Here is a 57,671-nt window from a genome sequence, read left to right as displayed (position 1 = left end):
CTGACCCCATCCCAGGCGCACGCTTGACCGCATGGCGGCAAAGACACCCACCTTTTCTGTGGTCATGATCATCGGCGACAGTGCCAGCGTCACCGCCAGCAGTACGCCCGGCACAACCAGCACCATAAAGCCCAGTTGGATCACCAGCGTCATCAGGAACGTCAGCAGTAGCAGGCGCGGCAGGTAGGGTGCAGAAGCACCGATGGCGCGCAGGGCGCTGACACGCTGGCCGGAAGAGACCATCGGGATCAGGCATAGCATACCCCCCAGCAACAGGACATTACCGACCAGTGAAGCGAATGTGCCTGCCGCAGAGGCCCGCAGCAGCACGGCCTGTTGCTCCGGTGACATGTTCTGCACCATCTCCATCAGGCTGCTGGCGGAACCCGCCGCACCATCGCCGAGGATCTGCATCTGGTCGGCATCGGGCGAGAAGGCCTTACCGATCAGCATAGTGATAAATGAGGTCAGTAAAGCCATCAGCACAATCGTAACCAGCTGATGGCGGAAGAAATTCCCCGTGTCACGGTATAGCGAACCCGCCGTGATAGACATGTACTCTCCTTGAAAGATCGGTGTTGGCGATCCGGCGATTGTACATGCTCAGATGGGGTGCTGGCACCCAGATTGACATAACTTTCGATTTAAGAAGGGATTAGGCTCTTTTTTGGCCTTCAGTGTTTCACCTCACTTTTTGCCACGCCACGCCGGGGGCCGTCAAATCGATTTACCTCTGCCGATCAATAAGAATCCAGCTACGCCTGGCTGGATAAAATTGATCTAAATCAACCCACTGTTTTATATCAACTTTATTGGGATTGATTTGAATGATTTTTAGCGTAAATCAGCGTAAATATGTCTCGTGATTATGCACCAAGGCCTCGAAGCAGGTCACATGCTGACGATAATTTGAAGAAAAGGAGTGGTCTATGAAACTGAAAGCACTGGCACTGGCCGTTGTCACCCTACTACCGGTTGTCGCCTCCGCGCATGAAGCGGGCGATTTCTTTATGCGTGCCGGGTCGGCTACCGTCCGCCCGACCGGAGGATCGGATAACGTCATGGGGCTGGGGGAGTTTAATGTTGATAACAATACCCAGCTTGGCCTCACGTTTACCTATATGGCAACCGACAATATTGGTGTGGAACTGCTGGGCGCAACGCCGTTCAGGCACCATGTTGGTCTGCGGGCTACCGGCACGCTGGCTACCGTGCACCAGCTGCCGCCAACCCTGATGGCGCAGTGGTACTTTATGGGGAACACCAGTAAATGGCAGCCCTACGCCGGGATTGGTGTTAACTACACCATGTTCTATAACACCGACTTCAATCAGACCGGGCGTGATGCCGGCCTGAGCAACCTGAGTGTAAAAAATAGCTGGGGCGTGGCGGGGCAGTTGGGTCTGGATTATCAGTTAACGCCGGACTGGATGCTGAACGCCTCTCTGTGGTACATGGATATCAACACAAAAGTGCGCTTCGATTCTGCGGCGGCGGGTCGTCAGAGTATTGAAACCCACATCAACCCGTTCGTCTTCTTCTTTGGTGCAGGGTACCGTTTCTAGGCCCCTCCCACAGAAACAAGAAAGGCGCGATATTCGCGCCTTTCTTATTTGGTACGTGATATTACTTAATTTGCATATTGTTCACGACGGATTTCACGCCAGGCACCCCGCGCGTCACCTGTACGGCACGGTTAGCCGCCTGCGGTGAACTGACAAACCCACTCAGCTGTACGCGGCCTTTAAAGGTCTCAACGTTAATTTCCGTCGACTTCAGCGATTTATCACCCAGCAGCTCCGCTTTGACCTTGGTCGTCACCACGGTGTCATCAATATATCCACCGGTGCCTTCTTTGGTTGGCGTTGGCGCACAGGCGCTGACGGACAGTGCAACCACCGCAGCAATAACAACACCTGATAAGACTTTAAACAATTTCATTGCATCTCTCCCTGTCATCATCAAAAGGCCGTAACCAGCATAATTGCGGTTCACAGTAATAGTTGTTCAGAGAAGGAAAGAAAGCAAATGAGAAGTGTGAGAAACGGAAAGAAAATAATGCCTTATCGCGCGATAAGGCATTCATCTGGATTAACGGCGCGTGGCGGCTTTCAGGCGGGCGGCAAAGTCGGTCAGTTCTTTCAGCATCACATCGGGATGTGACACATTGCGCTCAATGATTTTGACAATCGCCGACCCTGAGATCGCACCTGCAGCGCCGGAATCAATCGCTTCCCTGACCTGTGAGGCTTCAGAGATACCAAAGCCCTGCAGCGCAGGCGCAGCGTGATACTCGCGCAGTTTATCCACCAGATGCTTCAGCGGCAGATTCGCGCGGGTTTCTGAACCCGTGACCCCGGCGCGTGACAGCAGGTAGGTGTACCCCCGGCCGTGCGAGGCGATTTCGCGCAGCAGATCGTCACTGGCATTTGGCGGGCAGATAAAGATCGGCGCGACGTTATGACGCATGGCCGACTGGCGGAAGGGGGCGGACTCCTCAACGGGAACATCGGCAATCAGTACCGAATCTACGCCCGCCTGCTGACAGCGGGCATAAAATTCATCGATGCCATTAGAAAACACCAGGTTGGCGTACATCAGCAGACCAATCGGCAGATCAGGGTACTTCTGACGAACCGTGGCCAGCATCTCAAAGCACTGTGACGGCGTCACGCCTGCCGCAAAGGCACGCAGGTTAGCATTCTGAATCGTCGGGCCATCCGCCAGCGGATCGGAAAACGGTATGCCTACTTCCAGCGCATCCGCGCCGCCGGCGACCAGCGCATCGATAATCTTTAATGAAAGCTCCGGCCCCGGATCGCCCAGGGTGACGAAAGGCACAAACGCGCCTTCCTGACGTTCTGCAAGACGTTTAAAACAGCGGTCATAACGTTCCATCAGATCTCTCCCTTCGCAGTCAAAATGTCATGCACAGTGAAAATGTCTTTATCGCCACGGCCGGAGAGGTTAACGACCAGAAGTTGCTCTTTCTCCGGGTTTTCGCGCATCATTTTCAGCGCATGGGCCAGCGCGTGGGACGACTCCAGGGCGGGAATAATCCCTTCGCTGCGGCACAGGATCTTAAACGCGTCCATCGCTTCATCGTCGGTAATGGAGACGTAATCGGCGCGTCCGATGCTGTTAAGATGGGCGTGCTGCGGCCCCACGGACGGGAAGTCCAGCCCGGCAGAAATCGAATAGGACTCTTCAATCTGGCCGTCGGCGGTTTGCATCATCGGGGACTTCATACCGAAATAGATGCCCACGCGTCCGTGTTTTAGCGGTGCACCGTGCTCCCCGCTGTCAATTCCGTGCCCGGCCGGTTCAACGCCGATCAGACCAACGCTGCTTTCATCAATAAAGTCGGCAAACATACCAATGGCGTTGGAGCCCCCGCCTACGCAGGCAATCAGCGCATCTGGCAGGCGACCTTCTTTTTCCAGAATCTGTGCTTTTGTCTCTTCGCCGATCATTCGCTGGAACTCACGCACAATAGTCGGGAACGGGTGCGGGCCGGCAGCGGTGCCCAGCATATAGTGGGCAGTGTCATAGCTGCCAGACCAGTCGCGCAGGGCCTCATTGCAGGCATCTTTGAGCGTGGCAGATCCGCTGTGTACCGGGATGACCTCTGCGCCCATCAGTTTCATACGGAATACGTTGGGCGACTGGCGCTCAATATCCTTGGCCCCCATATAAATGCGACACTTCAGGCCCAGCAGGGCGCTGGCGAGGGCGGAAGCCACGCCGTGCTGACCGGCACCCGTCTCGGCAATAATTTCATTTTTACCCATGCGTTTTGCCAGCAAAGCCTGGCCCAGCACCTGGTTGGTTTTGTGTGCACCGCCGTGAAGCAGATCTTCACGCTTAAGATACAGACGGGTTTTTGTGCCTGCCGTCAGATTTTTACACAGCGTCAGGGCCGTCGGACGACCCGCATAGTTTTTCAGCAGGTCGGTAAATTCCGCCTGGAATGCCGGGTCACTCTGTGCGCTGATAAAAGCCTCTTCGAGTTGAAGAAGCGCGGGCATCAGGATTTGCGGCACATACATGCCGCCAAACTCACCAAAATACGGATTTAATCGGGTCATGTTATTTCTCTTTATCAGTAGGCTTTCAGCGTCTGAAACACTGAAGCAATTTTACCGGCATCCTTCACTCCGGGGGCGCTTTCCACGCCGGAGTTGAAGTCAAGACCTGCGCAGCCGAGCTGTGCGGCCTGTACGCAGTTATCCGCGCTGAGTCCCCCTGCCAGCAGCACGTTATCCAGCGTTTCACCCTGCAGGAGAGACCAGTCAAAGGCCTGACCGCTGCCGCCCTGACCGTGATCGAACACGTAGCGATCAACGCCTTCCCAGTCGCGGGCGGGCAGGCTGCCGTCGATGCTGAACGCTTTCCAGATCTGCACGGTTTCCGGCAGCTGGCGTCGCAACGCGGCGACGAAATCGCGGTCTTCATCACCGTGCAGCTGTACGGCGGAGAGAGAGAGCTGTCGGGTTAAAGTGACAATGTCACTCATTTTATTATTGCGGAAGACACCGACATATTTCAGGGCGGCCGCCGGGATAATCTGCTGCGCCTGCTCGATACTGATCTGGCGCGGAGAGCCTTCTGCGAAGATCAGACCGCCATACAGCGCCCCGGCCTCGTGCGCGCTTCGCGCGTCTTCGGCACGGGTCAGACCGCAGACCTTATTATCACCCGTAATGACCCGACGCACTGCGGCAGCGAGGTCATCTTCGGACATCAGGGCTGAACCAATCAGGAAGCCATTGGCGAAGTGGCTCAGTTCCCGAACCTGGGCGTAGCTGTTAATCCCGGATTCACTGATCACTGTCACACCGTGGGCGACTTTCGGGGCCAGGCGACGGGTGCGGTCGAGGTCGATAGAGAGATCGCGCAGATCGCGGTTGTTAATCCCAACTACTTTGGCCCCCAGCGCGGTGGCGCGCTCCAGCTCTTCATCGCTGATCACCTCAGTCAGCACGCCCATATTCAGGCTGTGGGCAACGGCGGCCAGCTGGCGGTACTGTTCATCGTTCAGCACCGACAGCATCAGCAGAATAGCGTCGGCCTGATAGTAGCGTGCCAGATAGATCTGATAGGGATCGATAATAAAATCTTTGCACAGTACCGGCTGAGTGACGATATCGCTGACAACAGGCAGAAAATCGAAGCTTCCCTGGAAATATTTCTCATCCGTCAGTACGGAAATGGCGGAAGCATAATGTTTATATACCCCGGCTATCACCGCCGGGTCGAAGTCCTCGCGGATCAGGCCCTTAGACGGGGAGGCTTTCTTACACTCCAGAATAAAGACGGTACGTGCGCCGCGCAGCGCATCATAGAAGCTACGCGTTGAGGGGGTAACGTCATTCTGGAAGGTGGCCAGCGGCTGCTGCTGCTGGCGGTCTGTCAGCCACAGCGCTTTATCCTGGACGATTTTAGTGAGTACGGTTTCCTGCATGATTATCCTCTTGCTGCCAGTGCGGCCACATGCTCATAGGCTTTGCCGCTGCGAATGGTTTTCAGCGCCTGCCGGGCATTGTGCCGTAAGTCTTCGTGACCAAAAATTTTCAGCAACAGGGCGACGTTTGCCGCCACGGCTTCTTCGTGTGCCAGCTCGCCATTACCCTGGAGTAAACGGGTCAGAATGTCACGATTTTCTTCCGGCGAACCCCCGGCCAGCGCTTCCTGGGGATGGTAGCTCAGGCCAAAATCTTCGGCGGTGAGCTGGTAGCTGGTGATCTCACCGTCACGCAGTTCTGCCACGTGTGTGGCACTGTGCAACGCCACTTCATCCATGCCGCCGCCGTGAACCACGGCCGCGCGCTGATAGCCCAGTACTTTCAGCGTCTGGGCGATCGGTAGCACCAGCTCCGGACTGTATACGCCAATCACCGCCAGCGGCGGGCGCGCGGGATTAATTAGTGGCCCGAGCACGTTAAATAGGGTTCGGGTCTTCAGCGCCTTGCGTACCGGCATCGCATGGCGAAAGCCGCTGTGGTACTGCGGGGCGAACAGGAAGCAGACGTTAAGCTCATCCAGCGCCTGGCGGGCCTGTTCCGCCGGTAAATCCAGGCTGATGCCGAAGGCAGCCAGCAGATCGGACGACCCCGACTTGCTGGATACGCTGCGGTTGCCATGCTTTGCCACCTTCAGGCCACAGGCCGCGGCCACAAAGGCACTGGCAGTGGAGATATTAATGCTGTTACTGCCATCCCCGCCGGTACCAACGATGTCAGCGAACGGATAATCAGGACGCGGGAAGGGTTTGGCATCTTCCAGCAGGGCGGTCGCCGCCCCGGCAATCTCCTGGGGCTGCTCACCGCGCACTTTCATGGCAATCAGGGCCGCCGCCAGCTGGGTTGGCTCCAGCTGACCGGTAATAATGGCGGAAAATAGCTGGTGGCTCTCTGCCTGCGTCAGGATCTCGGCCTGGTATAATTTTTCCAGAATAGTGTTCATCGCTATCTCCATGATTACGCCAGCGCCCAGGCAAGGGTTTGTTCCAGCAGGCGTGCGCCCTGACTGGTCAGAATGGATTCCGGGTGGAACTGGAAGCCGCAGACGCGGCGTGCGTCGTCACGGACCGCCATGACCATTCCGTTATACGTCGCGTTCACCGTCAGACCGGCAGGGATGTTGCTGCCGACCAGGGAGTGGTAACGCGCCACCGGCAGTGGGTTACTTAACCCGGCAAACATGCCCTGGTCATCATGCACGATAGCCGACGCTTTACCGTGGAGGATCTCGCCCGCCTGGCCGACATGCCCGCCATAGGCTTCGACAATCGCCTGATGACCCAGGCAGATACCGATAATTGGTAGCTGGCCGCGTAACGTTTGCAGCAGCTCAGGCATACACCCTGCTTCGGAGGGCGCACCCGGGCCAGGGGAGAGCATCAACACCGGGTTCTCCATCTGCTGCAGGCGCGCCGTCAGCTGCTCCACCGGAACGTTATTACGGTAAATCACCACGTTGTGGCCAAAGGTACGTAACTGGTCGACGAGGTTATAGGTAAATGAGTCGAAGTTATCGAGCAGCAGAATATCGGCCATCAGAACATCTCCTTGCTGTGGTGCGCAGTGGCAATCGCGCGCAGAACCGCACGGGCCTTATTGCGGCTTTCATCCGCCTCCGCCTGCGGATTAGAATCCAGAACCACACCGGCTCCGGCCTGAACCGTCGCCACGCCATCTTCAACGTATGCGGAACGGATAACAATGCAGGTATCAAGGTCGCCGCTGGCGGTGAAGTAACCGACGGCACCGCCGTAGCTGCCGCGACGGGTCCCTTCAGCTTTTGCAATCAGCTGCATGGCGCGCACCTTCGGGGCGCCGCTCAGGGTGCCCATATTCATACAGGCACGGTAGGCGTGCAGGACGTCAATATCGGCACGCAGCTGACCGACTACGCGGGAAACCAGATGCATAACAAAGGTGTAACGATCGACTTTGGTCAGGTCGGCGACATAGCGCGTGCCGGGCTGGCAGATGCGCGCCAGGTCGTTGCGGGCGAGGTCGACCAGCATCAGGTGCTCGGCCATCTCTTTATGGTCGGTACGCATCTCCAGCTCAATACGGCTGTCCAGGTCGCGATCCAGCGTGCCGTCCGCATGACGACCGCGCGGACGTGTCCCGGCAATAGGATAGATTTCAATCTGATTGCTGATGGCGTCATATTTCAAGGAACTTTCAGGCGAGGCACCAAACAGGCTGAAATCGCGATCCTGCATAAAGAACATATAAGGGCTGGGATTGCTGTTTTTCAGCGTGTCATAAGCCGCCAGCGGCGACGGGCAGGGCAGGGAAAAACGACGCGACGGTACTACCTGGAAGATCTCACCAATGCGAATCGCCTCCTGCATCTGGCGCACCACCTGGCAGTAATCCTCATCACTCTGGCTGACGCTCAGACTCATTTTCTCAACGGTCTGCACCGGCAGCGCGGTGGCTGGCTGCAACATCTGACCGCGCAGCTGTTCGATACGACTTTGCAGGCGTAAAAATTCAGAGGAGGCAGACGTGAACAGGCTGGCCTGCAGTCGGGCGCTCTGCGTCTGGTGGTCGATGACCAGCAGCGTCTCGGCCAGATAGAAACAGTAATCCGGGCAGCGCTGCTCGTTTTTCAGTGCGGGCAGGACCTCAAACCCGGCCACCAGATCATAGGCAAACAGGCCGCCGAGCAGAACGGCTTCACGCTCTTCGCCGGGGGCACTGACCAGTTGGGGAATAAGGCGCAGTGCATCAAATACCGACAGCGCGCGCAGGTTAGCATCTTCATCAAGGAATTCATGATTAACCGGGAATACCAGCTCACGGCCATCTGGTCGCACGATATTGTTCACCACAGAGGGCAGCGCGGCATCCAGCAGCGGCAGCAGGGCGCGACCATTTTCTGACAGTGCCTGCACCTGAACGCGGTTATCCAGTGCGCTGATGCGCAGAGCGCTGTCGACAATCAGCAGGCTCTTCAGGTTACGCTTACTGTCAACGTCAGCGGACTCCAGTAGCAGCGTTTCAGAACGTGCGGCGCAGAGCTGATGAAAAACCGCCGCCGGATCTTCACGATAAGGTGCGTTGCCGGTAATCAACTTCACTCCAGGTCTGGCATTTTGCATGTGATGTTCTCTGTTTTTTGCTCAAAAAAAAGCCCGCGTCATGCGGGCCTGAGTATCTGCACTCTGTCTTAAGTGTGCATGACCATCTCGCCCGTTCAGGGGAAAGGACGCCACCAACCAGTCATCAGAGAGAATGAATATGTCATGATACAGATACCTTGCTTGTGAACTTGCGTACTAGTTAACTGGTTCATGGAGAAAAAGTCAATACTCTTTTTCCCTCAGGATCAAATGACGGTATCATGCAGCGATGTTTTTTTGTTTGCCGGAGTCGTTTTGACCGCAGTTGCCCCCCCAATGAGTGCTTTCCCGATATATGACCTGCACAGCCACACCCGTGCCTCCGACGGCCTGCTGAGCCCGGAGCAACTGGTACTGCGGGCGGTAGAACACCGCGTAGGTGTGCTGGCCATCACCGACCACGACACCACGGAGGGCATCAAGCCTGCCCGGGAGGCGATAGCGCGTCATGCGCTACCGCTGCAGCTGATCAACGGCGTGGAGATCTCCACGCTGTGGGAAAACCATGAGATCCATATCGTCGGGCTGGGGATAGACATCGACCATCCGGCGATGATCGCCTTCCTCGCTGAACAGAGCGCGCGGCGCATGGCGCGGGCAGAACTGATGGCTGCGCGGCTGGAAAAAGCGCATATTCCCGGTGCGCTGGCGGGGGCCCTGGCCCTGGCCGAAGGCGGTGCCGTCACGCGCGGGCATTTTGCCCGTTTTCTGATCAATGCCGGTAAGGCGGATACCATGCAGCAGGTATTCAAAAATTACCTGGCGCGGGGCAAAACCGGTTATGTCCCGCCACAGTGGTGTACAATTAAACAAGCCATTGATGCCATTCATCATTCTGGTGGCCGGGCCGTGGTCGCCCACCCGGGCCGCTACGGCCTGTCGGCCAAATGGCTGAAGCGCCTGCTGGCTCACTTCAGTGAGCAGGGCGGCGAGGCAATGGAAGTGGCGCAGTGCCAGCAGGCACCCAATGAGCGTCAGCAGCTGGCACGCTACGCGCAGGACTATCAGCTGGCGGCCTCGCAGGGGTCTGACTTCCATCAGGCCTGTCCCTGGATTGAACTGGGGAAAAAATTATGGCTGCCGGGCGGCGTAGAAGCGGTGTGGCACCGGTTTCCTGAAATTGCTAAATAAGTCTGTAGCGATGACGCGCAGAGTAAGAGGTGTGTAATGAGTCAATTTTTCTATATTCACCCGGACAATCCTCAGCCACGTCTGATCAAACAGGCGGTGGAAATGCTCAATAAGGGCAGTGTGATTGTTTATCCGACCGATTCGGGCTATGCCCTGGGCTGTAAGCTGGAAGATAAAAATGCGATGGAGCGTATCTGCCGCATCCGCCAGCTGGACGGCAACCATAACTTTACGCTGATGTGCCGGGATCTGTCCGAGCTGTCAACCTATGCCCATGTCGACAACACAGCGTTTCGTCTGATTAAGAACAACACGCCAGGCAACTACACGTTTATCCTGAAGGCGACCAAAGAAGTGCCGCGCCGTCTGATGAGTGAGAAGCGTAAAACCATTGGGCTGCGCGTGCCGTCAAACCCGATAGCACTGGCCTTGTTGGAGGCGCTCAATGAGCCGATGATGTCGACCTCGCTGATGCTGCCGGGCAATGACTTTACCGAGTCCGATCCTGAAGCCATTCAGGATGAAATTGGCAAACTGGTCGATTTGATTATTCACGGCGGTTATCTCGGACAGCAGCCAACCACCGTCATTGATTTAACGGAAAATACCCCGGAAGTGATCCGCGAAGGGGTAGGCGATATTCAACCCTTCCTGTAAGTCATAATTAACAGGCCGCTGAGAATGGGCCTGTTAATTATTCTCATTCATTGTTATTACGATGTAGATTTTTCCAGCCACTCTTTAAAATCCTTATACGGGATATACAGAGAAACATCCTTAAGAGGAACTGGCGATTTGCGCGGTCTTTTTATTTCATCGGTAAAGCCAACGATGACGCCGCCAATCGTGTCGTCGCTGTTATATACCGCACCGCCCGACATTCCTTTCACCACGCCTGCATTGGATGCCATCGCGACGCACGGGCGCTTATTCCACTCATTGCGGATCCCCGTCAGGGCGAGATTAACGCCTGCTGATTCCACCGGCATGGCGGAAATAAAACTGTAGCCGTACATTTTTATCGGATCGCCGACCGCGCCGCTGCGGAATTTCGGCAGCGTTTTCAGGTCATTTTTGTGGTAGATGATGGCGAGGTCGCAATAGGGGTGATAAGCCTTTACTTTCTGAACAGAAAGTCTGGCGACATGCGCTGCGGTGAGGCTGTATTCAGGGGTAACAGGAATGCTTGAGCCCAGTGCGCCGATACCAAGAATGGTCGGAATACCGGTAAAATTCATGTCTACGCGTTTCATAGCTTCGCTGCTGTAGTCATATTTGCCTACAGAACAGCCGGTCAGCATTAGCAAAGCCAATGCTGGCAGGGTATTTTTGATTTTCATTATGATCACACTTTGTCGGACACGTCGGTAAAATCCCTGGTGAGGAGTTATGACGTGTAATGCCGATGCTGAGGATATCTCAGCGTTTTTTTAGACGCTTTCGCGGCTGTTTTTACTGCTTACAACGAAAAGAAAAACAAAAAGTCATGTGTCACGTTTAACGTGTACTTGTAATATATACTTATGTATCTATTTATTCGGCGCTGTTTTGCCTGAATGAATTCTACACAAACTAATAAGCAGAGCAAATTAATATGACGGTGATCACTATAAAAGCTGGGATAATCCAGAATTAACTCAACCTGCAATATTAAAGAACTGATTATTTGATGTTTACACTCCGTTATTCACGCCTGATAGTCTTTAAGTCAGCATAAAATATCGAAAAAATTAAATCATCCGGTGCATGAGACCAGAAAATCGATAAAAACTGGGGTGACGGACTAAAGGTGAGGCGCACAACAGGCATAACAGGCCGGGAGACCATACGGGCTGCCGCTGAGGGTAAAGAGAGGGATACGGAATAATGGCATAGCAAGTGGCTGTTATTGCAGTTAATTCGAAACAGCGTGAATGGAGAATATAAGGCTGAATGATAAGTGATTATCATTTCATCACTTTTCTTTACTGTTAAGCGATTCCAATCTTTACCGCAGGCCACCAGGGCAGCAGATCCCTGCGCTATTTTTTTTACCGGCCATGGCCGCCCGCACTAAGCAGCGGCAACAAACAGGGTTACAGTAAGGTAAAAAGGCTGTATAATGGCACGTGATACACAACTTAAGTTATTGAAAACAAAAGAAATTATGTTTTCACCATGACGCCTGGGAAGGCGACACAGAGGGTGCTCCATGAGCGAGAAGTTACAAAAAGTTTTAGCACGCGCCGGGCACGGTTCCCGTCGTGAAATTGAAACCCTGATCTCTGCCGGACGCGTCAGCGTCGATGGCAAGCTGGCAACACTGGGTGACCGGGTTGAACCCAGCGCATCAATGAAAATTCGTGTAGACGGCCATATCGTCCCCGTCAGTGAGTCCATTACCGAAGTTTGCCGCGTTCTGGCGTACTACAAGCCGGAAGGTGAGCTCTGTACCCGTAACGACCCGGAAGGACGGCCAACGGTGTTTGACCGTCTGCCGAAGCTACGCGGTGCCCGCTGGGTAGCCGTCGGGCGTCTGGACGTCAATACCTGCGGTCTGCTGCTGTTCACTACCGATGGTGAACTGGCTAACCGTCTGATGCACCCAAGCCGCGAAGTCGAGCGTGAATACGCGGTACGCGTCTTTGGTGCCGTGGATGATGAGAAGATCAAACTGTTAAGCCGTGGCGTGCAGTTAGAAGATGGCCCGGCGGCCTTTAAGACCCTGAAGTTTACCGGGGGCGAAGGGATCAACCAGTGGTATAACGTCACGCTGACCGAAGGTCGTAATCGTGAAGTGCGTCGCCTGTGGGAAGCCGTAGGGGTTCAGGTCAGTCGTCTGATTCGCGTCCGCTATGGCGATATCGATCTGCCCAAAGGGCTGCCGCGCGGCGGCTGGACGGAGCTGGATCTGGAGCCGACTAACTACCTGCGTGAGCTGGTCGGTCTGGCACCGGAAACGGTCAGCAAAGTGCCGGTAGAAAAGGATCGTCGTCGTACCAAGGCGAATCAGATCCGCCGTGCGGTGAAGCGCCATACCACCACCACGACCAAAACCAGTAAGCCGGGCAGCAACCGCCGCTCGTCGAAACGCCAGCAGGGCTGACGCCCGCTCGGTGATAAAAAGGGACCCCCGGGTCCCTTTTTTTATGGGGGCAGATTACCAGTCAATCCCCTGTTGCGCCTGGATCCCGGCGTCAAAGGCGTGTTTTACCGGACGCATTTCGCTGACGGTATCTGCCAGCGCCAGAATATCCCGGTGACAGCCGCGTCCGGTAATAATCACACTCTGCCGGGCAGGGCGCTGCCGCAGTGCCTCAAGGACCTCTTCCAGCGGTAAATAGTCAAAACTCACCATATATGTCAGCTCATCCAGCACCACCAGGTCCAGCGTCGGGTCCTGCAGCATCCGCCTGCCGTGCTCCCACACCGCCAGGCAGGCGGCGGTATCGGTTTCGCGATTCTGCGTATCCCAGGTAAAGCCGGTGGACATCACCTGAAACTCCACACCGTGCGGCTCCAGCAAATTACGCTCGCCGTTCGGCCACTCCCCCTTGATAAACTGGATCACGCCCACGCGCTTCTGATGGCCTACGGCGCGGCTGGCGGTGCCAAACGCGGCGGTGGTTTTCCCTTTGCCGTTGCCGGTAAAGACCATCAGGATGCCGCGCACGTCGGTGGCGGCCGCAATGCGCGCATCGACCTGTTCTTTCAGACGTTGCTGGCGCTGTTGATGGCGGTCGGTAGCCATTATTCTGCTGCCCCCGCTTTGCGTCCGGGTTGCGCATCAAAGGTCTGCCCGGTTTTGCGCCTGCTGTCATCGCCCATCAGCCAGAGATAAAGCGGCATAATTTCGGCTGGCGTCTTGAGCTTGCGCGCATCCTCATGCGGAAAAGCGCTGGCGCGCATTTTGGTCCGGGTGCCGCCGGGATTAATGCAGTTCACCCGCAGCTGACGCGCATCATACTCTTCGGCCAGCACCTGCATCATGCCCTCGGTGGCAAACTTCGACACAGAGTAAGCTCCCCAGCCCGCGCGTCCCTGACGACCGACGCTTGACGAGGTGAAGACCAGTGATGCTGCATCGGATTTGAGCAGCAGGGGGAGCAGTGCCTGGGTGAGAAAAAACGTGCCGTCAATATTGACGCGCATCACCTGTTGCCAGGTGGCCGGGTCCTGCTGATCCATGGGGATCACATCACCCAGAAGCCCGGCGTTATGCAGCACACCGTCAAGGCGCGGCACCTGAGTGGCAAGTGTCTCTGCCAGTACACGGCAGCTTTCGGCTGTGGCGGTTTCCAGATCGAGAGTAAACCACAGGGCGGTGGCCTGGCCGTGCGCGTTTATTTCGTTACAGACGCGTTGCAGTTTCTCTGCATTCCGGCCCAGCAGCAGCACCTGCGCGCCGTAGCGGGCGTAAGAGAGGGCGGCTTCACGACCTATACCATCGCTGGCACCGGTCACAAGAATAATTCGGTTATTGAGCAGATCGCTTTTCGGTTGATAGTACACGGGGAGATCCTCTGGCGATGGGGAATATCAGGGGCAGACTGCGATTTTCGCCTGACGTAAGCCCTTGCACGGATTGAATAAAGTGTTTTATGCCTGAAAACGGCGCTGAGTTCAATCGCCCGCCAGGGTTATTGGGAGACTGAAACGGGTTGCAGGCGACTCCTGAGCGTGACTCAGCTACACTAAGCCTGTCTCTAACATAATGTAAATCAAGGCGGATTGAGTGGACCTACTCTCTTATTATGGACTTTTCCTGGCGAAGACCGTCACTGAGCGTGACTCAGCTACACTAAGCCTGTCTCTAACATAATGTAAATCAAGGCGGATTGAGTGGACCTACTCTCTTATTATGGACTTTTCCTGGCGAAGACCGTCACCGTAGTGGTGGCGATTGTGGCGATTGCCATCACTATCGCCACCCTGGCCATGCGTAAACGTGCTCAGGGCGGGCAGCTAAAGCTGACGCACCTCGACGAGCGCTACCGCGACATGCAGGACACGATGCGGCTGGCGAAGATGAAGCCGCTGCAGCAAAAACTGTGGCACAAAGCGCAGAAGAAAAAAGACAAGCAGGAAACAAAGGCGGCAAAGCAGCAGGCGAAGCTGGGGCATACTCCACCGCAGGAAAAACCGACCCTCTACGTGCTGGATTTTAAGGGCAGCATGGATGCCGGGGAAGTCTCTTCGCTGCGTGAAGAGGTGTCTGCGGTGATGGCGGTGGCGGCCGCCGGCGATGAAGTTCTGCTGCGTCTGGAAAGCCCGGGCGGCGTGGTACACGGCTACGGACTGGCCGCATCCCAGCTGCAGCGGCTGCGTGACAAAAAAATCCCCCTCACCGTGGCCGTAGACAAAGTCGCGGCCAGCGGGGGCTATATGATGGCCTGTGTGGCTGACCGGATTGTCGCGGCGCCGTTCTCGATCATCGGCTCTATCGGTGTCGTGGCACAGATCCCCAACTTTAACCGCCTGCTGAAGCGTAATGAAATCGACGTTGAGCTGCACACGGCGGGTGAATATAAGCGGACGCTGACGCTGTTTGGTGAAAATACCGAGGAGGGGCGTGAGAAGTTTCGCGAAGATCTGAACGAGACGCACGTGCTGTTTAAACAGTTTGTGCATCAGATGCGGCCTTCACTGGATATTGACAGCGTGGCAACCGGTGAGCACTGGTACGGCACGCAGGCGCTGGAAAAGGGTCTGGTAGACGCCATCAGCACCAGCGACGACCTGATCATCGAACGCATGAACGACCACCAGGTGGTCGGCGTGCGCTATGCACGTCGTAAAAGTGTGATGAGCCGTTTCACCGACAGTGCCTCTGCCAGCGCCGAGCGTCTGCTGCTGCGCCTGTGGCAGCGCGGCGATAAACCGCTGCTGTAACCTGCTGCTAACGCCCGCTTTTGCGGGCGTTATGCTGTTAAAACGCTGACGGCATCAGCAGACACTCCTGCTCCAGACGGTCGCGCAGCAGCACAAAGGCGGTCAGCGTCTTCACCAGCTCCTCAGGGTCAGCACCCCGCAGTCGTGTGGGGATCTGAGCCGCCAGTTTCGCCAGCTTTGCAAATCCACAGCGCTGAAGATCGGCTGCCAGGGCTTCGGCCTCCCGGCAGGCCCGCTGCTCCTGATGATGCAACCCGTTATGCAGCCAGTCGACCAGCATCTGCTGGCAGCGCTGAAGCAGCTGCAGCGAAAGCGGCAGGGGATGGTCAACGGCAGCCGTCGGCAGAGCCTGCGGCGAAGGCGGACCGGCCTGCAGTACCCAGGCCCGTTTACCGGTCATCACCACCAGAGGTTCCAGCGTCAGTTTCCCTCCGGCCACGGAAACCAGGCCGGAGACCTGACAGGGCGGATCGTCCTGCTGTTGCAGCACGCGGATAAGCGCGTCAATGGCACCCGGCGCGGCGGGGGAGACGCTGAGTGACAGACACAGCACATTATCTTCGCCGGGGCCGCTGATCGCCTCGGCTTCCAGCGTCTGACGCCCGGCATCCCAGCGCAGGCTCAAACACTCACCCAGCGGCAGAATAAACAGGTTATCGCTTTCACTCAGCGGACGGGTAAAGGCAGGTGGACGATGCAGCAGGTACTGGCGCAGCGCCACCACGCCGGGCTGACAGAGTGGAATATCAGGAATGGCCCAGGCGGCGGGCGTCAGGGGGGCCACGGCATTCAGGCGATCGCGGGCGCTGAGGTGAAGTTCACCCTTGGCATCACGCTGCGCCGCCTGGGAAATAATCTGGCCGCCCGCCAGCATATCCGCCTGAAAGCCGGCAATCCGCCGCTGCCAGCCCGGGGCATTCTCCTGTTCCGCCAGTGGCCACTGACGCGAGAGATGCAGCACGCTGCCGGTATCGGGATCGGTAAACCAGATACGCACCCCATAATGCTGCTCGTTCTGCCAGCTCTGCATCCCCAGCGACACCAGCCGCAGGTGATCCAGTCTGACCTGGTCCTGCACGCCGTGACCGACCAGACTGCGCCAGGGCTGCGTGGGCGTCCGATCTTCAGCGGCGATGCCGGCCATCTCCCGGGCGGCGCGCAGGCGGGCCGTCAGTGCGGCGAACTGACTGAGAAACACCCCTGCACGATAGTGGGATGCGCGTTGATGAAAGTCATCAATGCCTTCTGATACCTGTTGCACTGCCAGCGTGACCCAGCGCCAGTCCGCCTGCTGTGCGTGACGCGCGGCGCGAACCAGCAGAGGTGAGCAGGTTACGGCAGGCTGGCTGATGCCGCCGCTCCACAGGGCGTAACTCAGATCATTCAGCTGCGCCAGGCCATCCTCCTGCGGCATCTGCGTCGCGGGTTCCCCGGCGAGCCCGGCCCCGGTCTGCCAGCTGAGATGATCGAAACCGGGATGGCGGGCTTCGGCCGCCGCAAAGGCCTGCACCGCAAGGATAATATGTTCGCACAGCGTGCCCTCAATACAGTCACAGCGGGCGAAGCGCATACTGCTGCGCGAGAAAAACCGCACGTCGCTCATCGGCAGCCTGGCGGCAGGCACCTGGCCTGGGGCACAGTGAAGTTCAATGACCAGCCCTTTTCCGGCCAGCTGCTGCGCCCGTTTGCGGGTGGTCGCAGGCAGGGAGGCGAGTTCGTCCAGCCATTCCCCTGGCTGCCAGCGGGTTTCCGGGGGGGGTGTCACCGGGGTGTGGATCTGCTGGTAACCCAGTACCAGCATCACCCGATGGCGACACATGCCGCTGGCGTTGCAGGTGCAGCTTGCCTCTTTCAGCCCCTGGCCCTGGTTCAGGCGCGTCACGGTGCCCTCGCTGAACCGGGCCGTCAGCACACCTTCTGCATCGCTGAACAGCGGCAGGTTTCCGGCGGCAATCTCCTTCTGGCTGCGTTTAACCAGGCCAGCGTTGCTCAGGGCGATCAGCGCCTGGGGCGTCAGTTCGAGCAGTTCATTGCGTACGGGAGCACTCATGATTGTAGATTCTCTGCGAGCCACGCCGCCAGCTCTCCCGGCGTCATCGCGGCGATCTGCGCCCCGACATTCACCAGCCGCTGGGCCATTTCCCGGTCGTAACTGGGTGCGGCTTTGTTGTCCAGCGCGGCCAGACCGAGGACTTTAGTGCCGTCCTGCACGCACTGTCTGACCTGGTTTATCAGCAGAGAGGGGGAGCCGCCCTCGAAGAAATCGCTGACCAGCACAATGGCACTTTTTTCCGGCTGCGCGATCAGCTGCCGGCCGTACTGCACGGCTTTGCCGATATCCGTGCCGCCACCCAGTTGCACCTTCATCAGCAAATCGACCGGGTCCTGCACGTCGGCCGTCAGGTCAACCACGCTGGTATCAAATGCCACCAGATGGGTACGAATGCCCGGCAGCTGCCACAGGCAGGCGGCCATTACCGCTGAGTGGATCACCGAATCCACCATCGATCCGCTCTGATCGACCAGCAGCACCAGCTGCCATTTTTCACTGTGGCGTTTCACCCGGCTGATAAACACCGGGGATTCAATGTACAGACGACGGCGTTCCGGGTCCCAGCGATGCAGGTTTTCACGCAGCGTGCTTTTAAAATCGAAGTTGCGAGCGATCGCGACCGGTGACCGCCGCCGCCGGTCGCGGGAGCCAGAAAAGGCCTGGCGGACGTCAGTCGCCAGCCGTGCCATAATCTGCTCCACGACCTGGCGCACCAGCCGGCGTGCTGCCTGTAATACCTCAGGGTTCATCAGGTGTTTGGTATGCAGGACGGCGCGCAGCAGTCCCTCCGAGGGCGCAATGCGCTCCAGGACATCCCGATTGGTGACCACGTCATCGATGCCAAACCGCAGCACTGCGTCACTTTCCAGTCGCTCTATCACCTCAGCCGGAAACAGCTGGTGGATGGCGTTGATCCATTCTGGCGTGGTGAGCTGCGACCCCTGCATTCCGCCGTGACGTTCTCCACGCTGGATACGCTGCGGATCGCGCCCGTACAGCCACTCCAGGGCGTTATCCACGGCGCGGGCCTGCTCATCCAGCCCGCTGAGGCTGTTTTCTGCCGCCTCACCCAGTAGCAGACGCCAGCGCTGCAGCTCACGGCTGGATAAAATATCAGAGAGTTCGGGCATCAGCGTTCCTTTACAGTATGCCCCAGGCGCGCAGCTGGTCGGCCGCACGTTGATCCTGCTGCTGGTGACGGAAGAGTTCGGCGGGTGTACAGGATGTCGCCTGCGGCGTCTGTAACAGATGCTCAGGCAGGTGTGTGAGCTGATAATGCGCCAGCACCTGACGCGCCAGCGCTGCCCGTTCACGCGGTGGCAGCCAGGCGAGCGCCGCCCGCATGTCGGGCAGGGCGTGAATAAACGGATCATCGTCAAGCTGCATCAGCCGCTGATTAAAACCGACGATAAACGCGGGGTGTGAGGCCAGCTGATGGCGGGCAAGGGCAATCAGTCCATGCAGTGCTTCACCCAGCAAATCTGGCGGAAGATCGTCCAGTAGCGCCAGCGCCGCCTGCGCACCGGCGTCGGGTTGCTCCAGTCGGATCAGGGCACCCAGTGCGGCTCCCCGGCTGAGCGCGCAGGCTTCCTTCGCCCTGAACCGGCGGGTCAGCACGGCCAGCGCACGCGGCAGCGGCACAAGATCGCCTGCGGGCTGACGGTTCTGTTCATCACGCAGAATATGGCACAGCGCCTGCCAGCTGTGCAGGTGGGCGCTGACCAGGGGCGTGGCAATCAGTCCGGTCGACTCCGCCAGCCACAGGGTACGGTCGACCGCCGCCCGCAGGGTGGTTTGCAGAACTGCCGCGTCGCGCATGCCGTTGATTGAGTCGTGACGCCACAGGGCGTAAAGCACCTCCAGCGGTGGACCCATCGCTTCAAAATGACTTTCAAGCGCAATCTGCTGCTCCAGCCGGGTAAGCAGTACCTGGCTGAACGCCGACAGACCGGCGAGCGTCGCACGCTGCAGCCAGCCCGACAGGGGACCAATGCCCTCTGACTCTGCCATGGCGGATGACAGCCGGTTACGGGAGGCTTCTTCCAGGGTTGCACCATAGCGAGCAGCTTCGATCAGGGCGGCATGCTGCGTTAACGGCCGCGTCAGCGCCCACTGCTCTTCGCCGTCACCCGACAGAGCCAGCGTGTTACCCGTAAGGCAGGTTATTCCCGGGATCGCCAGTACGGCAAGACGGTGCAGAACCTGACTTTGTTGCAGGCCTGTCGCGTCGTAGCGGTTAAGCGACAGCGTGGCGGGCAACGTGATGCCGACCCGCGCCAGTTCGCCGTTCACATCCTGCGGCAGGGGCGGTTGCGGGGTAGTGGTGGCCAGCTCACCAAAACGCTGGCCTGCGAGTATATCCACCAGCACCATAAGGATGGGGTCCGTGCCGGACTGCAGGGTACCGCGATAGCTCCACGGCAGCGGCGTATTGAGGGCTTCTTTGATCAGGCTGCCAGCCAGCGCATCCAGCCAGTCGTTACGCAGAGGGAGACGATGTCCGCGCAGGGCCGCCAGCGCCTGCGCCTGGCTCAGGGCGTTGGCCATATCCGCTGTTGATGCCGGTAAATGGCGCTGGCGCAGCGCGGCCAGCACCGCTTCCAGCAGAGACAGTCCGGCCTGTCGTTGGCCGACTCGCCAGCACCAGTCCTGCCAGACCGGGGCGGGCATCCCGGACAGATAGCCCGCCAGCACGTCCAGTCGTTTTTCACTGTAGGGCGTCAGATAGCTGCCGCTGACCGCGTCCTGCACCACCGGTTCCGGTAACGGAGGACGCTCGGTTGCGTCAGCACCGCGCCACAGGTGGGCAAGGGCCGGGGCGTGCCAGCCCCCGCAGACGACCAGCACCGGGCCGCTGTTCTGTGCAACCGCCCAGGCGATCCATCTTGCCATGTAGGCTTCCCGTTGCCGATCCTGCACGCTGCCGCCGCTGTCCGCGCGCAGTTGCTGAAACCACAGTGCCAGCGCCTCCGGCAGGCTGGCCTGCTGCGCCTCATCCTCGAACAGGTGGTCCCACAGCGCATCACTGTTCTCCATGCCGCAGGCGTCGAGCATGGCCTGCTGGCGTCGGTGATAGTGTGCGTCTGCGTCTTCACAGTCATCATCGTCAGACAGGGCCCAGACGGGCAAATCAATAAAACAGGTCTCTGCGCCGATTTCTCCTGCAGCACGCAGGGCCTGCCACTCCGGGGACCACTCCGCAAAGGGGGTCCAGGCCCCTGTACCGGGCCTCTGGTGATCCTGAAACTGACAATAGCTATAGATGGCAACCGGCAGGGTATGCGGCAGCAGCAGCTCGCCGAGGCGGGGTGTAAAATCAGCCGGCCCTTCGATCAGCACCCAGGCCGGGCGCAGCTGTTTGATGCTGCGCTGCACCAGGCGGGCGCAGGCGGGGCTGTGATGGCGAATGCCGAGGATCAGCGGCTCTGTGGGCGTGAGCATCATGGCAGGCGGTGGCGTGCCTGATAGTAGGCCTGCCAGTGCGCTCCAGTGCGGCTGCCGACGCGCTGCTCAAAGTAGCGACGCAGGCGTGCCCGGTCATCCTCATTATCTTTAACGATGGTACCACCGATACAGTCCACCAGGTCGGCCGGTTCGCTGGCGCGCTGCTCAAGGAACCAGGCGCGCACCCCAACCGCATGGGCTACGTTAACGGCTTCGGCGGTGGACATAATCGCGTTCAGGCTGTCCATCGCGCTCTTTTTCTCCCCGCCGCTGCGCAGATCGCGAAAGGTGTTAACCAGCAGTTCCAGCACGTCGTCCGGCACGGTGTGTGGAATACCGCTGTGCGCCAGCAGGCGGGCCGAGGCGGTGGACACTAAATCCAGTTCCTGCTGGAAATTCATGATCGGGAACACGGTTTCGAAATCAAAACGCCGCTTCAGCGCCGCGCTCATTTCATTCACTCCCCGATCGCGGGTGTTGGCCGTGGCAATGATATTAAAGCCTTCCCGGGCGTAGAGCTGGCTCTCTTCACCGCTGAGCTCTGGCACCGCCATCACCCGGTCAGAAAGCATGCCCAGCAGGCAGTCCTGCACCTCCAGCGGGGCACGGGTAATCTCTTCAAAACGCACAATCTTACCGTCGCGCATTCCCTGATACAGCGGTGCCGGAACCAGGGCGGCGGTGGACGGCCCCTGGTTGATCAACAGGGCATAATTCCAGGCATATTTTATCTGATCTTCGGTGACCGAGGCTCCCCCCTGGATGGTCAGCCCTGCATCGCCGCTGATGGCGGTGGCCAGCAGCTCCGACAGCAGTGACTTTGCCGTACCCGGTTCGCCAACCAGCATCAGCCCGCGCCCGGTGGCCAGCGTGACCAGCATGCGCTCCACGCTGGCCACCGGGGTGACCACTTTGGCGGTGATGCCGCGTCCGCTGTCCCCCAGGATAAAGGCGCGAGCCGCGGGCAGGCTCAGACGCCAGCCCGGTGGACGCGGGCCGCTGTCATCCTGCATCAGCTGCGCCAGTTCTGCGGCGTAAAGCACGGCGGCAGGGGGCCGCTGTAACATGTCAGACATGGTCTTTCCTTATTTCCGGACATTAGTCAAACAGCGAATCAATATCACTGAGCATTTCGCTGGCGGTGACAGGGTGCAGGCACGAGAACGGCTGTTTCTGCGGGTGTCGTTCTCCCCAGCCATACTGGTGCGCATCCCCCTCCCACAGCCAGATGCTGCTCAGCGTCTGCTCTTTGTTAAACTCATCCGGTGCCATGCCAACGCCCAGTCCTTCTCCCATTTCCAGCACCAGCGTCAGATCGCCCAGCGGTTTCAGCATCCAGCAGATCCAGCCGGCATCCTGCGGCACGCCGCGCAGCCAGCCTCGGGCCGTCAGGCCGGCCAGGCGGCCACTCGGGCAAAGCCGTCCCTGCCAGCGCTGCAGGTCGACCGATGCCGCTTCCTCTGCGGTCAGCTGATAGCGGTTGCGATCCAGCTGGCGGAACGGCGGCAGCAGCTCATAGTCAGCAAACAGCTGGCCAAAAGCCGCCGCTTCAGCCAGTGGGATCTCAAGAACGTGGGGGATGCCGATCTGCGTCGCATCCGGCGACAGGACGTAGAGATCATCTCCGGCGGTACTGTAGCTGTCGTCTTCCGCCACGCGGAAGCAGCTGATCAGCTGATTATCGGCATCATACGCGCCCCAGACCAGGCGGCGGGTGAGGTGGCCAATCAGCGGGTGACCGACCAGAAACTCTCTGAACTGTTGCTCCGTCCAGCGACGGCGCTGACACATAGCGGTTTCCAGACGGGCGATCTGCTGGCTGGCGATGGTGCGCGCATCTTTCTTCAGCAGTTTGAAACGATTTACCGCATCGGCAGACAGCCCGGCATCATCGCTTTTATTCGGTTTAGGCAGATCCTTCAGGCGGCTGCCGCTGCCGTCGCGGACGAAGGGTTTCAGCGTCTCATCGAAGCTGACGGTAAACTGACGTGGGCCAAAATCAAGCAGCATTGAGCCGTTATCGTCCAGCCCCAGATCGGGCGCAAGGCGGTCTTCCAGCTCTGCCACCGTCAGCTCACGCTTTTCGGCGATCTGGCTGATTTTTTCCCGTGCCCGCTCCTGCAACGCTTTAAATTTCAGCTTCTGCGCAATACCGTTAAGCTGCATCAGCGCGATATCAGTACCAATATCGGCCAGGATCTCCAGGCCGGCAACCGCCCGCTTATGCTGCGATTCACCCGGCCAGCTGCGGATTAACGGGGTTAACCGCCGGGCGATATCATCATTGCCAAACAGTCCCAGCGTGCTGAAGGCCCAGCCCTCTTTAGGGGGGGCCGAGGCCGCCATCCAGGCGTTGTACAGGTCCCAGGCAAAGTTGGCCAGCGACGCCGGGGTACAGGCCGCTTTCACCTGATCCAGGCCGGGATAGCGGCCATTTTCGGTCGGGAAGCGCAGCATAGTCCCCAAATGGGTCAGCGCCTCTTCAGGCAGCGCCTTGCCGTTGTGCAACTGCGGACGTGTCCACAGTACCGGCTGCCAGAAAGGCGGCAGGGCCGGGCGTTTCGCCGGGAAATCGTTGAGCGGGTCAAGCTCTACCAGCGCACTGACCGCCGCCAGCACCTCCGGCTGCTGATACCGTCCGGCGACCTCTTCAATCAGCGCCTGGTGGCCGTTGTCCAACAGCAGGCGCAATGCCAGACGTGCATTATCCTGCGCCTCACCCGCTTTGCCGAACGCGATCGGTAGCAGTCCCGCTACGGCATGTTCCGGGTATTTAAGCAGCCAGCTGCGCGCCTCTTCGCGCAGGGTTTTCAACTTAGAGAAAGCGCGGGCGACAGGGACCGCCAGTTCGGTACTGCCGACGCAGATGGCTACGGTCAGGGCTTCCTGCGGCTGGCGTCCGATGCTGTTGATAAAACCAGGCAACCCATCCAGACCAAAGTGGGCCATCACCAGGGCGATGCCGGTGTGATGTTCGCTGCTGAGAACGTTCCACAGGCCAAGCGCTTTTTCTCGCGGCAGCGCGGGAAGAATATAAAGGTTCCAGTCGCTGGCATAATGCGCGTGGTTGGTCGCCCAGTCGGCGAGCAGCTGAGGGTAATCGTCCTCTTCATAGGCCTGGACCGCCGTGGCAGGCAGCGACTGATTCCAGCTGGTGAAGCCGAGACGGGCCAGAACCTGGTCGGACGGCAGACCGGCGACCTGCAGCTTACTGTGATTTGACCAGCTTGACAGGATATCTTCCGGCACGCCGTTGAAGACTGCTGCGACCGGTTGTACCGCCAGCGACAGCAGCGGAATGCTACTGGCCTGTTTTTTGTTCAGCCATGGGGGAGACACCAGGATAGCAGGCAGCATATCGGCGCTGGCGCAGTCGGTTTTCACATTCAGCTTCTGCTGGCTGCGGTTCACCAGGTCGGCCTCTTCCGGCGACAGCCACGGCGCGACCTCAACCGCCAGCTGCGGCTGATTATGCAGTAAAGCATGCAGCTGGGTGCGCCAGAGAGCCTCTTCTCTGCCGTTCAGCAGGCGAACCAGCGCGGTGAAAGCCGCGTGAGGAAAACGCTGGCTGGCCCTGGCCGCACGCTCATAGCTGCGCTTACCCTGGCCCGCCGCGCGAATTAACATCTCCAGCGCCAGCGGATGATTGACATGCATCAGCACTTCCCCGCAGCGATCGCCGTGGGCATAGGGGGCAAAGCGCGGCAGGGCGCTTACGCCCTGTTCCAGCAGCACCGTGGTGGTGAGCAATTCACCGTAGTACCAGCTGTCGAAAACGTCGAGGCTTTTAAACGAGTCCAGCGCGCGGAGCGTGCTGTCACGGGTAGCGGTGATCTTTAACAGCTCAAGCGCCCCGATATCACCATCGGGTCCGGTCAGGTTGAGGATCTCATCGGCCAGCTCAGGTTTTTCCGGCAGCAGGAGCGCCACCAGCGGCCTGCGCCAGGCAGGCGTATGAGGCAGGGCGGCGATCAGACGGTCGGCACACGCCTGCCACATCGCTTCAGGGGCAGCTGAAAGGTGCCAGCGCAGACGCATTTCATGCTCGGCAACGTTTTGCTGATAGCCGGCAGGGGCAATATCAGCAGGATAAAATGAAATCTGGCGGGTGCGGTAGTCGCGGTCGAGACCAATCTGCAGGCTGGCAATCATCATCTCAGTGGCATACATCAGGCCATAGTGAGCAACAATGGCATCAATCAGCAGCGTGGCTTTTCTGCCTGCGTAAGTCTGGTTAATTTTAATCATTGCCGCACCCGCCATCGGAGAGCGCTGAGGGATGGCTTTGCCCTCCGCCAGGCACTCCTGCGCCAGGGCTATCGCCTGCTGCCAGTCGCTGTCACAGCGACTGGCATCCAGCGGCAGAGGACCGTTCTTACGGACCTCCTGACTCAGTATTTTCATGCGCCGCAGCTGCTCAGACGGCTCTTCCACTTTGCCCGCAGGTGGGAGCGGCCGGTGACGATGGCTCAGGGCCAGCACCGTCAGCTTTTGCGGTAGAGCAATCGCCTGACCTGCGGTCAGCCACAGGGGGGCAGCATCGCTGGCCACCGTGGCGATTGGTGGTGCAACCGGAGCCGGAGCCGCTTCAGGCAGGGCGTCAGGGGCCGGATCGGGCACAGCGGTTTTCTTCACGGGAGAAGATGCCTTGACGGTAGCGTCCGGGCTGGCGCTGGCCAGCGTCGCCTCATCCGGTGGCTGATACCCTTTGCGCGTCTTTTCTTTTATTAACTTTTCACACGCTTTTCTGGCCTGTTCTTCATCGTCAAAGCTTTTAATCTGGCTTTGTCCCTGAGTCCCCACGCGCCCCCAGTTGAGATGGAGTTCCTGCTGTTGCTGTACAACGGTCCAGAATTTGTGGGATTTTTCATCCTGATAGATCAAGGTGGTCATGAGGATTCCATTTTCGTTAACGCGGAGTGCGCCAGCACGGCGAACTCCGTCAAGGAGAAGCGATTCTCCGGGCACCTGCCGCTTTATTTAGCGGCTGCGGTAACAGGCCGACGGGTCAATGTAATCAACGGCAGAAGGGGGTTCAAGTGGAAAAATCCAGATGATATCCCCCCCGGCTTGCGATACTGCGCCGCAGAAACATAAAATCTGACTTTTCTTCCTTTATAGCCGTACCGTCAGGTTATTTTATCGTTACGGATAATGATCCATCAGGTGGATAAGGTGCGAACAATTTTTTTTCTTTTTGACGGCATTCCTGGCGTAAATGGAGGCTTGATGCTAATTAAGTTGCGTAACAGATTTTATCAGGTAGAGTGTGGGCGTTTCGGGTTCCGGGCGTAAAACAGACTTTACGCCATGTTAGAGATTCGCTTAACAGGTGGTAAAAAGTACCGTTTATCAATTGGTTGCAACGTGCATTATTAAGACCGAATTGATGAAAAGTTAGCCGGGTTGGATCTTTATATCCCGATAACCTTAACGTTAGTGCGCGATGTGATGAGCATAAACGGCACAAAATACTCTCGGATGTTTTAATCAGGTAAAGGTAACTATGGGAAAAGCTCTCGTAATAGTTGAGTCCCCGGCAAAAGCCAAAACGATCAATAAATATCTCGGTAATGACTACGTGGTTAAATCCAGCGTGGGCCATATCCGCGATTTGCCGACCAGTGGATCAACAGTTAAAAAGAGCGCTGACTCTACAACCAGTAAAACAACCAAAAAGGTCAAAAAAGACGAAAAGACGGCGCTGGTTAACCGTATGGGCGTCGATCCTTATCATGGCTGGGATGCGAATTATCAGATCCTGCCAGGCAAGGAAAAAGTGGTCGCTGAACTGAAGGCGCTGGCTGAGAAAGCGGACCATATCTATCTCGCAACGGACCTTGACCGCGAAGGGGAAGCCATTGCGTGGCACCTGCGGGAAGTGATCGGTGGCGATGAGTCGCGGTACAGCCGCGTGGTGTTTAACGAAATCACCAAAAATGCGATTCGCCAGGCCTTTGAAAAGCCGGGTGAGCTGAATATCGACCGTGTTAATGCCCAGCAGGCGCGCCGCTTTATGGACCGCGTGGTGGGGTATATGGTCTCGCCGCTGCTGTGGAAAAAAGTGGCGCGTGGGCTGTCCGCTGGCCGCGTCCAGTCGGTGGCGGTGCGGCTGGTGGTCGAGCGTGAGCGTGAAATTAAAGCCTTTGTCCCGGAAGAGTACTGGGACCTGAATGCTGAACTGACCACGCCGAAAGGGGTGGATCTGCCGATGCAGGTCACCCATCAGGGCGACAAGCCTTTCCGCCCGGTCAACCGTGAGCAGACCCATGCTGCCGTCAGCCTGCTGGAAAAAGCACGCTATGTGGTGGCCGATCGCGAAGATAAGCCGACCAGCAGTAAGCCTGGAGCCCCGTTCATTACCTCCACGCTTCAGCAGGCAGCCAGCACCCGTCTTGGCTTTGGCGTGAAGAAAACCATGATGATGGCCCAGCGTCTGTATGAAGCCGGCCATATTACCTATATGCGTACTGACTCAACCAACCTGAGTCAGGACGCGGTCAGCATGGTTCGCGGCTACATTGAAGATGAATTCGGTGCGAAATACCTGCCGAAAGCGGCGAATGTTTACAGCAGCAAAGAAAACTCGCAGGAAGCACACGAAGCCATCCGTCCGTCGGATGTCAAAGTGCAGTCTGAACAGCTGAAAGACATGGAAAATGATGCCCAGAAGCTGTATCAGCTGATCTGGCGTCAGTTCGTGGCCTGTCAGATGATGCCTGCGCAGTACGACTCCACCACGCTGACCGTGGAAGCAGCCGATTTCAAACTGAAGGCAAAAGGGCGCACGTTGCGCTTTGACGGCTGGACGCGCGTCATGGCGGCACTGCGTAAGGGTGATGAAGATCGCGTGTTACCCGACGTGGCGGTAGGCAGTGAACTCAGCCTGCAGCAGCTGGTTCCGAGCCAGCACTTCACCAAACCACCGGCACGCTTCAGCGAAGCCTCTCTGGTCCGTGAGCTGGAAAAACGCGGTATCGGCCGTCCTTCCACCTACGCCTCGATTATCTCGACCATTCAGGATCGCGGATATGTGAAGGTGGAAAGTCGTCGTTTCTATGCGGAAAAAATGGGTGAAATCGTCACCGATCGGCTGGAAGAGAGCTTCCGCGATCTGATGAATTATGACTTCACCGCCCACATGGAAGACAACCTCGATAAAGTCGCGAAAAACGAAGCGCAGTGGAAAGCGGTGCTGGATCAGTTCTTCGCCGAGTTCAGCGACCAGCTGGCGAAGGCAGAGAAGGATCCGGAAGAAGGCGGCATGCAGCCTAATCAGATGATCCTGACCTCCATCGACTGCCCGACCTGTAGCCGTCAGATGGGGATCCGCACGGCGAGCACCGGCGTATTCCTCGGCTGCTCCGGCTATGCGCTGCCGCCGAAAGAGCGCTGCAAGCAGACGATTAATTTGATCCCTGAGAATGAAGTGCTGAATATTCTCGAAGGGGACGATGCGGAAACCAACGCGCTGCGCGCCCGTCGTCGCTGCCAGAAGTGTGGCACGGCGATGGACAGCTACCTGATTGACCCTCAGCGTAAGCTGCACGTCTGTGGTAATAACCCGGAGTGTGATGGTTACGAGATCGAGCAGGGCGAGTTCCGTATCAAAGGCTATGACGGCCCGATCGTTGAGTGTGAGAAGTGTGGTTCTGAAATGCACCTGAAAATGGGGCGCTTCGGTAAGTACATGTCCTGTACTAACGATGAGTGCAAAAATACGCGTAAAATTCTGCGCAGCGGCGAAGTGGCTCCTCCGAAGGAAGATCCGGTTCCGCTGCCTGAGCTGCCTTGCGAGAAGTCAGACGCCTACTTTGTCCTGCGTGACGGTGCTGCCGGGGTGTTCCTGGCCGCTAACACCTTCCCTAAATCGCGTGAAACTCGCGCGCCGCAGGTGGAGGAGTTGCAGCGCTTCCGCGATCGTTTACCGGAGAAACTGCGCTATCTGGCGGATGCCCCGGCGACCGATCCGGACGGCAATAAAGCCGTGGTGCGCTTCAGCCGTAAAACGAAGCAGCAGTATGTCAGCACAGAAAAAGACGGAAAAGCCACTGGCTGGTCTGCGTTCTTCGTTGACGGCAAATGGGAAGTCACCGCGAAGAAGTAATCTCGCGCTTTCCTTCAGTGAGCGGGCCGCCCCGTGCGGTTCGCTCCTGCTTTATCTTCTCTCTGGCTTTGCTCTCCCGCTACTATACATCTCCCTCATTTTTGATATAGTTGTTATAGATAATCCCTTTCTTATTATTTATTCGCATTATAACCTTCGGACCTGAAGCTGCCGCTGCATGAGCCCTTTCGCTTTGCCGCATCGCCAGTGATGACGGTTTCAGACCGGTTACCTGAGTCCGGCTCTCGTTTGCTACCGGGTTGTCGGCGCATTGTTTCAAACCCTGGATGGAATGAAAAATGAAATTGCAGCAGCTGCGTTACATCGTTGAAGTGGTGAATCACAATCTCAACGTCTCTTCAACGGCCGAAGGACTCTATACCTCGCAGCCCGGGATCAGTAAGCAAGTGCGTATGCTCGAAGATGAGCTGGGTATCCAGATTTTTGCCCGTAGTGGCAAGCATTTAACCCAGGTTACCCCCGCCGGCCAGGAAATCATCCGCATTGCGCGCGAAGTGCTGTCGAAAGTGGATGCCATTAAATCGGTTGCCGGTGAGCATACCTGGCCCGACAAGGGTTCGCTGTACGTTGCTACCACGCACACGCAGGCCCGCTATGCGCTGCCGAATGTGATTAAGGGATTTATTGAGCGCTATCCCCGGGTTTCCCTGCACATGCACCAGGGCTCCCCGACGCAGATTGCAGAAGCCGTGTCGAAAGGGAATGCGGACTTCGCCATTGCCACCGAAGCGCTGCACCTGTATGACGACCTGATCATGCTGCCGTGCTACCACTGGAATCGCGCCATCGTCGTGACGCCTGACCATCCGCTGGCGGCAAAAAGCAAAGTGTCCATTGAAGAGCTGGCGGAGTATCCGCTGGTGACCTATACCTTCGGTTTTACGGGCCGTTCAGAACTGGACACGGCGTTCAACCGTGCCGGGCTGACCCCGCGTATCGTCTTTACTGCCACGGATGCTGACGTGATTAAAACCTACGTCAGACTGGGCCTGGGCGTCGGGGTTATCGCCAGCATGGCGGTTGATCCGGTGTCCGATCCTGATCTGGTGCGCATTGAGGCTACTGATGTGTTCAGCTTCAGCACCACGAAAATCGGTTTCCGCCGCAGTACGTTCCTGCGCAGTTATATGTATGATTTTATTCAACGTTTTGCTCCGCACCTGACACGTGATGTGGTTGATACCGCCGTCGGACTGCGTTCAAACGAAGATATCGAAGCGATGTTTAAAGACATTAAACTCCCGGCGAAATAATCACGACAGGGCGTGCATCGAGGAGAAAGAGCCGCAGCGCGGCTCTTTTTTTTTACTTTTATTTGCCCAGCCATCACCATTCGTTAAGGCTCTTTCATTATTTTTCCGTAAATGAAACATGTATCACATGTTTATTGATTGTTATTTCTTAAATGAGAAACAGTACACATTTTTCAATCTGCCTCTTTGCGTGACCTTAGGATGATTCTCATACTCTAGTTATAACTCTTAAAGAGTGCCTGCATGTAAAGGATAACGAAAAGGAACTCCAGTTATAAATGGATCTACGGTGGAACCCGGCGGGTTGAATTTGTGTTAAGGATTATTTATTACGGCCCAGTTGAGTTAGGACCTTTAATTAATCTTATTCATGCTTGATTAAACCTGTTAATCGTTTTGTACAATAAAAATTACTGGATTTTGCAACAGAGAATGTTTAGGATTCATCCTAATTTCTGATTGGTTCAAACAATCGTTTCTAATGAGAGTGATTATCAAAAACTATGGCGACGAGATTATCTGTACAACCCGGTTTCGGGGACAAGACCATCAAGGTGGAGCGTAACAGCAATCTGAGACGCAAAGCCTGGTTGGCGGTTTTCGCTGCTTCAGCACTGTTTTGGGTGGTGGTGGGCTTATTCGTTTGGCGGATGTGGGGGTAATCAATGCACCTGAGACAGCCTGAGCAAAAAGTACAGCAGTTACGCAAAACCAACGAGCGTTTCTGTAAAGCTAAAAAAAATGACACTCAGCAGGCGATCCCGGCATCCTGGGAAATGAATGACCTGCAGCGTAATTTTATTGAATCACTGTTTGAAGATACCAAAGCCAATTAACGCGGGCAGTATCCATACTTAGCTTTTTTCTGAGACTTGAAAATAAAATAGCTCTTATTACCATTCAGGCCGATGTACTGGTCAGGGCATTTTGACGCCCGCTTTTGATGCTAACAGCATCACTTAACGGTAAAACGCTCACCGCTTACGATCAGCGTTTCATGATGTACGTTTTGGTCAGAATGACCTGAAGGAGTCTGAAAGTGAACTTAACTCAAATTACCTGGTTCAGCACCTGGACATTTTCTGCCCTGTTCTGGACCAGCGCGTTATGGATTGCACTGATGGTGCGTTAATACCCATTTAGTGATCTTTTCCGCGCCCTAACAAATAGCGCCCCGCTGGCAAGTACAGCGGGGCGCTTTTGTATTTTATTTTCAGTTTGTTTCAGCTGTTGTCAATTAGTGTTGTTATCAAAACGTTGCGATTCGATTGTGCTATCTTTAAACAGACCTTGTTATTAATAAGGTTTTACCCGGCATCTGCATTTGTGGGTTTGCTGCCTCTGCGATGATTTGGGTTTACTGTCAAAAGAACACGCAATGGAGGAGCAATGTCGACAACCCTACGCCAACTCACTCAGGACACCCTGTCTGTCCACGATCGCCAGTATCACTATTACAGCCTGGCAAAAGCCGCGACTGAACTGGGCGATATTTCACGTTTGCCAAAATCCATGAAGGTACTGCTGGAAAACCTGCTGCGCTGGCAGGATGGCGACTCGGTTACCGCAGAGGACATACAGGCGCTGGCCGGCTGGCTGAAAGACGCTCATGCTGAACGCGAAATCGCCTACCGGCCCGCGCGCGTGCTGATGCAGGACTTTACCGGCGTGCCGGCGGTGGTGGACCTGGCGGCGATGCGTGAAGCCGTAAACCGCCTCGGCGGCGATGTGGCCAAAGTGAATCCGCTCTCTCCCGTTGACCTGGTGATTGACCATTCAGTGACGGTTGACCACTTCGGCGATGATGACGCCTTCGAAGAAAACGTTCGTCTGGAGATGGAACGTAACCACGAGCGTTATGTTTTCCTGCGCTGGGGGCAAAAAGCTTTTAACCGCTTCAGCGTGGTGCCGCCGGGCACCGGGATCTGTCATCAGGTTAATCTGGAATACCTCGGGCAGGCCGTCTGGCACGAAGATCAGGGTGGGCAGGAAGTGGCTTACCCCGATACCCTGGTTGGCACCGACTCGCACACCACGATGATAAATGCCCTTGGCGTGCTGGGCTGGGGCGTGGGAGGCATTGAGGCCGAAGCCGCCATGCTGGGACAGCCGGTGTCGATGCTGATCCCGGATGTGGTCGGTTTCAAGCTGACCGGCAAGCTTAAACCCGGGATCACCGCCACTGACCTGGTGCTGACCGTCACGCAAATGCTGCGTCAGCACGGCGTGGTGGGTAAATTTGTCGAATTTTACGGTGATGGTCTGGACGATCTTCCGCTGGCTGACCGAGCCACCATTGCGAATATGGCCCCCGAGTATGGGGCGACCTGTGGCTTTTTCCCGGTTGATGCCGTGACGCTGGGTTATATGAAGCTGACCGGACGCAGCACCGAGCAGGTGGCGCTGGTCGAAGCCTACAGCAAGGCGCAGGGATTGTGGCGTGAAACCGGTGACGAGCCGGTCTTTACCAGTGCGCTGGCGCTGGACATGGGGCAGGTGGAATCGAGCCTGGCCGGACCTAAACGTCCACAGGATCGGGTCGCCCTGGGCGATGTGCCAGCAGCGTTTCGCGCCAGCAATGAGCTGGAAGTGAATCGCGCACTGAAAACCCATAAAACCGTCACCTACCAGGACAGCAGAACCCGTCAGCAGCACTCACTGGAGGACGGCGCGGTAGTTATCGCTGCCATTACCTCCTGCACCAATACTTCCAATCCCAGCGTGCTGATGGCCGCCGGTCTGCTGGCAAAAAAAGCCGTTACCCTGGGGCTGCATCCTAAACCCTGGGTTAAGGCATCGCTGGCACCTGGTTCAAAAGTGGTGTCTGACTATCTTGCCGCCGCGCGCCTGACTCCCTATCTGGATAAGCTGGGCTTTAACCTGGTGGGCTACGGCTGTACCACCTGTATTGGTAACTCCGGTCCGCTGCCTGATGAGGTCGAAAACGCCATCAAAGAAGGGGACCTGACCGTGGGTGCCGTACTGTCAGGGAACCGTAATTTTGAAGGTCGCATCCATCCTTACGTCAAAACCAACTGGCTGGCTTCGCCGCCGCTGGTCGTGGCTTACGCACTGGCCGGCAATATGACGCTCAACCTGCAAACTGACCCTCTGGGGGAAGACACTACCGGCAAACCTGTTTATCTCAAAGACATCTGGCCCTCTCCGGAGGAGATTGCCGAAGCCGTCCAGATGGTTTCTACCGATATGTTCCATAAAGAGTACGCCGAAGTGTTTGAAGGCACGCCCGAGTGGCAGGCGATCAAGGTCAGTGAGGCGGCCACATACGACTGGGACGAGGGGTCGACCTATATCCGCCTGTCCCCTTTCTTTGATGATATGGAAAAGGAACCGAAACCCGTTACCGATATCCGCGGCGCACGCATCCTGGCGATGCTCGGGGATTCCGTCACCACCGACCATATCTCTCCGGCCGGCAGTATCAAGGCCGATAGCCCGGCAGGACGCTACCTGCTGGAGCACGGTGTGGCGCGTGAGGACTTTAACTCTTACGGTTCCCGTCGCGGGAATCACGAAGTAATGATGCGCGGTACTTTTGCCAATATCCGTATCCGCAACGAAATGGTACCGGGGGTGGAAGGGGGGATGACCCGCTATATTCCCGGTGATGAACCGATGGCGATCTATGATGCAGCCATGCGTTATCAGCAGGCAGGCATTCCGCTGGCCGTGATTGCCGGTAAAGAGTATGGCTCCGGTTCCAGCCGAGACTGGGCAGCAAAAGGTCCACGCCTGCAGGGTGTAAGGGTGGTGATCGCCGAGTCGTTCGAGCGTATTCACCGTTCTAACCTGATCGGTATGGGTATTTTACCGCTGGAATTCCCCACCGGCGTGACGCGAAAAACGCTGGGGCTGACCGGAGATGAGCTGATAAATGTCCAGGATCTTCAGCAGCTGACGCCGGGCTGCGTGGTGAAAGTGTTGCTGACGCGGGCTGACGGAAGTCAGAACGTGCTGGATGCGCGTTGTCGTATCGATACGGGTAATGAGCTGACCTATTATCAGAACGACGGCATTCTGCACTATGTGATCCGCAACATGCTGCAGTAAGCGGGCGGGTAGCCCGACATCGCATAAAAAACCCCGGCTGTCAGGCCGGGGTTTTTTTATGCGTGAGAGGGACTCGCGGAATTACTTCGACAGCAGGTGGCCCATCTTCGCGGCTTTAGTATCCAGATAGTGCGCGTTGTTAGGATTTCGTCCGACGATCAGCGGGACGCGCTCGGTAATGTTAATGCCGGCTTCCGTCAGGATCTCCACCTTACGCGGATTGTTGGTCAGCAGGCGGACTTCATGCACGCCCAGCAGCTTGAACATGTCTGCACAAAGGGTAAAGTCACGCTCGTCGGCAGCGAAACCTAACTGATTGTTCGCCTCGACCGTGTCGTAGCCTTTATCCTGCAGCGCATAGGCGCGGATTTTATTTAACAGGCCGATATTACGGCCCTCCTGGCGATGATAAAGCAGGATCCCACGTCCCTGCTCGGCGATCTGCGTCAGTGCGGCCTCCAGCTGGAAGCCACAGTCGCAGCGCAGGCTGAACAGGGCATCGCCGGTCAGACACTCCGAATGGACGCGCGAAAGCACTGGCTTGCCGTCAGAAATATCGCCGTAAACCAGCGCAACATGGTCATGCCCGGTTGCCAGTTCTTCAAAACCTACCATAAGGAAATCTCCCCATGGCGTGGGCAGATTTGCTTCTGCTACCCGTTTAAGCTGCATGTGACTCTCCAGAAACTTCAGGTGTTGCGCTATTATCTGATAACGCAGTGTCAGTGACCTGACGCAAACAATTGAGGCTATTTTGCCACAACACGACGCGCGGCGGTTAACACGTTAGAGCGATTGATTTAATAGCGCACAATTATCGCTATCACAATCCTTATGTTATTATTTTTAAAGCTAATCTTATATCAAGGTTGTGATATCAACGGCGCTAAGGAAAAACACATGGCAGATATCCTTAAACGAACCACCTTCGGCATGCTGTTGCTCCTGCTGATGCCGCTCGGTGTAATGCTGTCAGGCTGGCACTGGCAGCCCGTCGCGATGGGATGGGGCCATAAGGTGCTGTTCTGGTTTACCGAAACGGTCACCAGCCCCTGGGGGATACTCACCAGTGCTATCCTCAGTGCCTGGTTTCTCTGGTGCCTGCGTTTTCGCTGGAAACCCGCTGTATTTCTGCTGGGCATCATTATTGGCGCGCTGTTAACCGGGCAGTACACCAAAAGTTTGATCAAAGAACAGGTGCAGGAGCCACGTCCCTATGTGCTCTGGCTGGAAAAGACCTATGGCATCAGCGGTCAGGCATTTTATGAGCAGAAGCGACGGCAGCGCAGCGTGATGGTGCGTGATGCGGTGGCAGATAACCCGCAACTGCCCGACTGGTTAAAGAAACACTGGGCCTTTGAAACCGGATTCGCCTTCCCCTCCGGGCATACGATGTTTGCTGCCAGTTGGGCGTTGCTGGGCGTTGGCCTGCTGTGGCCGCGCCGCCGCTACGTCACCATTGTTTTGCTGATGGGGTGGGCGGTGGCGGTGATGGGAAGCCGCCTGGTTCTGGGCATGCACTGGCCGCGTGATTTAATCGTTGCCACCCTGATCAGCTGGCTGTTTATCACCCTGGCGACCTGGCTGGCACAGCGATTCTGCGGTCCGTTAACCGTGCCGCCGCAGGAGCAGGAAGAGATCGCCGGGCGGGAAAATGACGCCAGCGGATTGTAAAGACGCTATTCTGTCCCCACCTCTTATGTTCACCTGCCGTAGGTGGCAGACTTAAGCGCGGTGGCCGCAGTGGAATGTGACGATAACTCTCGCATCTGGACAAGCATCAGAACGTTTTTTTTGGCATAATTCATCTGGTTAACACCAGGTTATGGGATGGACTGTGAAATATTTGCTGATTTTTTTAGTGGTGCTGGCGATTTTCGTCATTTCTGTCACGCTGGGCGCGCATAACGATCAGGTCGTTACGTTTAACTATCTGCTCGCCCAGGGTCAGTTCCGCGTGTCAACGCTGCTGGCAACGCTGTTTGCGGCTGGTTTCCTGCTGGGGTGGGCAATCTGTGGGCTGTTCTGGCTACGTGTTCGTGTTTCACTGGCGCACGCTCAGCGTAAAATTAAACGTCTTCAGCAGCAACTGGGGCAGACAGACGAAACTGTGACAACGTCACAGGTTACTGTCGTCAAGGAATAAACACCTATGTTAGAACTGCTGTTTCTGTTACTCCCCGTCGCCGCCGCCTATGGCTGGTATATGGGGCGCAGAAGTGCGCAACAGGATAAGCAACAGGAAGCCAGCCGCCTGTCACGCGACTATGTGACCGGGGTTAACTTCCTGCTTTCTAACCAGCAGGATAAAGCCGTTGACCTGTTCCTGGACATGTTGAAAGAGGACAGTGGAACGGTCGAAGCGCACCTTACCCTGGGTAACCTGTTCCGTTCACGCGGTGAGGTTGACCGCGCCATCCGCATTCACCAGGCCTTAATGGAAAGTGCCTCTCTGACCTACGACCAGCGACTGCTGGCCATCCAGCAATTGGGCCGTGACTATATGGCCGCTGGCTTTTACGACCGTGCTGAACAGATGTTTGGCCAGCTGGTGGATGAAACCGACTTCCGCATCAGCGCTCTGCAGCAGTTACTGATTATTCACCAGGCGACCAGTGACTGGCCAAATGCAATTGAAGTGGCAGAACGGCTGGTTAAGCTGGGTAAAGACCGTTTGAAGATGGAAATTGCCCATTTCTACTGTGAACTGGCCCTGCAGGCCATCAGCAGCGACGATCTTGACCGTGCCATGGGGTTGCTGAAAAAAGGGGAGTCGGCCGATCGCGACAGCGCCCGCGTTTCCATCATGATGGGGCGTATCCACATGGCGAAGGGCGAATATGCCAAAGCGGTGGGTCACCTGCAGCGGGTGATTGAGCAGGATAAAGAGCTGGTCAGTGAAACGCTGGAGATGCTGGAAGGCTGCTATCAGCACCTCTGCCAGCCTGGCGCATGGGCAGACTATCTCAAACGCTGCGTGGAAGAGAACACCGGGGCGGCAGCAGAGCTTTACCTCGCCGGTATTCTCGATCGGGAAGAGGGGGCTGAAGTGGCCCAAACCTATATCACGCGCCAGCTTCAGCGGCATCCGACCATGCGTGTTTTCCATCGGCTGATGGATTTTAACCTGCAGGAAGCCGAAGAGGGCCGTGCCAAAGACAGTCTGATGGTGCTGCGTGATATGGTCGGGGAACAGATCCGCACCAAACCGCGTTACCGCTGCCATAAATGTGGCTTCACCGCCCACGCACTTTACTGGCACTGTCCGTCATGCCGCGCCTGGTCATCGGTGAAACCGATCAGAGGTCTGGACGGACAGTAAAAATGACCCGCCTGTGGCGGGGAATGACCCGCTTTAGTTACAACATACTAAGCAGTAGTAAACATAAAGATGCCAGCAGCCACAGCGTCGGTAAGGGTCAGACAGGAAGAGGGTCGATTCTCTGTGCATTTGCCTTTGTCACAGGTAGAATGCATCCCGTTTATCGTTTGCGCCATGCGCTGCTCCATTTGAAGAGGGTATTCCATGCTTTCACCTCAGGTAACCGGCTCACCGATTGTGGTGGCGTTAGATTATGCCGATCGCAATAGTGCCCTGGCCTTTATCGACCACATTGAACCCGGCAGCTGCCGCCTCAAGGTGGGCAAAGAGATGTTTACCCGTTTCGGGCCACAGTGGGTAGACGATCTGCAACAGCGCGGTTTTGAGGTTTTCCTCGATCTGAAATTTCATGATATTCCCAACACGACAGCCCATGCCGTTGCGGCCGCAGCTGATCTCGGCGTATGGATGGTTAATGTCCACGCCAGCGGTGGGGCACGGATGATGACGGCGGCACGAGAGGCCCTGTTACCCTTTGGCAAAGATGCGCCGCTGCTGATTGCGGTCACCGTGCTGACCAGCATGGATACGGAAGATCTGCGTGGCCTGGGCATTGAACTTTCTCCAGCGGAACAGGCCGAACGCCTGGCGCGGCTCACCCATCAGTGCGGACTGGACGGCGTGGTCTGTTCTGCTCAGGAAGCCCGGCATTTTAAACAGATCCTCGGCCAGACGTTCCGGCTGGTCACTCCGGGCATTCGTCCGGTAGGCAGCGATGCGGGCGATCAGCGGCGGATTATGACCCCGCAGCAGGCGCAGCAGGCAGGGGTCGACTATATGGTGATCGGGCGACCGATTACCCAGTCCAGCGATCCTGCCGCCACGCTGCGTAGCATCGCTAACGAGTTACAGGGGGCATAATGGCAGATGACAACAGCCGGCTGGTTTACTCCACGGAAAGCGGACGCATCAACGAACCTGAAGCGACAGTGCCGCGTCCGAAAGGGGATGGCATTGTCCGCATACAGCGTCAGACCAGCGGCCGCAAAGGAAAAGGCGTATGCCTGATTAGCGGTATTGATCTTGATGATGCGGAGCTGGCAAAGCTGACGGCTGAACTAAAAAAGAAGTGTGGCTGCGGTGGTGCGCTGAAAGAGGGGGTGATCGAGATTCAGGGCGATAAACGCGACCTGTTAAAAACGCTGCTCGAAGCCAAAGGTATGAAGGTCAAACTGGCCGGCGGGTGAGTTTTCCCCTTAACAGGGCCGAACGAAGTTCGGCCCGCGATACGCTGCTTTATTATTTGTCGATTTGATGTCCGATGATCCCACCTACTGCGGCACCCCCCAGGGTACCCAGTCCACTTCCGTTTGTCAGAACAGAACCACCAATAGCGCCAGCACCTGCGCCGATTGCTGTATTACGATCGCGTTTAGACCAGTTTGAGCATGCGCTCAGGGAGAGAACTAATGTAGCGGCCAGCAAGCCAGCGGTAATGCGTTTTGCAGTGATTGACATATTTACTACTCCTTAATTGCAGCAACAGAGATACTCATTAAGTATAGAAGATGCTCTGCGTTATCGATCCTGCACCGGCTTGTTTTCTGGTGATTTATGTCACCTAACGCGTAAAATTCGCGTAAATAATCGTCTGTGTGTGAATCCGCCGGGCCAGGACTCCCTCACCTTAACCGGATAGTGAGATCTCTAACTATCACTGGGGTAAAGGCAATGACTTATTTTGAAATATTGCTGGACGTCTTTACAGGTAAAAAATCTTAATTTCCGCGCCTATTTTTTCCGTACCGCCCCGCAAAATAGTGCCTTCAGCCGGATCCTGCCTCTGATACAGCCAATGTCTCCATACCCGCCTGTACCTCTCGCGCAGACAATAACTCCCTGGCCACAGTGGAGAGAACGACATGCTGGAACAACTTAAGCAACAGGTACTGGACGCGAATCTCGCGCTACCGCGCTACGGACTGGTGACCTTTACCTGGGGCAACGTCAGCGCCATTGATCGTGAACAGGGAGTGATCGTCATCAAGCCCTCCGGCGTCAGCTATGACGATATGAAGCGGGACGATATGGTGGTGGTGGCACTGGCATCAGGAGAGGTGATTGAAGGTGATAAACGGCCTTCATCCGACACCGATACTCATCGTGCGCTCTATCTCGCCTGGCCCGAAATTGGGGGGATTGTCCATACGCATTCCCGCCATGCCACCATCTGGGCCCAGGCAGGGAAGGATCTGCCCGCCTGGGGGACCACCCATGCTGATGACTTTTACGGTGCCATACCCTGTACCCGGCAGATGCGCGACAATGAGATTACTGAGCGCTATGAGTGGCAAACCGGGCAGGTGATCGTTGAAACACTGCAACAGCGCGGTATCGATCCGTTAGCAATCCCCGCCGTGCTGGTTAACTCACACGGACCTTTTGCCTGGGGGCGCAGCGCCGAAGACGCCGTACACAGCGCGGTGGTGCTGGAAGAGGTGGCCTATATGGGCATTTTCAGTCAACAACTGACCCCGCAGCTACCGGCGGTGCAGCAGGTCTTGCTGGATAAACACTATCTGCGCAAGCACGGTAAAAATGCCTATTACGGACAGAAATAGCTGGTATATCCGCGGCTAACCGCCATCCATGCGGTTGTCAGCATGACGCAATACTCAGCGGCAGGTCGTCAGCGTGGCGGCCTGCGCCCACTTCCCTCCTTCACCAGTCTTTTCTCCTTTTTCCTCCCGCCAGCCTGCAGGCGCTATCGCGCATATTCCCGGCGGCTTTATCTGTTATTTTTCTTAAAAATCAAACACCCATTTAGCACGGACAGACTCTGGATTAGGCTGGGGCTGCGTATAACGCATAACTAAACAGAGGATAATTCTATGACCGTTGTAAATCAGACTACCTGCAGGCTGTTTAACGAAGCGGGACAAATGACCCAGCTGTCCGCTTATTACGAGGAAGAGCGCCGCACGATGTGGATGATGCTGCGAGCGCAGCCGCGTCCGAGTTTTAACCATCAACTGATCGAAGAGATCATGAACCTCAGCTATGCCGCACAGCGCTCAGGATTACAGATAGACTTCTGGGTAACGGGTTCACTGGTTCCCACCATGTTTAATGCGGGGGGCGATCTGCGTTTTTTTGTCGAGTCTATCAAGAACGGGCGGCGGGAGGCGCTGCGGGCCTATGCCCGCGCCTGCGTTGACTGCATCCATGCCGCTGCACGCGGCTTTGATACCGGAGCCGTCAGCATTGCGATGGTGGAAGGCAGTGCGCTGGGCGGAGGCTTTGAGGCCGCACTGGCGCACCACTTTATCCTGGCGCAAAATACGGCCAGGATGGGGTTCCCGGAGATTGCGTTTAATCTCTTCCCGGGAATGGGCGGGTACTCTCTGGTGGCGCGTCGTTCTGGAATGAAGCTGGCAGAGGAACTGATCTGTGAAGGGGAGTCGCATACGGCGGAGTGGTTTGAAACCCGGGGCCTGGTCGATCGTCTGTTCCAGCCGGGGGACGGCTACCGCTGTACCCGCACCTTTATCGATACGCTCAGACCGAAACTTAACGGGGTGAGGGCAATGCTGAAAGCGCGTCAGCGCGTGCTGCAACTCTCCCGGGCGGAACTGATGGACATCACCGAGGACTGGGTGGACTTCGCCTTTACCATGGAGCCGAAAGACATTGCTTATATGGAACGCCTGGTGCAGTTGCAAAACCGGCACAGCGCGCAGACCCTGCTCAAAGCGGGATAAATCTCACCTTCAGGGAGCCGTGATGGCATGATGCCGCGCAAGCCAGTGTCCCAGCTCCTCCACGGGCATTGGCTTCGCGTAGAGAAACCCCTGACGGATATCCACGCCGTTCGCCATGACAAACGCTGCTTCCTCCTCTGTTTCAATGCCTTCTGCGATCACCTCTAAATTAAGGGCTTTAGCGACCGCTACAATCGCCCTGACCAGCGACTGAGACACCTCATGATGATTAACGCCGCGGATAAAGCTCTGATCCAGTTTAATGGCATTAATTGGCACGCGAGCCAGCTGTGACAGGGAGGAGTACCCAGTGCCAAAATCATCAAGATGCACCGCCGCACCCAACGTCTGGAACTGTTCCATCAGCGTCTGCGCCTGCTGCTCATTTTCAATCAGGCAGCTTTCTGTCAGCTCAATATCGATGGGGCAGTCAGTCAGCCCCGCCTGGTCCAGCGCCAGTTTCAGGTCGGTATAAATGTTCTGGTCGATCAGCTGACGTGGCGAAACATTGACCGCGACGCGCAGAAATATCCCCTCTTTCCTCCAGAGCAGGATTTGTTCCAGCACGGCCAGCATAACCCAGCGTCCCAGCGGTATTATCAGCCCTGACTCTTCGGCATAGGAGATGAAACTGTCCGGGGGGATCAGCCCGCGTTCGGGCGACATCCAGCGCACCAGTGCTTCCACGCTGGTCACCGAACCATCGGCATTCAGCTTCGGCTGATAGTGCAGCACCAGCTGATGCTGGTCGAGCGCTTTACGAAGGTTGGTGTCTAGCCAGAGATATTCGAAGACGCGCTGATTCATCTCAGCAGAAAAAATACAGAATTTTCCGCGCCCGTTCTCTTTCGCCGTGTACATGGCCGTATCGGCATTACGGATCAGACTCTCACGATCTTCGCCATGCTGCGGGGCGAGGGCGATGCCGATCGAACAGCCGGAATACACTTCGATCAGGCCAATACGGAACGGCTGTTTAAGGCGCACAAGGATACGGGAAGACATCGCCTCCAGCGCGGCCTGGCTGGTATCCTCTGCCAGCACAATAAACTCATCACCACCCAGACGTGCCAGGGTCTGATCCTTATCCAGGCAGCTCAGGATGGCCAGAGAAACCGCCTGCAGAAGCTGATCGCCAAACATATGCCCGTAGGCATCGTTCACTTTTTTAAAATTATCCAGGTCAAGGTAGACCACGCCAGTCTGCTGAACGGTACGCTTTTCCAGGGCTTCGGTGATTTCCTGATTAATGGCGTTACGGTTTGGCAACCCGGTAATGGTGTCGGTATTGGCCAGCACCCGCAGGCGCTCCTGTGCGCGGCGTTCTTCAGTGATATCCATGCCCGAACAGATCAAATAAATTTCATTTTTCCCGCTACCGCTGTGTACAAATTTATTGCGGAACAGGAAGAGACGCTGACCTTTCCGGGTCTTGATCCAGCGTTCCACTTCATACGAGCTGCCTTCACGAAAAAAGGTACTGATATTTCGTCGTGAGGCTGCCGCTTCCTGACGAGACATAAACAGCTGGAAGACATTGCGACCAATGACTTCCTGTTCTTTCAGCCCGGTATACTCTTCCGACAGGCGATTAAAGCGCTGAATATTGCCTTGCTGATCGACGATGACGATCACCGAATTCGCTTCCGAAACGACCTGTTCTGCAAACGACAGGCCCAGCACCAGGTCACGGGCAACAGAGGAAGTGTCACCCCAGGCGGAGGCGGTGCCGGCCCAGGCGATCTGCGACACTTTTCTGCCGACAAGGTGCATGGAAAGCTCCGTGCCATGAAGCGTAATGGTGAGATTCACACTGGAGGTGATGACGGTCATATTGCGCAGCATACCGGCCTGGGAGGCCGTCAGGGGAACGGCGATATTGGTGATACCGCCTTCATCTTCAGCGAAATGCAGGGCATCGCTGTCGGAAGATAAACGCCAATGAGGGCTGCTGGTGCCAAAATACGCATACAGAAGCGATTGCCCTTGTTCATCGGTCATTTTTTTTCCCTCGATGCTACTTAGCAGATGGTATCTTCTTATTTTAGCAACAGTATTCGGCAACCCGCAGGATCACAAGTGACCAGGACAATATATTTTTTTGCTGAAAATTTCCGGGTAGCATAAAAAACCCCGATCGGGCGATCGGGGTAGCATATTAGCAGGATAATTTGACTAAGTTGATCACTTTATCGGCCTGGTTTGCCTTGCGCACGATGTATTTTAAGTTCTTCACAATTGTCGCAAAAATCATCACATGTTGACTTTTTCGTCGCGAAGCACCACCGGGCTTTCGCGCACGGTGGGGGTCGTGCTCAACAGGGCACGGCGAATAGCGAAAAATGCGGCGACCAGCATGGTCACGGCGACCAGCATAAAGAAGGCGCAGAGTCCGGCATTAATCTGATTGCTGAGAACAATGGTCTGCATATCTGCCACCGTTTTAGCCGGTGCGATCACGATGCCCTGGTCAATACCGTTGCTGAATTTCTTCGCCTGGGCAAGGAAACCAATCGCAGGTTTCTCGTGGAAAATTTTCTGCCATCCGGCAGTCATCGAGGTGATAAACAGCCACGCCGTCGGGATAATCGTGACCCAGGCATAGCGCTGTTTTTTCATTTTAAACAACACTACGGTGCCGAGGATCAGCGCCATTGATGCCAGCATCTGGTTACCAATACCAAACAGCGGCCAGAGGGTATTAATCCCGCCCAGAGGATCAATTACCCCCTGATAGACGAAGAAGCCCCATCCCGCTACCGCCACGGCGGTGCCGATAATATTGCCCAGCCATGAACGGTTGTTGGCCAGAGCCGGTACCATCGTCCCTGCCAGATCCTGCACCATAAAGCGGCAGGCACGCGTCCCGGCGTCGACGGCGGTCAGGATAAACAGCGCTTCAAACAGAATGGCGAAGTGATACCAGAACGCCATCATCGCCCGGCTGTTAAACACCTCGGTAATAATGTGTGCCATCCCGACAGCAAAGGTGGGTGCGCCACCGGCACGCGAAAGCACCGAAGTTTCACCCACGTCGCGGGCAATGGCGGTTAGCATTTCTGGCGTCACCACAAATCCCCAGCCGTTGATCGCCTGGCTGGCGCTTTCCACCGTGGTGCCGATCAGGGCCGCTGGCGCATTCATAGCAAAGTAAACACCGGGGTCGATCACCGAGGCGCAAATCAGCGCCATAATAGCCACGAACGACTCCATCAGCATTGCACCGTAGCCAATCATGCGGATATGACTTTCACGTTCAATCAGCTTCGGCGTGGTGCCGCTGGAAACCAGTGCATGGAAGCCGGAGATGGCTCCGCAGGCGATAGTGATAAACAGAAACGGGAACAGGCCGCCGGAAAATACCGGACCGCTGCCATCAATAAACCGGGTCACTGCCGGCATTTTCATTTCCGGCATAGCAAAGACGATGCCAACGGCAAGGCCGACAATTACACCAATTTTGAGAAAGGTCGACAGGTAATCACGCGGAGCCAGCAGCAGCCAGACGGGCAGCACCGACGCCACAAAGCCATAAATCACCAGTACCAGCGTCAGGGTGGTGCCTTTGAGCGTGAAGAACGGGCCCCAGTAAGGGTGCAGGGCAATATCGCCCCCGTAAATAATTGCCGCCATCATCAGCACAAAACCGATCAGGGACACTTCGGCAATTTTACCCGGGCGCAGAAAGCGCATGTACACGCCCATAAACAGGGCAATCGGCAGGGTCGCTGCCAGGGTAAAGAGTCCCCACGGACTGTTGGTCAGCGCCTTTACCACCACCAGCGCCAGCGCAGAGAGAATAATGATCATTACCCCCAGTGCCCCGAGCATGGTGATCACGCCGGCGAAAGCCCCCAGCTCCTGTTTCGCCATTTCGCCCAGCGAACGGCCGTCGCGGCGGGTGGAAATAAACAGGATCAGGAAGTCCTGCACGGCACCGGCCAGCATCACCCCAATCAGGATCCACAGCGTGCCCGGCAGGAAGCCCATCTGTGCGGCAAGGATCGGCCCGACAAGGGGACCGGCACCGGCGATGGCGGCGAAATGATGGCCAAACAAGACCCACTTATTGGTCGGCACATAGTCGAGTCCGTCGTTATTGCGCTCTGCGGGGGTCAGACGGCGGTCGTCGAGTTCGAATATCCGGCGGGCAATAAACAGACTGTAAAAACGATAAGCGATGCTGTAGCAGGCAACGGCGGCCACCACCAGCCACAGCGCGTTAACGGGTTCGCCGCGGTTGAGCGCCAGCATGGCAAAGGCGCAGGCACCGGCTAACGCCACCAGTAACCAGACCAGCCCGGTTTTGACGTTGTTCATCACAGTACTCCTTGTCAGATCCGTAAGAGGGGGGACAAGTTAAACGTAATGTAAAAGAATGTTTATGAAAGTAAATGGAATGAGAAATGTGAGGCGCAGAGAGTTTTTTATTTTTTTGCGGAGTGCGGCAGATGCAGGTGGAGAGGGAGGGAATAAAAACGGGACAGCGGTCAGGCTGTCCCGTTGAGCGATATCAGACGGCCGGACGGGCAACGACGCTGCGGGTTTCCATACGCACTTCGGCGATGGTCACTTCAATCAGGTCGGTTACGCGGTAGGCGACTTCACCTTTGATCTGCACGGTGCCATTTTCATTACTGCACACCAGCTCATCACGCACGGCGTGAATAAACGGGGCAGGAATAAAGGCCACCGCACCGTTGTCCTGCAGGCGAACGCGCATGCCACCGCGGGAAACGTCGATCACTTCCGCACTGAAACGCTGATCGGTACCCACTGCCTTCTGCAGGAAGCGTGAATAGAGCCAGTCACCCACATCGCGCTCGGCCATACGGTTCTGACGGCGACGTTCAGCCATCTTCACCGTCAGCGTATCGTCAGGACGGCTCGCCGTTTCCCCTTTGATGATCGCTTTCAGCAGGCGGTGGTTAACCATGTCGCCAAACTTACGGATGGGGGAGGTCCAGGTGGCATACGCTTCCAGGCCAAGACCAAAGTGCGGCCCTGGCGAGGTGCTGACCTCGGCAAACGACTGGAAGCGGCGAATACGGCTGTCGAGGAACTGCGTCGGCAGGGTATCCAGTTCACGGCGCAGCGTGCGGAAGCCTTCAAGCGTAGCAATCGCCAGCGGATCGGCCACCACGCCGTGATTCGCCAGAACAGCAGCAGCCTGCTCGGCGTTCACCTCATCGAAGCCCAGGTGGACGTTATAAATACCGAAGCCCAGCTTATCGCGCAGCACGCTGGCAGCGCAGATGTTCGCCAGGATCATCGACTCTTCAACGATGCGGTTGGCGATGCGGCGGTGCTCGGCGATGATATCCAGCACTTCGCCTTTCTCACCCAGCAGGAAGCGGAAGTCAGGGCGATCTTTGAACACCAGCGCATGGCTCTGACGCCATTCGCTGCGCGCCAGGCACAGGCGGTGCAGCAGGCGGATCTGCGCAGCAATCTCCCCGCTTTCCGGCTGCCATTCACTGTTGCCGTCGGTTTCCAGCCAGTCAGAAACGTTGTCGTACACCAGCTTGGCGCGGGACTCAATCCACGCGGCGAAGAACTGAATGTCCTCGCCCGGGGTACCGTCGGCTGCCACCGTGACACGGCAGGCCAGCACCGGCCGGCGAACGTTGGGGCGCAGAGAACAGATGTCATCAGACAGCTGACGCGGCAGCATCGGAATATTAAAACCAGGCAGATAGTTGGTAAATGAACGCTCGGCGGCAATGGTATCGAGCTGGCTGCCGGCCGGTACATAGGCTGTCGGGTCGGCAATGGCAATCGTCAGCTTCAGCGCGCCATCGGCGGCTTCTTCTACGTACAGCGCATCGTCCATATCTTCCGTGCTGGCACTGTCGATAGTCACGAAGGCGAGGCCAGTGAGATCTTCACGCTCAAGCTGTTCGTCCAGCATCTCTTCCGGCGTGGCCACATCCGGCGCTTCACGCTCCAGATTATGGCGTGACAGGGTGACCCACCACGGCGCTAAATGGTCATCCGCCGTGGTAATAAATTCAGTCAGTTCAGCGTAGAAACCGCGATCGCCTTTCAGCGGGTGACGGCGCATTTCAGCCACTGCCCAGTCACCGGCCTGGAAGTCATGCTTCACATTACGGTCAGGACGGCACTGAATGGCGTCTCTCAGCAGCGGATGGTCAGGAATAATCGACAGGCGATCGTCTTTCTTCTGCACGCGGCCGACAAAGCGGGTCAGGAACGGTTCGATCAGCGTTTCCGGATCGGCAACTTCACGATCTTTATCAGTCTGAATAACCGCACTCACACGGTCACCGTGCATGACTTTTTTCATGAACGGCGGCGGAATAAAGTAGCTTTTCTGTGCATCGACTTCCAGGAAGCCGAAACCTTTTTCAGTGCCTTTTACCACACCCTCAACACGCGGCGTCTGGGAGTGGAGTTTCTCTTTAAGCTGCGCGAGCAGCGGGTTATCCTGGAACATAATTTCAACAGTTTTCGTGGCCTAAGAGCGGCAGACAGTTTTACGCGATTAACCGCGTTACGGCAAGTAAAAAGCCGTGACATCCACAGACACAGGGCGGCCGTTTTGTGTCGGCCGCCCTGAGGTCATCAGGCGATGCGTAAGCCGGTTGTCGCCGGTGACAGGCTGATTTTCACCGGTACTGACTTCGACGTCGGCGTGCCGCTGCCGTCACCAAAACTGGAGAGCGGAACCAGCGGATTGGTTTCGGGATAATACGCGGCGAGATTGCCGCGTGGAATGGCATAAGGCACCAGCTTAAAGCCGCTGACTTTGCGGGTGATACCGTCATTCCACAGGGTTTCAATATCCACATGGTCACCGGCGGCAAAGCCCATTTTTTCCATATCATCCTGGTTGATAAACAACACTTCACGCTGACCGTAAACGCCACGATAGCGGTCATCGAGGCCGTAAATCGTGGTGTTGTACTGGTCGTGTGAGCGCAGCGTTTGCAGCGTAAAAGGCACCTCAACATCCAGCTGCGGGAACAGAGAAGCGGGCAGGGCAGCAGCGCTGAACTGGGCTTTATTGTGCAGCGTATTGAAGCGCAGCTCGGCAGCGGCATTGCCCAAATAGAACCCGCCTTTCAGGTCGCATTTGTCATTGAAATCGCTGAAGCCCGGCAAAGTCGCGGCAATATGGTCGCGGATTTTATTATAATCACCGGCCAGCGACAGCCAGTCTACTTTTTCACTGCCGAGCACGGCATGGGCGATCCCGGCGACGATCCAGGTTTCAGAGCGCTGAGTGGCTGCAATGGGTTTGCCAACGCCTTCGGAGGCATGCACCATGCTGAAGGAGTCTTCCACGGTAATAAACTGTGGTCCGCTCGCCTGAATATCCTGCTCCGTGCGGCCAAGTGTGGGCAGGATCAGGGCGTCAACTGCACCCGGGCACAGATGGCTGCGGTTAAGCTTGGTGCTGATCTGCACCGTCAGATCGCAGCGTTTCAGGGCCTCTTCGGTGCGCGGGCTGTCCGGTGCAGCCGCCGCCAGATTGCCCCCTAACGCGATCAGCACTTTGATCTCATCACGCAACATCGCTTCCAGTGCTTCAACGGTGTTGTGACCGCTCTCACGAGGGGGCTCAAAGTCAAAATGCTGGCCGAGGCTGTCGAGAAACGCCTGAGAGGGTTTTTCATCAATCCCCATCGTGCGGTTACCCTGCACGTTGCTGTGTCCGCGCACCGGGCACAGACCCGCGCCTTTTTTGCCCAGCTGGCCAAAAAGCAGCTGCATATTGACGATTTCACGCACGGTATCCACCGAGTGCTTATGTTGGGTGATGCCCATTGCCCACGTGCAGATCACCCGTTCTGAACTCTGGTAAATCGCCGCCGCTTCACGGATCTGCTGTTCGCTCAGGCCCGACTGGCTGACAATATGTGACCATTCAGTGGCATCAACGGCGGCCAGGTACGCCTCCAGCCCCTCGGTTCTGGCATTGATAAATATCTCATCAAACAAGCCTTTCTCACCGGCCGCCACCCGTGCGCGGTGGTTTTCGGCCAGTACTTTCACCATACCGCGAACCGCCGCCATATCACCGCCGAGATTAGGCTGGTAATAAGTCGAGCTGATTTTTCCTGCCATGCTGGTGACGACTTCCAGCGGTTTTTGCGGATCGGCAAAGCGCTCCAGTCCCCGCTCGCGCAGCGTGTTAAACGTGACAATTTTCGCGCCGTTATCGGCAGCATGGCGCAGGCTGTGCAGCATGCGCGGGTGGTTAGTGCCCGGGTTCTGGCCGAAGACAAAGATCGCATCCGCGTGGTCAAAGTCGTCCAGACGAATGGTGCCTTTTCCTACCCCAATACTGCGCTTCAGGCCGGTACCGCTGGCTTCATGGCACATATTCGAGCAGTCGGGGAAGTTGTTACTGCCGTTCATGCGGCCAAAGAGCTGATACAGCCATGAGGCTTCATTACTGGCACGCCCGGAGGTGTACAGCTCCATGCGGTTCGGATTATCCATCGCCTTAATATGGCGGGCTATCAGTGCGAAGGCATCGTCCCAGCTGATGGGCTCGTAGCGATCGGTGGCGCGGTTATAGCGCAGTGGTTCGGTCAGCCTGCCCTGATATTCAAGGAAATAGTCACTCTGCTGTCGCAGGGCGGAGACGCTGTACTGAGCGAAGAATTCTGCCCCGATATGGCGGCGGGTGGCTTCCCACGTGACGGCTTTCGCGCCATTTTCACAAAAGCTGAAGGTACTTTTATTATCATCACCCCAGGCACACCCCGGGCAGTCAAAGCCTTTCGCCTTATTCATGCGCATCAGATTGCGCATGTTTTTTAACACCTGTTTGCTGTCGAGGACGAAACGGGTGGTGGCTTCCAGTGAACCCCAGCCGCCAGCGGCAGCGTCGTATGGCTTGATGGCTTCTTTAAATTTCATTTTTTTCGCAGGCTTATGTTTATGAGTTGTTAAGAAGTTATGACTTCTTTTTGGCGATTTTGCTATTCGCCCGCCTCATTGTCTAATTGATTGCAGAGATGGTGCGATAGGTGGCATTTATCGCGAAATGTGCGGAAGTGTGAAGCTGGTCAAAAAATATTCTCTTAAATTCCCCCCTGGCGCGGTCATCGCCGTTCATGCGACGCATACTTAGCCGGTTGCCATTTCTGCGGGAGAGTCCTGATGAAAGAGTTTGCCAGTAAGATCCATGCCTTCGGCAAAGCCCTGATGATGCCGATTTCCGTGATTGCTGCCGCCGGTATTTTTCTGGGCGTGGCAGCGGCGCTGCAGAACCCGGTGATCACCGGAGAGGCGTTTGCCAGTATGCAGGTACCCCAGCTGGTGATTGGGTTTATCCGCAAGGTGGCCGGAGCGCTGTTTGCTAACCTGCCGCTGTTCTTTGCCGTCGCCAGCGCCATTGGTCTGGCGAAGGCGGAAAAGCCCACGGCAGCGTTTGCCTCGGTGATTGGGTTTATTGCCATGCACGTCGGCATCAGCGCCACGCTGGCTGCCCGGGGGCTGACAGCGGCGACCACTACCGCTGCAGCGCTGCAACAGCAGGGGATGGATCAGACCGCCGCAATGATGACCTCGGCGGAATATATTCAGATGCTGGGGATATTTACCTACAACATGAGCGTGCTGGGCGGGGTGATCGCTGGCCTGGTGACGGTTATGATCCATAACCGCTGCTATACGGTCCAGCTGCCGGCGGCGATTGCCTTCTTCGGCGGGCGGCGCTTTGTACCGATTGTTACCGTGTTGGTCCTGCCGCTGACTGGCGTGTTGCTGGCTCTGATCTGGCCTACGATTGGGGCTGGCATCGCGTGGGTGGGAGAGCTGATCGGCAAAAGTGGCCAGTACGGGGCCTTTCTCTATGGCACCAGCGAACGGCTGCTGATCCCGACCGGCCTGCACCATATTCTGAATGAAACGGTGCGCTTTACCCCCATCGGCGGGATCGCCACGGTGGACGGGCAGACCCTTGTCGGGGCGCTGAATATCTTTAATACCTCACTGACCCACCCCGGTTCAGTGCCGGATGCGACGGTACAGGAGGCAACGCGTTTCCTGGCGCAGGGAAAAATCCCGGTAATGATGTTTGGCCTGCCGGCGGCGGCGCTGGCGATGTACCACTGCGCCCGCCCAGAGCATAAGCAGCGGGTCAAAGCGCTGATGCTGGCCGGGGCGCTGACCTCCTTTACCACCGGCATTACCGAGCCGCTGGAGTTCTGCTTTATCTTCGTGTCACCGGTGCTCTATCTCCTTCACGCGCTGCTGAGCGGGCTGTCGTTTATGCTGATGTCGCTGATGCACCTGATGATTGGCAATGTACAGGGGGGAGCGATTGACCTTGTGGTGTTCGGCATCCTCGGCGGCAGTAAAACGGCGTGGTGGTGGAGCGTTGCGCTGGGCCTGATCTATGCCCCGGTTTACTACTATAGTTTTCGCTTTATCATTATGCGTATGCGGGTGGAAACGCCGGGTCGGGAGTCGGATGAGGCCCCACAGGTTAGCGTTACGGCGGATGAACGCACCCGGGTGATCATCAGCGGACTGGGCGGCGAGGGCAATATCGACGACGTTGACTGCTGCTTTACCCGCCTGCGGGTCAAGGTAAAACAGATGAATGAAGTCGTCGACCAGACCCTGATGACCACCGGTGCTAACGGCGTTAATCGCGTCAGCGACCACGACGTGCAGGTGATTTATGGGCCACAGGTAGAAAAAATCGCGAATGACGTGAAAAGTGCGTTGGGGATGTCCTGAGTGGCCCGGTATGATGACCACTAAAGAATGGCGCTAACCTGCCGATAATATTGCGTAAATCTGATTACGCGGACAGGACCCAGGTGACATGGACAAGATTAAAACGACGGTGGTACTGCTCTTGCCGCTGCTGTTGCTTGCAGGCTGTAAGCAACAGGAAGATGAAGGTATTACCAAGAAAATCAGAAACCTGTCTTATCTATATCAGTTTGAGGCTATTCCTGGAAAACTGAAGAGCACCCATCAGACGATTTTCGAGGATAACGGTGACAAGCGTTATGACGGGGTGTTTAATTTCGATAAAAACGGCTGCGTGACGGATTTTGAAGTGACTAATCTTGATATCGGCAGCATCAGCGCGCGGCGGGAGAAAGACCAGCTCATCGGAGAGGAAAATGGTAAACCCCTGGTCCTTAAACTGGACAGCGAGTGTAATGTGCTGTCCAAAACCAGCGGTAATTTTACCATTGATATCGCCTACAACAAGCAGGGACTGATTTCCGGACTTTCCTCCCACCAGTCCGATTTTCGCGTCGCGCTGACCTATGATGCACAGGGCCGCCCGATTGGACAGAAAGCGTTCAGTGGCGATCATCAGATTTCAGAAGGCGTACAAAACTACGCGTCAGACGCCGGCGATAAACCCTCCGATGCCGTCACGAAAAGCACAACGCCAGAGGGTACCCGGGAGACCACCACCCGCTGTGAATATCAGCAGGCTGTGCCTGTCAGCTGCGTGTTCACGGTGAAAACCTCCACAAGCGACACGGTGACTGAACGCCATGCAAAGCTCACCAGTGAGTTTTATTAGCAGCAGCCCGCCCATCGGGATACGCGTTCACACACTAATGAAGACAGCATCACGCCTCATTATGAACAAATCTTACTAAACTGACAGGACTCACACTGCATGGATATGATGAAGACAACGCTGGCGCTGCTGTTGCCCGCGCTGCTGCTGACAGGCTGTAAGAATGAAGAACCACAAGGGGTATCGACAACGGTCAAAAATATGTCGACGCTTTTTCGCTTCGAACCCATCCCCGGAAAGCTCAAAAGCACCCATCAGACGTTGTTCGATGCCAGCGGTGAGAAACAGCACGAAGCCACGGTCCGCTTCGATCAGCAGGGCTGTCTCACCGATGTTATCGTGACCAGCCTCTACGTAATTAACGACCGCAAAATCCACTCGAACACCAGCCTGCGGCGGGACAAAGATACGCTGGTCGGTGAGGAGAACGGTAAACCGGTATTGATGAAACTGGACGGCAAGTGCAACGTCGTATCAAAAACCCGCGGCAATTCTACGCTGAATATCAGTTACAACGACCGTGGGCTGATTTCAGCTTACTCTTCCATCCAGGATCCTCTGCGCATTGACATAACCTATGACGAGCAAGGGCGAATGGTCAGGCAGAACATAAGGGAAGGGGCTCGTCTGATCAGCGATGACAAGCAGACATTTGCTACGACAGAGGCGGATAAACGGCTGGATGGGGTGATGCTCACTACCTACCCGGCCTCGACGAGAGAAATCACCACGCGCTGTGAGTATCAGCAGGGCGTTCCCACTTCCTGCCACTATAAAATTAAAACCTCGCCCGGTGATAACGTCATTGAACGCCAGTCGACGCTGGTCAGTGAATTTTATTAGCAGCAGCCCGGCCGTCGGCACACGCGTTCGCACACTAACGAAGACATCATCATAATGGACATTAAACAGCTCATCTATTTATGTAACCTGGAGCGAGAGCGCCACTTTGGCCGCGCTGCTGAGGCCAGCTTTGTCAGTCAGCCCACGCTTTCCATGCGTCTGAAAAATCTGGAGCGTGAGCTGGGGCTGTCGCTGATCAACCGCAGTAATAACTTTGATGGTTTTACGCCGGAAGGCGAGCGCGTACTCTCCTGGGCGCGGGAAATTGTCTCGGTCTATCAAGGATTAAAGCTGGAAGTCGAGTCTCTTAAACACGGCGTGACCGGTACGTTGCGTCTCGGCGTGGTGCCCCAGTGCAGTATGTCACTGGCCGTGATGCTGAAAGCCATCAGCGACCGCTATCCCCAGCTCGACTATCGGGTCGCGGTGCTGAGTGCCGACCAGCTGCTGGAGGCACTGAACAGTCATACGGTGGATGTTGGCATAGGCTTCTTCGAGCTGGCGACGCTGCGTGAGTTACATTTCCAGGCGGAGACACTGGCGGATAATGGCGTAGAGCTACTTTATCATCCGCAGCACTTTCCTCAACTGGAAGGCGACACTCAGCTGTCGCTGCACGAGGTGGCGGCACTGCCGCTGTGCCTGGCGGAACAGACGCGCTATTTTCGTCGTTACGTTGACGGCCACTTCCGGGAGGCCGGGCTGTCGATGCGCGTTGTTCTGGAAACCACCTCAGTATTTCAGCTGTTGCAGGGCGTTCAGGTCGGGTTAGGCTGCATGGTGTCACCGGTAGGACACCTGATCGACGGCATGACCAGCGGACTGCAACGACGAAAAATGGCGCTGCCGCCCATGTCCCGCCAGGGAGCCGTGGTAATTGCAGAGCCGGGTCGCGCCACGCCGCTGGCGCAGCACTTTTTTGATGAAGTCAGGCGCTGGCTGATGAACTGATGCCCAGCCCCTGCATCAGCCGGTTACCCCAACTGGCGGCGGCAACGCTTAAGATCACATCAAAGATCTGGCCGCTGCTCAGACCGCCCTCTTTCAGCGGCTGAAGATGCGCGGCATTGACCCGCTCCGGCGATCGGGTCAGTTGGGCGGCAAGGGCAATCAGTGCCTGCTGCTGTCTGTCTGCCGCGTTCAGCGCCGGTTCCACCCCTTCGTGTAACGCAGCGAAAAGGTTGCTGTCATCGGCATAGCGGCCGAAACAGCAGGCACTGCCGTTGATACGCGAGGTGACGGCGGCGGCCAGCCGCGAGGCGCTGCTGCTGCGCGCTGTTTTCAGGCTCTCCAGCAGACGTCCCCAGCCGTACAGCACTTTACCGTCGTGGGCAAACAGCCAGGCACCGGCTTCCAGCTCCGCCAGCGGCTGGCAGAAGGTTAACGCCTCAAGCTGGTCGGGCGCGGCATAGCGCAACTCCAGCGGAGGCAGCGACGGCCGCCACACACTGTCTGCCAGCAGCGTCTCACGACAGGCGTCGGGGGGGATGGTGACGCCGGGCATCCAGCGCACCGGCAGCGCCAGCATGGCGTGGACGCCCGCCACGACGCGGGCCTGATAACTGACAAAGCCGACAATCTGGCCAAGGCTGATAATATCAGGGGCGGTTAGTCCAACCTCGTCCAGCCGCTGCACGGACACCGCGTCAATCAGGGTGGGCTGGCTGGCGAGCTGGCGAGCGTATTCGGTGATTTGCGTCAGGCGATGGTTACTCTCCCGCGACGAATCCGGCCCCGGCAGCGGGTTTAGGCGCGCGGCATAGTGGTTGCATAAGCGCTGCACGCCAGTGACCTGGGCTACCGTCAGGGCAATACACAGGCGATCGTAAAGCGTCAGCGTGTGGGTCAGTGTGGTGCTGAGTGCCGCCGGGAAAAGCAGCGAGTAAACATCGCGGGAGGCCAGCAGGGCGGGCTGCCTTTGCTGTAAAACAGTGCTCAGTTCTCCTTCCGTCTGTTGCGCCAGACCCAGTAAAAAACGGTCTTCAACGGTGGCAGCTTCAGGCATCAGCGGTGCACGCTGGGCGGGCAGGCTGGACTGGGTTTCATGATACCAGTGGTTATTGCCGGTAAAGCGGCGCTGTTCCATGATCATTCCTTTTCAATTACGGCACGGTTATCCTGGCGTAACCCGCAGCGCGAAAGAAATAATGATCTGTACTATCAAATAGCTGGAAAGCATAAGGGGCGAAAAGGAAAGGCGGCCCGATATCAGGGCCGCCCGGCGGCAGGTTTAACGGTCTTTACGCCAGGCATCGGCGGTCAGGGCTTCACCAAAATGGCTGGCGATCAGACGGCGGGTCAGGTCATGCAGCGGGCAGGCCAGGACTTCCGCCGTGCTGCCACGCTCCACCACTTCGCCCTGGTGCATCACCAGCACTTTATCGCTGATATGTTTCATCATGCCCAAATGCTGTGTCACGTAAATATAGGAAATGCCGTGTTTCGCCTGCAGTTCCAGCATCAGATTAATCAGCTGCGAACGCATTGACATATCCAGCGCGGCCAGCGCCTCATCAGCAACAATCACCTTCGGCTGTAATATCAGGGCGCGCGCCAGGCCAATGCGCTGCTTCTGGCCGGGGGCAAGCATGTGCGGATAATAGGAGGCGTGATCCCGCAGCAGGCCGACCTGGCGCAGCGTGGCAATAATCCGTTTTTCCCGCTCCTCGCTATTGAGTTCGGTATTCAGCCTCAGCGGAAAATCGAGGATCTGGCTGATGCGCTGGCGCGGATTAAGCGAGGTAGACGGGTCCTGAAAAATCATACGGATACGCTGGCTGCGGTAGCCATAATCGCCGTACTCCAGCGGATGGTCATCAATCACAATATCACCGGAGGAGGGGGCGATCATACCGCTCAGCATGCGGGCCAGCGTTGATTTACCGGAGCCGTTTTCCCCGATGATCGCCAGCGTCTGACGCTCCTTCAGGGTAAAACTGACCTCTTTCACCGCCTCAACGTGCTGCCGCCGGAACAGACCGGTACGGTAGCGAAACGTTTTACTGAGGTTGCGCACTTCCAGTAGCGTTTCAACCATTACTGACTCTCCATATTCAGCGGGAAGTGGCAGGCAAACAGATGACTTTTCGACCCTGAGAGGCGCGGAGTTTCAATACAGGTTTTCTGCGCGTAGGGGCAGCGCGGTCCCAGGCGGCAGCCAATCGGTAAATGCTCCAGCGACGGGATCGCGCCCGGCAGCGTATTCAGGCGGCTTTTATGCGGCAGCGAGCGGCCAAAGTCTGGCATGGCGCGGATCAGCGCCTGGGTATAGGGATGGTGTGGCGCGGTGATCAGGTCTTCACTGACCGCCGTTTCGACCGTTTGTCCGCAGTACATGACATTGATCCGGTCGGCCCAGTGACTGAGCATCTGCAGGTCATGGCTGATCAGAAGGATCGTGGTGTTATTATTCTGGTTCAGGCGCGACAGCAGGCGGAATATCTGCGCCTGGGTGGTCGGCTCCATGGCATTCGTCGGCTCATCGGCAATCAGCAGACGCGGCTGGTTGGCCAGCGCAATGGCAATCATCACCTTCTGGCACTCCCCGTCGGTCAGCTCATAGGGGAAGCTGCTCATAATATCTTTATGATCCTTGATCCCCACCCGGTGCAGCAGTTCAA

General features: G+C 56.8%; 44 protein-coding genes, 1 pseudogene and 1 other annotated feature (2 of these 46 running past the window's edge). Of the genes and pseudogenes, 21 read left to right on the top strand and 24 right to left on the bottom strand.

Annotated features, from left to right (window positions below):
* On the bottom strand, positions 1 to 555 hold the 5' portion of the coding sequence (locus IFU29_RS02360; RefSeq protein ID WP_191932499.1) for a YciC family protein. It extends 183 nt beyond the left edge of the window; 555 of the gene's 738 nt are visible here — the first part of the coding sequence; the start codon lies at positions 553 to 555; its stop codon lies off the left edge, out of view.
* Positions 556 to 929: 374 nt separating this feature from the next.
* On the opposite strand from IFU29_RS02360, the gene ompW reads away from it, so the two are divergent.
* Positions 930 to 1,565 (top strand): outer membrane protein OmpW, encoded by a 636-nt coding sequence (ompW, locus tag IFU29_RS02355; protein WP_191932498.1) that lies wholly within the window; start codon positions 930 to 932, stop codon positions 1,563 to 1,565.
* A gap of 61 nt (positions 1,566 to 1,626) precedes the next feature.
* Here the strand turns inward: ompW and IFU29_RS02350 are convergent, their stop codons facing one another.
* From IFU29_RS02350 to IFU29_RS02320, 6 genes and pseudogenes are all read right to left on the bottom strand, one after another.
* Positions 1,627 to 1,941, bottom strand: coding sequence for a BON domain-containing protein (locus tag IFU29_RS02350; protein WP_191932497.1), 315 nt, complete (start codon positions 1,939 to 1,941; stop codon positions 1,627 to 1,629).
* 150 nt (positions 1,942 to 2,091) lie between these two features.
* The gene (gene trpA / locus IFU29_RS02345) at positions 2,092 to 2,898 is read right to left on the bottom strand and encodes a tryptophan synthase subunit alpha (RefSeq protein ID WP_191932496.1); all 807 of its coding nucleotides are present in this window, start codon (positions 2,896 to 2,898) and stop codon (positions 2,092 to 2,094) included.
* A complete protein-coding gene (gene trpB / locus IFU29_RS02340) occupies positions 2,898 to 4,088 on the bottom strand; it encodes a tryptophan synthase subunit beta (RefSeq protein ID WP_191932495.1) in 1,191 nt (396 codons plus the stop codon). The genes trpA and trpB overlap by 1 nt, the downstream gene beginning before the upstream one ends.
* Positions 4,089 to 4,102: 14 nt before the next feature.
* The gene (trpCF, locus tag IFU29_RS02335; protein WP_191932494.1) at positions 4,103 to 5,464 is read right to left on the bottom strand and encodes a bifunctional indole-3-glycerol-phosphate synthase TrpC/phosphoribosylanthranilate isomerase TrpF; all 1,362 of its coding nucleotides are present in this window, start codon (positions 5,462 to 5,464) and stop codon (positions 4,103 to 4,105) included.
* A gap of 2 nt (positions 5,465 to 5,466) precedes the next feature.
* A pseudogene (trpD, locus tag IFU29_RS22445) lies at positions 5,467 to 7,058 on the bottom strand (bifunctional anthranilate synthase glutamate amidotransferase component TrpG/anthranilate phosphoribosyltransferase TrpD).
* A complete protein-coding gene (locus IFU29_RS02320) occupies positions 7,058 to 8,620 on the bottom strand; it encodes an anthranilate synthase component 1 (protein ID WP_191932491.1) in 1,563 nt (520 codons plus the stop codon). Before IFU29_RS02320 ends, trpD begins: the two are co-directional and overlap by 1 nt.
* 23 nt (positions 8,621 to 8,643) lie before the next feature.
* Positions 8,644 to 8,742: a sequence feature (Trp leader region), on the bottom strand.
* Positions 8,743 to 8,917: 175 nt separating this feature from the next.
* Between IFU29_RS02320 and rnm the strand changes: the two genes are divergently transcribed.
* Both rnm and IFU29_RS02310 read left to right on the top strand, forming a co-directional pair.
* Complete coding sequence (rnm, locus tag IFU29_RS02315; RefSeq protein ID WP_191933097.1) at positions 8,918 to 9,772, top strand: RNase RNM; 855 nt, start codon at positions 8,918 to 8,920, stop codon at positions 9,770 to 9,772.
* A gap of 36 nt (positions 9,773 to 9,808) precedes the next feature.
* Positions 9,809 to 10,429: an L-threonylcarbamoyladenylate synthase gene (locus IFU29_RS02310; RefSeq protein ID WP_062743141.1), complete on the top strand. Its 621-nt coding sequence runs from the start codon at positions 9,809 to 9,811 to the stop codon at positions 10,427 to 10,429.
* Between the two features lie 56 nt (positions 10,430 to 10,485).
* Here the strand turns inward: IFU29_RS02310 and IFU29_RS02305 are convergent, their stop codons facing one another.
* Positions 10,486 to 11,112 (bottom strand): trypsin-like peptidase domain-containing protein, encoded by a 627-nt coding sequence (locus IFU29_RS02305; RefSeq protein ID WP_062743142.1) that lies wholly within the window; start codon positions 11,110 to 11,112, stop codon positions 10,486 to 10,488.
* Between the two features lie 851 nt (positions 11,113 to 11,963).
* On the opposite strand from IFU29_RS02305, the gene rluB reads away from it, so the two are divergent.
* Entirely contained in the window at positions 11,964 to 12,857 is an 894-nt protein-coding gene (gene rluB / locus IFU29_RS02300; RefSeq protein ID WP_118664066.1) for a 23S rRNA pseudouridine(2605) synthase RluB, read from the top strand.
* A 54-nt stretch (positions 12,858 to 12,911) separates the two neighbouring features.
* On the opposite strand, the gene cobO is transcribed toward rluB, so the two are convergent.
* A complete protein-coding gene (cobO, locus tag IFU29_RS02295) occupies positions 12,912 to 13,502 on the bottom strand; it encodes a cob(I)yrinic acid a,c-diamide adenosyltransferase (RefSeq protein WP_191932490.1) in 591 nt (196 codons plus the stop codon).
* Entirely contained in the window at positions 13,502 to 14,263 is a 762-nt protein-coding gene (locus IFU29_RS02290; protein WP_191932489.1) for a YciK family oxidoreductase, read from the bottom strand. Before IFU29_RS02290 ends, cobO begins: the two co-directional genes overlap by 1 nt.
* A 330-nt stretch (positions 14,264 to 14,593) precedes the next feature.
* Between IFU29_RS02290 and sohB the strand changes: the two genes are divergently transcribed.
* Entirely contained in the window at positions 14,594 to 15,643 is a 1,050-nt protein-coding gene (sohB, locus tag IFU29_RS02285) for a protease SohB (protein ID WP_191932488.1), read from the top strand.
* 37 nt (positions 15,644 to 15,680) lie between these two features.
* Here the strand turns inward: sohB and IFU29_RS02280 are convergent, their stop codons facing one another.
* Genes IFU29_RS02280 through IFU29_RS02260 form a run of 5 tightly spaced genes read right to left on the bottom strand, consistent with a single transcriptional unit; the run spans position 15,681 to position 26,033 of the window.
* Positions 15,681 to 17,693 carry an SWIM zinc finger family protein gene (locus IFU29_RS02280; protein WP_191932487.1) on the bottom strand — a complete coding sequence of 671 codons (2,013 nt, stop codon included), beginning with the start codon at positions 17,691 to 17,693 and terminating at the stop codon, positions 15,681 to 15,683.
* Entirely contained in the window at positions 17,690 to 18,826 is a 1,137-nt protein-coding gene (locus IFU29_RS02275) for a vWA domain-containing protein (RefSeq protein ID WP_191932486.1), read from the bottom strand. The genes IFU29_RS02280 and IFU29_RS02275 overlap by 4 nt, the downstream gene beginning before the upstream one ends.
* 10 nt (positions 18,827 to 18,836) lie before the next feature.
* Positions 18,837 to 21,137 (bottom strand): DUF5682 family protein, encoded by a 2,301-nt coding sequence (locus tag IFU29_RS02270; protein ID WP_191933096.1) that lies wholly within the window; start codon positions 21,135 to 21,137, stop codon positions 18,837 to 18,839.
* Complete coding sequence (locus IFU29_RS02265; protein ID WP_191932485.1) at positions 21,137 to 22,216, bottom strand: ATP-binding protein; 1,080 nt, start codon at positions 22,214 to 22,216, stop codon at positions 21,137 to 21,139. The genes IFU29_RS02270 and IFU29_RS02265 overlap by 1 nt, the downstream gene beginning before the upstream one ends.
* 22 nt (positions 22,217 to 22,238) lie before the next feature.
* The gene (locus IFU29_RS02260) at positions 22,239 to 26,033 is read right to left on the bottom strand and encodes a DUF4132 domain-containing protein (protein ID WP_191932484.1); all 3,795 of its coding nucleotides are present in this window, start codon (positions 26,031 to 26,033) and stop codon (positions 22,239 to 22,241) included.
* A 613-nt stretch (positions 26,034 to 26,646) separates the two neighbouring features.
* Between IFU29_RS02260 and topA the strand changes: the two genes are divergently transcribed.
* From topA to acnA, 5 genes are all read left to right on the top strand, one after another.
* Positions 26,647 to 29,247: a type I DNA topoisomerase gene (topA, locus tag IFU29_RS02255; RefSeq protein WP_191932483.1), complete on the top strand. Its 2,601-nt coding sequence runs from the start codon at positions 26,647 to 26,649 to the stop codon at positions 29,245 to 29,247.
* Positions 29,248 to 29,546: 299 nt separating this feature from the next.
* Entirely contained in the window at positions 29,547 to 30,521 is a 975-nt protein-coding gene (cysB, locus tag IFU29_RS02250) for an HTH-type transcriptional regulator CysB (protein ID WP_062743153.1), read from the top strand.
* 503 nt (positions 30,522 to 31,024) lie between these two features.
* Complete coding sequence (locus IFU29_RS02245; RefSeq protein WP_191932482.1) at positions 31,025 to 31,183, top strand: YmiA family putative membrane protein; 159 nt, start codon at positions 31,025 to 31,027, stop codon at positions 31,181 to 31,183.
* Between the two features lie 3 nt (positions 31,184 to 31,186).
* The gene (locus tag IFU29_RS02240; RefSeq protein ID WP_191933143.1) at positions 31,187 to 31,357 is read left to right on the top strand and encodes an AraC family transcriptional regulator; all 171 of its coding nucleotides are present in this window, start codon (positions 31,187 to 31,189) and stop codon (positions 31,355 to 31,357) included.
* Positions 31,358 to 31,910: 553 nt separating this feature from the next.
* Complete coding sequence (gene acnA / locus IFU29_RS02235; RefSeq protein WP_191932481.1) at positions 31,911 to 34,592, top strand: aconitate hydratase AcnA; 2,682 nt, start codon at positions 31,911 to 31,913, stop codon at positions 34,590 to 34,592.
* An 81-nt stretch (positions 34,593 to 34,673) separates the two neighbouring features.
* Here the strand turns inward: acnA and ribA are convergent, their stop codons facing one another.
* A complete protein-coding gene (ribA, locus tag IFU29_RS02230) occupies positions 34,674 to 35,264 on the bottom strand; it encodes a GTP cyclohydrolase II (protein ID WP_191932480.1) in 591 nt (196 codons plus the stop codon).
* A 228-nt stretch (positions 35,265 to 35,492) separates the two neighbouring features.
* Here ribA and pgpB point away from each other — a divergent pair, with 228 nt between their 5' ends.
* The 5 genes from pgpB (at position 35,493) to yciH (ending at position 39,161) form a co-directional block, all read left to right on the top strand.
* The gene (gene pgpB / locus IFU29_RS02225) at positions 35,493 to 36,266 is read left to right on the top strand and encodes a phosphatidylglycerophosphatase B (protein ID WP_191932479.1); all 774 of its coding nucleotides are present in this window, start codon (positions 35,493 to 35,495) and stop codon (positions 36,264 to 36,266) included.
* Between the two features lie 163 nt (positions 36,267 to 36,429).
* On the top strand, positions 36,430 to 36,738 hold the full coding sequence (locus IFU29_RS02220; protein WP_191932478.1) for a lipopolysaccharide assembly protein LapA domain-containing protein: 309 nt from the start codon (positions 36,430 to 36,432) through the stop codon (positions 36,736 to 36,738).
* Positions 36,739 to 36,744: 6 nt separating this feature from the next.
* Positions 36,745 to 37,914 (top strand): lipopolysaccharide assembly protein LapB, encoded by a 1,170-nt coding sequence (gene lapB / locus IFU29_RS02215; RefSeq protein WP_191932477.1) that lies wholly within the window; start codon positions 36,745 to 36,747, stop codon positions 37,912 to 37,914.
* A 204-nt stretch (positions 37,915 to 38,118) separates the two neighbouring features.
* On the top strand, positions 38,119 to 38,835 hold the full coding sequence (gene pyrF, locus IFU29_RS02210) for an orotidine-5'-phosphate decarboxylase (protein WP_191932476.1): 717 nt from the start codon (positions 38,119 to 38,121) through the stop codon (positions 38,833 to 38,835).
* Complete coding sequence (gene yciH / locus IFU29_RS02205; RefSeq protein ID WP_191932475.1) at positions 38,835 to 39,161, top strand: stress response translation initiation inhibitor YciH; 327 nt, start codon at positions 38,835 to 38,837, stop codon at positions 39,159 to 39,161. Before pyrF ends, yciH begins: the two co-directional genes overlap by 1 nt.
* 52 nt (positions 39,162 to 39,213) lie before the next feature.
* Here yciH and osmB read toward each other — a convergent pair whose 3' ends face one another.
* Positions 39,214 to 39,432, bottom strand: a complete 219-nt coding sequence (gene osmB, locus IFU29_RS02200) for an osmotically-inducible lipoprotein OsmB (RefSeq protein ID WP_062743161.1) — start codon at positions 39,430 to 39,432, stop codon at positions 39,214 to 39,216.
* Positions 39,433 to 39,836: 404 nt separating this feature from the next.
* On the opposite strand from osmB, the gene araD reads away from it, so the two are divergent.
* Both araD and IFU29_RS02190 read left to right on the top strand, forming a co-directional pair.
* The gene (araD, locus tag IFU29_RS02195; protein WP_191932474.1) at positions 39,837 to 40,535 is read left to right on the top strand and encodes an L-ribulose-5-phosphate 4-epimerase; all 699 of its coding nucleotides are present in this window, start codon (positions 39,837 to 39,839) and stop codon (positions 40,533 to 40,535) included.
* 270 nt (positions 40,536 to 40,805) lie between these two features.
* Positions 40,806 to 41,675, top strand: a complete 870-nt coding sequence (locus IFU29_RS02190; RefSeq protein ID WP_062743163.1) for a crotonase/enoyl-CoA hydratase family protein — start codon at positions 40,806 to 40,808, stop codon at positions 41,673 to 41,675.
* Positions 41,676 to 41,684: 9 nt separating this feature from the next.
* Here the strand turns inward: IFU29_RS02190 and pdeR are convergent, their stop codons facing one another.
* The 4 genes from pdeR to IFU29_RS02170 all read right to left on the bottom strand — a co-directional run bounded on the left by pdeR (position 41,685) and on the right by IFU29_RS02170 (position 50,567).
* Positions 41,685 to 43,676, bottom strand: a complete 1,992-nt coding sequence (pdeR, locus tag IFU29_RS02185; protein WP_191932473.1) for a cyclic di-GMP phosphodiesterase — start codon at positions 43,674 to 43,676, stop codon at positions 41,685 to 41,687.
* 252 nt (positions 43,677 to 43,928) lie between these two features.
* A complete protein-coding gene (locus tag IFU29_RS02180) occupies positions 43,929 to 45,995 on the bottom strand; it encodes a carbon starvation CstA family protein (protein ID WP_191932472.1) in 2,067 nt (688 codons plus the stop codon).
* Positions 45,996 to 46,188: 193 nt separating this feature from the next.
* Positions 46,189 to 48,132 (bottom strand): exoribonuclease II, encoded by a 1,944-nt coding sequence (locus IFU29_RS02175; RefSeq protein WP_191932471.1) that lies wholly within the window; start codon positions 48,130 to 48,132, stop codon positions 46,189 to 46,191.
* Between the two features lie 128 nt (positions 48,133 to 48,260).
* Positions 48,261 to 50,567 (bottom strand): FdhF/YdeP family oxidoreductase, encoded by a 2,307-nt coding sequence (locus IFU29_RS02170; protein WP_191932470.1) that lies wholly within the window; start codon positions 50,565 to 50,567, stop codon positions 48,261 to 48,263.
* A gap of 243 nt (positions 50,568 to 50,810) precedes the next feature.
* Between IFU29_RS02170 and IFU29_RS02165 the strand changes: the two genes are divergently transcribed.
* The 4 genes from IFU29_RS02165 (at position 50,811) to IFU29_RS02150 (ending at position 55,002) form a co-directional block, all read left to right on the top strand.
* The gene (locus IFU29_RS02165) at positions 50,811 to 52,397 is read left to right on the top strand and encodes a PTS transporter subunit EIIC (RefSeq protein WP_191932469.1); all 1,587 of its coding nucleotides are present in this window, start codon (positions 50,811 to 50,813) and stop codon (positions 52,395 to 52,397) included.
* Positions 52,398 to 52,485: 88 nt separating this feature from the next.
* On the top strand, positions 52,486 to 53,208 hold the full coding sequence (locus tag IFU29_RS02160) for a YnfC family lipoprotein (RefSeq protein ID WP_191932468.1): 723 nt from the start codon (positions 52,486 to 52,488) through the stop codon (positions 53,206 to 53,208).
* A gap of 99 nt (positions 53,209 to 53,307) precedes the next feature.
* Positions 53,308 to 54,051, top strand: a complete 744-nt coding sequence (locus IFU29_RS02155) for a YnfC family lipoprotein (protein WP_191932467.1) — start codon at positions 53,308 to 53,310, stop codon at positions 54,049 to 54,051.
* Between the two features lie 54 nt (positions 54,052 to 54,105).
* Positions 54,106 to 55,002, top strand: a complete 897-nt coding sequence (locus IFU29_RS02150; protein ID WP_191932466.1) for a LysR family transcriptional regulator — start codon at positions 54,106 to 54,108, stop codon at positions 55,000 to 55,002.
* Here IFU29_RS02150 and IFU29_RS02145 read toward each other — a convergent pair.
* From IFU29_RS02145 to sapD, 3 genes are all read right to left on the bottom strand, one after another.
* Entirely contained in the window at positions 54,980 to 56,137 is a 1,158-nt protein-coding gene (locus IFU29_RS02145) for a CMD domain-containing protein (RefSeq protein WP_191932465.1), read from the bottom strand. The two genes, IFU29_RS02150 and IFU29_RS02145, sit on opposite strands and share 23 nt — an antisense overlap.
* Positions 56,138 to 56,281: 144 nt before the next feature.
* A complete protein-coding gene (gene sapF, locus IFU29_RS02140; RefSeq protein ID WP_191932464.1) occupies positions 56,282 to 57,088 on the bottom strand; it encodes a putrescine export ABC transporter ATP-binding protein SapF in 807 nt (268 codons plus the stop codon).
* A protein-coding gene (gene sapD / locus IFU29_RS02135; protein ID WP_191932463.1) for a putrescine export ABC transporter ATP-binding protein SapD crosses the window boundary here: on the bottom strand, positions 57,088 to 57,671 show its 3' portion. Its footprint extends 409 nt past the window's final position; only the last 584 of its 993 coding nucleotides appear in the window; the start codon falls outside the window, past its right edge; its stop codon occupies positions 57,088 to 57,090. The genes sapF and sapD overlap by 1 nt, the downstream gene beginning before the upstream one ends.

Source organism: Erwinia persicina (assembly GCF_014838825.1).
In the GTDB taxonomy this organism is placed as follows: Bacteria; Pseudomonadota; Gammaproteobacteria; order Enterobacterales; family Enterobacteriaceae; genus Erwinia; species Erwinia persicina_A.
The sequence above is the reverse complement of the archived record's forward strand: the minus strand, read 5'-3'. Positions and strand labels throughout refer to the sequence as shown.

Coding starts and splice junctions, on each gene's coding strand:
- ompW (WP_191932498.1), top strand. CDS start 930: ATGAAACTGAAAGCACTGGCACTGGCCGTTGTCACCCTACTACCGGTT.
- IFU29_RS02350 (WP_191932497.1), bottom strand. CDS start 1,941: ATGAAATTGTTTAAAGTCTTATCAGGTGTTGTTATTGCTGCGGTGGTT.
- trpA (WP_191932496.1), bottom strand. CDS start 2,898: ATGGAACGTTATGACCGCTGTTTTAAACGTCTTGCAGAACGTCAGGAA.
- trpB (WP_191932495.1), bottom strand. CDS start 4,088: ATGACCCGATTAAATCCGTATTTTGGTGAGTTTGGCGGCATGTATGTG.
- trpCF (WP_191932494.1), bottom strand. CDS start 5,464: ATGCAGGAAACCGTACTCACTAAAATCGTCCAGGATAAAGCGCTGTGG.
- IFU29_RS02320 (WP_191932491.1), bottom strand. CDS start 8,620: ATGCAAAATGCCAGACCTGGAGTGAAGTTGATTACCGGCAACGCACCT.
- rnm (WP_191933097.1), top strand. CDS start 8,918: ATGAGTGCTTTCCCGATATATGACCTGCACAGCCACACCCGTGCCTCC.
- IFU29_RS02310 (WP_062743141.1), top strand. CDS start 9,809: ATGAGTCAATTTTTCTATATTCACCCGGACAATCCTCAGCCACGTCTG.
- IFU29_RS02305 (WP_062743142.1), bottom strand. CDS start 11,112: ATGAAAATCAAAAATACCCTGCCAGCATTGGCTTTGCTAATGCTGACC.
- rluB (WP_118664066.1), top strand. CDS start 11,964: ATGAGCGAGAAGTTACAAAAAGTTTTAGCACGCGCCGGGCACGGTTCC.
- cobO (WP_191932490.1), bottom strand. CDS start 13,502: ATGGCTACCGACCGCCATCAACAGCGCCAGCAACGTCTGAAAGAACAG.
- IFU29_RS02280 (WP_191932487.1), bottom strand. CDS start 17,693: ATGAGTGCTCCCGTACGCAATGAACTGCTCGAACTGACGCCCCAGGCG.
- IFU29_RS02275 (WP_191932486.1), bottom strand. CDS start 18,826: ATGCCCGAACTCTCTGATATTTTATCCAGCCGTGAGCTGCAGCGCTGG.
- IFU29_RS02270 (WP_191933096.1), bottom strand. CDS start 21,137: ATGCTCACGCCCACAGAGCCGCTGATCCTCGGCATTCGCCATCACAGC.
- IFU29_RS02265 (WP_191932485.1), bottom strand. CDS start 22,216: ATGTCTGACATGTTACAGCGGCCCCCTGCCGCCGTGCTTTACGCCGCA.
- IFU29_RS02260 (WP_191932484.1), bottom strand. CDS start 26,033: ATGACCACCTTGATCTATCAGGATGAAAAATCCCACAAATTCTGGACC.
- topA (WP_191932483.1), top strand. CDS start 26,647: ATGGGAAAAGCTCTCGTAATAGTTGAGTCCCCGGCAAAAGCCAAAACG.
- cysB (WP_062743153.1), top strand. CDS start 29,547: ATGAAATTGCAGCAGCTGCGTTACATCGTTGAAGTGGTGAATCACAAT.
- IFU29_RS02245 (WP_191932482.1), top strand. CDS start 31,025: ATGGCGACGAGATTATCTGTACAACCCGGTTTCGGGGACAAGACCATC.
- IFU29_RS02240 (WP_191933143.1), top strand. CDS start 31,187: ATGCACCTGAGACAGCCTGAGCAAAAAGTACAGCAGTTACGCAAAACC.
- acnA (WP_191932481.1), top strand. CDS start 31,911: ATGTCGACAACCCTACGCCAACTCACTCAGGACACCCTGTCTGTCCAC.
- ribA (WP_191932480.1), bottom strand. CDS start 35,264: ATGCAGCTTAAACGGGTAGCAGAAGCAAATCTGCCCACGCCATGGGGA.
- pgpB (WP_191932479.1), top strand. CDS start 35,493: ATGGCAGATATCCTTAAACGAACCACCTTCGGCATGCTGTTGCTCCTG.
- lapB (WP_191932477.1), top strand. CDS start 36,745: ATGTTAGAACTGCTGTTTCTGTTACTCCCCGTCGCCGCCGCCTATGGC.
- pyrF (WP_191932476.1), top strand. CDS start 38,119: ATGCTTTCACCTCAGGTAACCGGCTCACCGATTGTGGTGGCGTTAGAT.
- yciH (WP_191932475.1), top strand. CDS start 38,835: ATGGCAGATGACAACAGCCGGCTGGTTTACTCCACGGAAAGCGGACGC.
- osmB (WP_062743161.1), bottom strand. CDS start 39,432: ATGTCAATCACTGCAAAACGCATTACCGCTGGCTTGCTGGCCGCTACA.
- araD (WP_191932474.1), top strand. CDS start 39,837: ATGCTGGAACAACTTAAGCAACAGGTACTGGACGCGAATCTCGCGCTA.
- IFU29_RS02190 (WP_062743163.1), top strand. CDS start 40,806: ATGACCGTTGTAAATCAGACTACCTGCAGGCTGTTTAACGAAGCGGGA.
- pdeR (WP_191932473.1), bottom strand. CDS start 43,676: ATGACCGATGAACAAGGGCAATCGCTTCTGTATGCGTATTTTGGCACC.
- IFU29_RS02180 (WP_191932472.1), bottom strand. CDS start 45,995: ATGAACAACGTCAAAACCGGGCTGGTCTGGTTACTGGTGGCGTTAGCC.
- IFU29_RS02175 (WP_191932471.1), bottom strand. CDS start 48,132: ATGTTCCAGGATAACCCGCTGCTCGCGCAGCTTAAAGAGAAACTCCAC.
- IFU29_RS02170 (WP_191932470.1), bottom strand. CDS start 50,567: ATGAAATTTAAAGAAGCCATCAAGCCATACGACGCTGCCGCTGGCGGC.
- IFU29_RS02165 (WP_191932469.1), top strand. CDS start 50,811: ATGAAAGAGTTTGCCAGTAAGATCCATGCCTTCGGCAAAGCCCTGATG.
- IFU29_RS02160 (WP_191932468.1), top strand. CDS start 52,486: ATGGACAAGATTAAAACGACGGTGGTACTGCTCTTGCCGCTGCTGTTG.
- IFU29_RS02155 (WP_191932467.1), top strand. CDS start 53,308: ATGGATATGATGAAGACAACGCTGGCGCTGCTGTTGCCCGCGCTGCTG.
- IFU29_RS02150 (WP_191932466.1), top strand. CDS start 54,106: ATGGACATTAAACAGCTCATCTATTTATGTAACCTGGAGCGAGAGCGC.
- IFU29_RS02145 (WP_191932465.1), bottom strand. CDS start 56,137: ATGGAACAGCGCCGCTTTACCGGCAATAACCACTGGTATCATGAAACC.
- sapF (WP_191932464.1), bottom strand. CDS start 57,088: ATGGTTGAAACGCTACTGGAAGTGCGCAACCTCAGTAAAACGTTTCGC.